This window comes from Aquibacillus halophilus (genome assembly GCF_009649745.1).
GTDB classification, from domain to species: Bacteria; Bacillota; Bacilli; order Bacillales; family Amphibacillaceae; genus Aquibacillus; species Aquibacillus halophilus.
The window spans coordinates 173015-230685 of sequence record NZ_WJNG01000005.1; the positions used below are offsets into that span (position 1 = coordinate 173015).

Annotated in this window: 55 protein-coding genes, 1 other RNA gene, 2 pseudogenes, 1 riboswitch and 1 other annotated feature (2 of these 60 running past the window's edge); of the genes and pseudogenes, 20 read left to right on the forward strand and 38 right to left on the reverse strand. The window is 35.7% G+C overall.

What is annotated here, in order from left to right:
• Nucleotides 1–257, reverse strand: the 5' end (the start) of a protein-coding gene (locus tag GH741_RS07440; RefSeq protein ID WP_153736156.1) for a DUF2515 family protein. 949 nt of this gene lie to the left of the window's left edge; 257 of the gene's 1206 nt are visible here — the first part of the coding sequence; it begins with the start codon at nucleotides 255–257; its stop codon lies off the left edge, out of view.
• Between the two features lie 151 nt (nucleotides 258–408).
• Here GH741_RS07440 and GH741_RS07445 point away from each other — a divergent pair, with 151 nt between their 5' ends.
• Nucleotides 409–549: a hypothetical protein gene (locus GH741_RS07445; protein ID WP_153736157.1), complete on the forward strand. Its 141-nt coding sequence runs from the start codon at nucleotides 409–411 to the stop codon at nucleotides 547–549.
• 56 nt (nucleotides 550–605) lie between these two features.
• Nucleotides 606–857 (forward strand): DNA alkylation repair protein, encoded by a 252-nt coding sequence (locus GH741_RS07450; protein ID WP_338079294.1) that lies wholly within the window; start codon nucleotides 606–608, stop codon nucleotides 855–857.
• Nucleotides 858–976: 119 nt separating this feature from the next.
• Here GH741_RS07450 and GH741_RS07455 read toward each other — a convergent pair whose 3' ends face one another.
• Entirely contained in the window at nucleotides 977–4069 is a 3093-nt protein-coding gene (locus GH741_RS07455) for an AAA family ATPase (RefSeq protein WP_153736158.1), read from the reverse strand.
• A 21-nt stretch (nucleotides 4070–4090) separates the two neighbouring features.
• Entirely contained in the window at nucleotides 4091–5278 is a 1188-nt protein-coding gene (locus tag GH741_RS07460) for an exonuclease SbcCD subunit D (RefSeq protein WP_153736159.1), read from the reverse strand.
• Nucleotides 5279–5658: 380 nt separating this feature from the next.
• On the opposite strand from GH741_RS07460, the pseudogene GH741_RS07465 reads away from it, so the two are divergent.
• Nucleotides 5659–6882: pseudogene (locus GH741_RS07465) on the forward strand (zinc ribbon domain-containing protein).
• Between the two features lie 157 nt (nucleotides 6883–7039).
• On the opposite strand, the gene icmF reads toward GH741_RS07465, so the two are convergent.
• The 7 genes from icmF to mutM all read right to left on the reverse strand — a co-directional run bounded on the left by icmF (nucleotide 7040) and on the right by mutM (nucleotide 16905).
• Entirely contained in the window at nucleotides 7040–10294 is a 3255-nt protein-coding gene (gene icmF, locus GH741_RS07470; protein ID WP_153736160.1) for a fused isobutyryl-CoA mutase/GTPase IcmF, read from the reverse strand.
• A 103-nt stretch (nucleotides 10295–10397) separates the two neighbouring features.
• Complete coding sequence (locus GH741_RS07475; protein WP_153736161.1) at nucleotides 10398–11540, reverse strand: acyl-CoA dehydrogenase; 1143 nt, start codon at nucleotides 11538–11540, stop codon at nucleotides 10398–10400.
• Nucleotides 11541–11670: 130 nt separating this feature from the next.
• Nucleotides 11671–12810: an acyl-CoA dehydrogenase gene (locus GH741_RS07480; RefSeq protein WP_153736162.1), complete on the reverse strand. Its 1140-nt coding sequence runs from the start codon at nucleotides 12808–12810 to the stop codon at nucleotides 11671–11673.
• Nucleotides 12811–12822: 12 nt separating this feature from the next.
• Entirely contained in the window at nucleotides 12823–13677 is an 855-nt protein-coding gene (locus GH741_RS07485) for a 3-hydroxybutyryl-CoA dehydrogenase (RefSeq protein WP_153736163.1), read from the reverse strand.
• 86 nt (nucleotides 13678–13763) lie between these two features.
• Complete coding sequence (locus GH741_RS07490) at nucleotides 13764–14942, reverse strand: acetyl-CoA C-acetyltransferase (RefSeq protein ID WP_153736164.1); 1179 nt, start codon at nucleotides 14940–14942, stop codon at nucleotides 13764–13766.
• 287 nt (nucleotides 14943–15229) lie between these two features.
• A complete protein-coding gene (locus tag GH741_RS07495) occupies nucleotides 15230–16063 on the reverse strand; it encodes a deoxyribonuclease IV (RefSeq protein WP_153736165.1) in 834 nt (277 codons plus the stop codon).
• A 32-nt stretch (nucleotides 16064–16095) separates the two neighbouring features.
• Nucleotides 16096–16905 carry a bifunctional DNA-formamidopyrimidine glycosylase/DNA-(apurinic or apyrimidinic site) lyase gene (gene mutM, locus GH741_RS07500; RefSeq protein WP_153736166.1) on the reverse strand — a complete coding sequence of 270 codons (810 nt, stop codon included), beginning with the start codon at nucleotides 16903–16905 and terminating at the stop codon, nucleotides 16096–16098.
• 105 nt (nucleotides 16906–17010) lie between these two features.
• Here mutM and GH741_RS07505 point away from each other — a divergent pair, with 105 nt between their 5' ends.
• Nucleotides 17011–17220: a DNA polymerase beta superfamily protein gene (locus GH741_RS07505; protein ID WP_153736167.1), complete on the forward strand. Its 210-nt coding sequence runs from the start codon at nucleotides 17011–17013 to the stop codon at nucleotides 17218–17220.
• A gap of 179 nt (nucleotides 17221–17399) precedes the next feature.
• On the opposite strand, the pseudogene GH741_RS07510 reads toward GH741_RS07505, so the two are convergent.
• Nucleotides 17400–18567, reverse strand: a pseudogene (locus GH741_RS07510) (RNA-guided endonuclease InsQ/TnpB family protein).
• 201 nt (nucleotides 18568–18768) lie between these two features.
• On the opposite strand from GH741_RS07510, the gene GH741_RS07515 reads away from it, so the two are divergent.
• Nucleotides 18769–19341: a nucleotidyltransferase domain-containing protein gene (locus GH741_RS07515; RefSeq protein WP_153736168.1), complete on the forward strand. Its 573-nt coding sequence runs from the start codon at nucleotides 18769–18771 to the stop codon at nucleotides 19339–19341.
• A gap of 206 nt (nucleotides 19342–19547) precedes the next feature.
• Here GH741_RS07515 and glgD read toward each other — a convergent pair whose 3' ends face one another.
• On the reverse strand, nucleotides 19548–20648 hold the full coding sequence (gene glgD / locus GH741_RS07520; protein WP_153736169.1) for a glucose-1-phosphate adenylyltransferase subunit GlgD: 1101 nt from the start codon (nucleotides 20646–20648) through the stop codon (nucleotides 19548–19550).
• A 19-nt stretch (nucleotides 20649–20667) separates the two neighbouring features.
• Nucleotides 20668–21819, reverse strand: a complete 1152-nt coding sequence (locus GH741_RS07525; RefSeq protein ID WP_153736170.1) for a glucose-1-phosphate adenylyltransferase — start codon at nucleotides 21817–21819, stop codon at nucleotides 20668–20670.
• Nucleotides 21820–22234: 415 nt separating this feature from the next.
• On the opposite strand from GH741_RS07525, the gene GH741_RS07530 reads away from it, so the two are divergent.
• Together GH741_RS07530 and dapA are read left to right on the forward strand one after the other, a co-directional pair.
• Nucleotides 22235–22510: a YqhV family protein gene (locus GH741_RS07530; protein WP_153736171.1), complete on the forward strand. Its 276-nt coding sequence runs from the start codon at nucleotides 22235–22237 to the stop codon at nucleotides 22508–22510.
• Between the two features lie 125 nt (nucleotides 22511–22635).
• A riboswitch (Lysine riboswitch) is annotated at nucleotides 22636–22818 on the forward strand.
• Nucleotides 22819–22972: 154 nt separating this feature from the next.
• Nucleotides 22973–23860 (forward strand): 4-hydroxy-tetrahydrodipicolinate synthase, encoded by an 888-nt coding sequence (dapA, locus tag GH741_RS07540; protein WP_153736303.1) that lies wholly within the window; start codon nucleotides 22973–22975, stop codon nucleotides 23858–23860.
• A gap of 67 nt (nucleotides 23861–23927) precedes the next feature.
• On the opposite strand, the gene GH741_RS07545 is transcribed toward dapA, so the two are convergent.
• Nucleotides 23928–24179 carry a sporulation protein gene (locus tag GH741_RS07545; protein ID WP_153736173.1) on the reverse strand — a complete coding sequence of 84 codons (252 nt, stop codon included), beginning with the start codon at nucleotides 24177–24179 and terminating at the stop codon, nucleotides 23928–23930.
• A gap of 76 nt (nucleotides 24180–24255) precedes the next feature.
• On the reverse strand, nucleotides 24256–25395 hold the full coding sequence (locus GH741_RS07550) for a M20 family metallopeptidase (RefSeq protein WP_153736174.1): 1140 nt from the start codon (nucleotides 25393–25395) through the stop codon (nucleotides 24256–24258).
• Between the two features lie 594 nt (nucleotides 25396–25989).
• Between GH741_RS07550 and GH741_RS07555 the strand changes: the two genes are divergently transcribed.
• Entirely contained in the window at nucleotides 25990–26184 is a 195-nt protein-coding gene (locus GH741_RS07555) for a hypothetical protein (protein WP_170287584.1), read from the forward strand.
• 75 nt (nucleotides 26185–26259) lie between these two features.
• Here the strand turns inward: GH741_RS07555 and GH741_RS07560 are convergent, their stop codons facing one another.
• Nucleotides 26260–27141 carry a CvfB family protein gene (locus GH741_RS07560; RefSeq protein WP_153736176.1) on the reverse strand — a complete coding sequence of 294 codons (882 nt, stop codon included), beginning with the start codon at nucleotides 27139–27141 and terminating at the stop codon, nucleotides 26260–26262.
• 174 nt (nucleotides 27142–27315) lie between these two features.
• Between GH741_RS07560 and GH741_RS07565 the strand changes: the two genes are divergently transcribed.
• Nucleotides 27316–27777: a YaiI/YqxD family protein gene (locus GH741_RS07565; RefSeq protein WP_153736177.1), complete on the forward strand. Its 462-nt coding sequence runs from the start codon at nucleotides 27316–27318 to the stop codon at nucleotides 27775–27777.
• A 76-nt stretch (nucleotides 27778–27853) separates the two neighbouring features.
• Here GH741_RS07565 and ssrS read toward each other — a convergent pair.
• The 4 genes from ssrS to GH741_RS21585 all read right to left on the reverse strand — a co-directional run bounded on the left by ssrS (nucleotide 27854) and on the right by GH741_RS21585 (nucleotide 29905).
• Nucleotides 27854–28039: non-coding RNA, 6S RNA (ssrS, locus tag GH741_RS07570), on the reverse strand.
• A 30-nt stretch (nucleotides 28040–28069) separates the two neighbouring features.
• The gene (locus GH741_RS07575; protein ID WP_153736178.1) at nucleotides 28070–28507 is read right to left on the reverse strand and encodes a VanZ family protein; all 438 of its coding nucleotides are present in this window, start codon (nucleotides 28505–28507) and stop codon (nucleotides 28070–28072) included.
• A gap of 64 nt (nucleotides 28508–28571) precedes the next feature.
• Nucleotides 28572–29732 (reverse strand): iron-containing alcohol dehydrogenase, encoded by a 1161-nt coding sequence (locus GH741_RS07580; RefSeq protein WP_153736179.1) that lies wholly within the window; start codon nucleotides 29730–29732, stop codon nucleotides 28572–28574.
• 14 nt (nucleotides 29733–29746) lie between these two features.
• On the reverse strand, nucleotides 29747–29905 hold the full coding sequence (locus GH741_RS21585; protein ID WP_170287585.1) for a hypothetical protein: 159 nt from the start codon (nucleotides 29903–29905) through the stop codon (nucleotides 29747–29749).
• Nucleotides 29906–30053: 148 nt separating this feature from the next.
• Here GH741_RS21585 and GH741_RS07585 point away from each other — a divergent pair, with 148 nt between their 5' ends.
• Nucleotides 30054–30389, forward strand: coding sequence for a hypothetical protein (locus GH741_RS07585; protein WP_205677317.1), 336 nt, complete (start codon nucleotides 30054–30056; stop codon nucleotides 30387–30389).
• Nucleotides 30390–30469: 80 nt separating this feature from the next.
• Here GH741_RS07585 and GH741_RS07590 read toward each other — a convergent pair whose 3' ends face one another.
• From GH741_RS07590 to uvsE, 5 genes are all read right to left on the reverse strand, one after another.
• Nucleotides 30470–30991 carry a YfiT family bacillithiol transferase gene (locus tag GH741_RS07590; protein WP_153736180.1) on the reverse strand — a complete coding sequence of 174 codons (522 nt, stop codon included), beginning with the start codon at nucleotides 30989–30991 and terminating at the stop codon, nucleotides 30470–30472.
• Nucleotides 30992–31147: 156 nt separating this feature from the next.
• Nucleotides 31148–32047 (reverse strand): DMT family transporter, encoded by a 900-nt coding sequence (locus GH741_RS07595; RefSeq protein WP_153736181.1) that lies wholly within the window; start codon nucleotides 32045–32047, stop codon nucleotides 31148–31150.
• 313 nt (nucleotides 32048–32360) lie between these two features.
• Nucleotides 32361–33284, reverse strand: coding sequence for a cysteine synthase A (gene cysK, locus GH741_RS07600; RefSeq protein WP_153736182.1), 924 nt, complete (start codon nucleotides 33282–33284; stop codon nucleotides 32361–32363).
• A gap of 43 nt (nucleotides 33285–33327) precedes the next feature.
• Nucleotides 33328–33627, reverse strand: coding sequence for a rhodanese-like domain-containing protein (locus GH741_RS07605; RefSeq protein WP_153736183.1), 300 nt, complete (start codon nucleotides 33625–33627; stop codon nucleotides 33328–33330).
• Between the two features lie 113 nt (nucleotides 33628–33740).
• Nucleotides 33741–34706 (reverse strand): UV DNA damage repair endonuclease UvsE, encoded by a 966-nt coding sequence (gene uvsE / locus GH741_RS07610; protein ID WP_153736184.1) that lies wholly within the window; start codon nucleotides 34704–34706, stop codon nucleotides 33741–33743.
• A gap of 284 nt (nucleotides 34707–34990) precedes the next feature.
• Between uvsE and GH741_RS07615 the strand changes: the two genes are divergently transcribed.
• The 9 genes from GH741_RS07615 (at nucleotide 34991) to GH741_RS07655 (ending at nucleotide 42001) form a co-directional block, all read left to right on the forward strand.
• Nucleotides 34991–35932 (forward strand): AEC family transporter, encoded by a 942-nt coding sequence (locus GH741_RS07615; RefSeq protein ID WP_153736185.1) that lies wholly within the window; start codon nucleotides 34991–34993, stop codon nucleotides 35930–35932.
• An 85-nt stretch (nucleotides 35933–36017) separates the two neighbouring features.
• Nucleotides 36018–36944, forward strand: coding sequence for a 3'-5' exonuclease (locus tag GH741_RS07620; protein WP_153736186.1), 927 nt, complete (start codon nucleotides 36018–36020; stop codon nucleotides 36942–36944).
• Nucleotides 36945–37377: 433 nt separating this feature from the next.
• Nucleotides 37378–37527, forward strand: a complete 150-nt coding sequence (locus tag GH741_RS07625; RefSeq protein ID WP_153736187.1) for a cytochrome c oxidase subunit 2A — start codon at nucleotides 37378–37380, stop codon at nucleotides 37525–37527.
• A gap of 13 nt (nucleotides 37528–37540) precedes the next feature.
• Complete coding sequence (locus GH741_RS07630) at nucleotides 37541–38005, forward strand: cytochrome c oxidase subunit II (protein ID WP_153736188.1); 465 nt, start codon at nucleotides 37541–37543, stop codon at nucleotides 38003–38005.
• Nucleotides 38006–38020: 15 nt separating this feature from the next.
• Nucleotides 38021–39700, forward strand: a complete 1680-nt coding sequence (locus GH741_RS07635) for a cbb3-type cytochrome c oxidase subunit I (protein WP_153736189.1) — start codon at nucleotides 38021–38023, stop codon at nucleotides 39698–39700.
• A gap of 35 nt (nucleotides 39701–39735) precedes the next feature.
• A complete protein-coding gene (locus tag GH741_RS07640) occupies nucleotides 39736–40371 on the forward strand; it encodes an SCO family protein (protein WP_153736190.1) in 636 nt (211 codons plus the stop codon).
• 2 nt (nucleotides 40372–40373) lie between these two features.
• Nucleotides 40374–40931: a hypothetical protein gene (locus GH741_RS07645; protein WP_153736191.1), complete on the forward strand. Its 558-nt coding sequence runs from the start codon at nucleotides 40374–40376 to the stop codon at nucleotides 40929–40931.
• Nucleotides 40932–41071: 140 nt separating this feature from the next.
• On the forward strand, nucleotides 41072–41437 hold the full coding sequence (locus tag GH741_RS07650; protein WP_153736192.1) for a cupredoxin domain-containing protein: 366 nt from the start codon (nucleotides 41072–41074) through the stop codon (nucleotides 41435–41437).
• Nucleotides 41438–41839: 402 nt separating this feature from the next.
• Complete coding sequence (locus GH741_RS07655) at nucleotides 41840–42001, forward strand: hypothetical protein (RefSeq protein ID WP_153736193.1); 162 nt, start codon at nucleotides 41840–41842, stop codon at nucleotides 41999–42001.
• A 681-nt stretch (nucleotides 42002–42682) separates the two neighbouring features.
• Here GH741_RS07655 and ilvA read toward each other — a convergent pair.
• The 7 genes from ilvA to proB all read right to left on the reverse strand — a co-directional run bounded on the left by ilvA (nucleotide 42683) and on the right by proB (nucleotide 50227).
• Nucleotides 42683–43942 carry a threonine ammonia-lyase IlvA gene (gene ilvA / locus GH741_RS07660; protein WP_153736194.1) on the reverse strand — a complete coding sequence of 420 codons (1260 nt, stop codon included), beginning with the start codon at nucleotides 43940–43942 and terminating at the stop codon, nucleotides 42683–42685.
• 230 nt (nucleotides 43943–44172) lie between these two features.
• Nucleotides 44173–45237 (reverse strand): adenosine deaminase, encoded by a 1065-nt coding sequence (gene add / locus GH741_RS07665; RefSeq protein ID WP_338079295.1) that lies wholly within the window; start codon nucleotides 45235–45237, stop codon nucleotides 44173–44175.
• Nucleotides 45238–45356: 119 nt separating this feature from the next.
• Nucleotides 45357–46280 (reverse strand): DMT family transporter, encoded by a 924-nt coding sequence (locus GH741_RS07670; protein ID WP_153736196.1) that lies wholly within the window; start codon nucleotides 46278–46280, stop codon nucleotides 45357–45359.
• 114 nt (nucleotides 46281–46394) lie between these two features.
• Nucleotides 46395–47318: a manganese-dependent inorganic pyrophosphatase gene (locus GH741_RS07675; protein ID WP_153736197.1), complete on the reverse strand. Its 924-nt coding sequence runs from the start codon at nucleotides 47316–47318 to the stop codon at nucleotides 46395–46397.
• Nucleotides 47319–47417: 99 nt separating this feature from the next.
• Complete coding sequence (locus GH741_RS07680) at nucleotides 47418–47813, reverse strand: gamma-glutamylcyclotransferase family protein (RefSeq protein WP_153736198.1); 396 nt, start codon at nucleotides 47811–47813, stop codon at nucleotides 47418–47420.
• A gap of 42 nt (nucleotides 47814–47855) precedes the next feature.
• The gene (locus GH741_RS07685) at nucleotides 47856–49106 is read right to left on the reverse strand and encodes a glutamate-5-semialdehyde dehydrogenase (RefSeq protein WP_338079296.1); all 1251 of its coding nucleotides are present in this window, start codon (nucleotides 49104–49106) and stop codon (nucleotides 47856–47858) included.
• Complete coding sequence (proB, locus tag GH741_RS07690; RefSeq protein ID WP_153736199.1) at nucleotides 49103–50227, reverse strand: glutamate 5-kinase; 1125 nt, start codon at nucleotides 50225–50227, stop codon at nucleotides 49103–49105. The genes GH741_RS07685 and proB overlap by 4 nt, the downstream gene beginning before the upstream one ends.
• A 68-nt stretch (nucleotides 50228–50295) precedes the next feature.
• Nucleotides 50296–50517, reverse strand: a binding site (T-box leader).
• 254 nt (nucleotides 50518–50771) lie between these two features.
• Here proB and GH741_RS07695 point away from each other — a divergent pair.
• The gene (locus GH741_RS07695) at nucleotides 50772–51389 is read left to right on the forward strand and encodes a YitT family protein (RefSeq protein WP_153736200.1); all 618 of its coding nucleotides are present in this window, start codon (nucleotides 50772–50774) and stop codon (nucleotides 51387–51389) included.
• Between the two features lie 99 nt (nucleotides 51390–51488).
• Here GH741_RS07695 and GH741_RS07700 read toward each other — a convergent pair whose 3' ends face one another.
• From GH741_RS07700 to GH741_RS07725, 6 genes are all read right to left on the reverse strand, one after another.
• On the reverse strand, nucleotides 51489–51770 hold the full coding sequence (locus GH741_RS07700) for a hypothetical protein (protein WP_153736201.1): 282 nt from the start codon (nucleotides 51768–51770) through the stop codon (nucleotides 51489–51491).
• A gap of 17 nt (nucleotides 51771–51787) precedes the next feature.
• Entirely contained in the window at nucleotides 51788–52987 is a 1200-nt protein-coding gene (locus GH741_RS07705; protein ID WP_153736305.1) for an MFS transporter, read from the reverse strand.
• Nucleotides 52988–53182: 195 nt separating this feature from the next.
• Nucleotides 53183–54154, reverse strand: coding sequence for an LLM class flavin-dependent oxidoreductase (locus tag GH741_RS07710; protein ID WP_153736202.1), 972 nt, complete (start codon nucleotides 54152–54154; stop codon nucleotides 53183–53185).
• An 88-nt stretch (nucleotides 54155–54242) separates the two neighbouring features.
• Entirely contained in the window at nucleotides 54243–55316 is a 1074-nt protein-coding gene (locus GH741_RS07715) for a branched-chain amino acid aminotransferase (RefSeq protein ID WP_153736203.1), read from the reverse strand.
• 178 nt (nucleotides 55317–55494) lie between these two features.
• Complete coding sequence (locus tag GH741_RS07720; protein ID WP_153736204.1) at nucleotides 55495–56727, reverse strand: cysteine desulfurase-like protein; 1233 nt, start codon at nucleotides 56725–56727, stop codon at nucleotides 55495–55497.
• Between the two features lie 32 nt (nucleotides 56728–56759).
• On the reverse strand, nucleotides 56760–57671 hold the 3' portion of the coding sequence (locus GH741_RS07725) for an amidase family protein (protein ID WP_240795435.1). Its footprint extends 612 nt past the window's final position; the window shows 912 of its 1524 coding nt (coding positions 613–1524); the start codon falls outside the window, past its right edge; it ends in the stop codon at nucleotides 56760–56762.

Here is a 57671-nt window from a genome sequence, read left to right on the forward strand (position 1 = left end):
CGTGTTACATTGTTTTCATTGTACTTTCTCGTTTTAGCATTTATTTCAAGAACCAAATTACTTTCACCAGTTGTATGATATTCTTCTGATTTTTCAGCACTAGTAATTTCTTTTAATTGATTGCTTATTTTTATTAGGAGGTGTTTTTCTATTTGTAATTTAGTCCACCGAAAAGTAGCTCTTCTTTGAATAATAAAGGTAGCAACTGAACGTTTAACATTCTTCCATAAATGAGATAGATTAGCTTTATTCAACATGGTTCATCCCTTCTATTACTATGTTTATGAATTTAGGATGTAAATGTACATAAATCCTGGTAATTTGAAAGGAGTTTCTATTAATTACCATCATGTTTTTAAATTAATTGGGTCAAAATATAATAAAACAAATGTTAAAGGTGGAATCTAGATGGATAAGAAGGAAAAGTTAAATAACGAAGTGAAGAAAAACGCTGGTGGGGCTTTTGCTAATTCAGATAACCATATTCCTAAAGACGTAAGAGAAACTTATTTCACCGATAAAGGAAATAGAAGCAAGAATCGCAAGTAATTCGAGACCATTCGTGGATTCATAATCAAAGATAATAATAGTGGAGGTGTTATTTAGTGACCAGTCCTTACCAATGTCCTAACTGTAAAACAAACCGAAGAAGGTTTAATATTATTGAACAGGTAGCAAAGCCTGTGAAATTAGACCCTCATTCCGGACAGATAACAGATAATTATACTAGCGAAAATATAGACCAGTTTCATGTAACCTACAATGGACCACAACAAAGAATCCAGTGTGGTGCTTGCGGTCTAATAGAAGATGAACAACAATTTATAAAATATGCAGAAAGAAATCAATTAGGTTAAAAGCACTTTACTGCGGTAAGTGCTTTTAATTTGTCTTAAACAAAAAAATGAGTCCACTATTATTGGTGGACTCATAAGGTAAACAAAACTGTATAGGTGAGGAATGTATCTTCCAGCTCTTAATTAACCACAAACCTTGTCCGACTGAATCCTTCTTTTGTCTTTTCTACTTGAAGAATAGCTGGAATTGCAGTTTTGAGTTCTTGCACGTGTGAAATGACACCAATCATTCTTCCAGATTGTTGTAAATCAATTAATGTATCAATAGCCTTATTGAGCGATTCTTCATCAAGCGAACCAAAGCCTTCATCAATAAACATTGTTTCAATAGATACCCCACCTTGGAAGCTTTGAATGACATCCGCCATACCCAGAGCTAAACAGAGGGAAGCATTAAATTTTTCTCCACCTGATAGTGTTTTAACATCCCTAGTTTGTCCGGTGTACGCATCATGTACATCTAAACCTAAACCGCTTTGACGCCCGCGGCTCTCCATCCGGTCGCTTCTCATCAAATAAAATTGTCCATTAGATAGACGTCGTAAGCGGTCATTTGCAGCTTGAATGATTTGTTCTAAATACTCTATTTGTAAATACCTTTCAAATGATATCTTAGCACTGTTTTGTCCCCTGATCACATCATAAAGGTCTGTGACCCGGTTAAGCTCTTCCTCTTCCAATCGTACATTTTCATTGGCTCTATGGATATTTTGCTTTAGTTCTAATGCACTCTTACGATACTCTTTTGATTGGTTAAGTTGATTTAGAGCAGTTTCATATGCTTGTCTGAAATGCTCTAATTCAGTGGTAAGGGCCTTCAAATCAAACCCTTTTTTATCCTTCAAGCTTTCTGATAACTCTTTTACTTGCTCCTTCAATAGAGCAAGAGTTGTATTAAATTCATCGATTTCTACTTTTAACTTGTTTCTTGTTGTTTCAACTAAGATAGCCTCTTTATACTCTTGCTCAGAAGCAAATCCTGCCTTTGCTAATGCTTGATCAAAGCTAATTTGCGAAGCGTCTGTTTTTTCCTTTGTCTCTTCCACTTGCTTCTTAGCGTGAACAAGGTTGGATTTTGCATTGGTATGTTCTTCTTTTGCTTGTTGAAGCTTCTGTTGTGCTTCTTCCCAAGCTTTCTCTAAACTTAACTTTAATGATTTAGTAGTATCTATTTGTTTTTCTAGTTCTGACAAAATTCTTATTTCTTCAGGAATCGATTGGATTCTTTCCTGGTAAGTAGCTCGTTTTGTATCATAGGATGATTTTACATCATTATATTTAGCAGTTACTTGTTTTATATTTTCTTCTAACGCTTCGATTGCCTTTTCATTTTTTTGAGATTGTTCTCGTTGTCCAAGTAATTTTTCATGAGAACTTTTTAGTTGATCAATTTTATTTTTTAATTGTTTACCTTCTTCTAAAAGTTCAATTCGGACCGAATCAACTTTTTCTAGTGAGATAGAAATTTGTTCGATTTCCTGTTGTTTTTCCTTAACAAGTGTTAAAGCTGTTTCATACCGTGCAATGACTGTTCGATAGTCTCCGTCTTTTTTATTTAGATCATTTTTAGCTTTTTCAAGCTCTTCTTTTGTTGGAGTTCCATCTTGATTTGTTGCCTTATTTGGATGCTGTTCACTACCACAAACTGGGCAAGGCTCCCCGTTATGGAGATGAGTAGCAAGAATACTGGCTTGTCCATTAAACCAAGCTGCTTCGATTTTTGTGTAATTCGATTGAGCTGATTCAAAGTTTTTCTTTTTTATTTTTAATTCCTTTTCAAGCTCTAACAAATTATCATTTAGTTTTTTATAATCATCTAGAATTTTATAATTTTCTCTCATGTCAGTTAGTTGTTGCTGATTAATTGGTAACTGATTCGTAGCCATTTCCAACTCATTTATTTCCTGTTGTAGTTCTTGTTTTAACTTCTTCTTCTGCTTCATCTGTTCTTCGAGTGATTTGAAGTGATCAGATAACTGCTTAACCGAGGACTCTAATTGTGAAAGTTCCTGTTTCTTCGCGTCACTTTCTTTAACTATTGGCAAAATATCTTGAAGACGGTCTAATTTTTTGGTTGTGTCTTCTCGCTCATTTTTCTTGTTTTCTTGGTGCTGATAAAACGCTTGTGCATTTTCCAATTTTTCAATTTTTGTATCTAAATCTGAAATAGCATTGTTTAGTGTTTCATTTTTTCCTTTTTGAGCATGCTGCCAATCAAGGAGTTGATGGTGATAGACTTCTACATTGCTAGCACGTTCTGCAGATTTCAACTGTTTTTCTTTCACTTGAAAGTTCGGGGTCTTCTCTTGAATGTCATTCAGTTTTTGTTTTTTTACATCTAATTCTTTTAATTGATCATTTAATGCTTTTGCTTGATGATATTCGGTTTGTTTTTTGTCATGTGACTCATAAGCATCATTATACTTTTTGTCATCAAGAAGGATCTTTTCTTCATAGAAGCTTACTTCACCTTCTAGCCCTTCGATTACTTGATTAATATTATAATAGTCTTCAGATAACACACGAGATAACGTGGAGTGTTCACGCTCAGGTAAAACGGACGGAATATTTTTAATATAATGGTCCCTTTGTTGAGACTTTTGATTAAACGTCTCTTCTACAACCTTTTTCTTTTCCTTCAAACGTTCAGTTATTTGCTTATATGGCTCTGTTTTAAAAATACGTCTTAAGATTTCTTCTTTATTCTCGGTTTGGGAAGTTAATAGTTTCCTAAATTCACCTTGTGGCAGCATAACTATCTGACTGAATTGGTCCTGTGACAATCCGATTAAAGATTCAACTTCTTTGTTTATTTCAGATACCATTTGTCTGTCTACACAAGGAACTTCCTTATCATTAACGAATTCGTAAAATTCATAACGTTCCCCAGTCGCACCTTTATTGCCTTGTTTCACATGTCCTAGCTGCCGAAGAATTCGAAAAATGCGTCCGTGAATTTCAAACTCTAATTCAACAGAAGTATGTGTGTCATCTTCAGCAAAGTCACTCCTAAGTAGCTTGGAGTCGTTACGATCCTCCCCACTTGCTGAACCGTATAATGCAAAGCAAATTCCATCAAAAATAGTGGTTTTGCCTGCCCCTGTATTACCAGATACAACAAATAACCGATTCTGATTCAACTCTGTAAAATCAATTGTTTCTGTATTTTTATATGGTCCAAACGCTGTTAGCTTAAGTTTTAATGGTTTCAATACGGGCCGCTCCTTTCTAGTTTAGGATGAAATTGATTTCTTTTTATTTGTTAAGGATGGCAGTTCATCTTCAGTCAGCAAGTCATTTAAAACTGTTTTAAGAATAGCCTCTGTCTCTTCAGAAGCTTCGGTACCTTTTACTTCTTTATAAAAAGCTTTAAATAAACTAAGGTCATCCATATCCTTACGATTAATTGTCCGGTTGGATTGTTCGGCTGACGGAGAAAAATTGATTTTCCTTTCGACGTGCATAGCGTTTGGATAAACAGAGCGAACTTTCTCCATCGGCGATAAAACAGGAACGTCATCCAATAGTTTCACAAACACATAATCATCGTTTTTAGTGTCTAACAACAAGTCATCAATGGTTGCCTCAACAGTTCGAATATCACGTTTTGGAGTTAGCAATCTTTTCTCTAGTGTCACTGCTCCGTCTTGGTCTAAATCTACGATAAAAAAACCTTTTTTGTGATTCTCTTCGGAAACAGAATATTTTAAAGGAGAGCCAGAATACTGGATGGTTTCATTTAATACAAAGTGTGCTTGGTGTAAATGCCCAAGTGCAGTGTAGTTAAAATCTGCAAATAAGTGGGCATCTACGTGTTCAGCACCACCAATGGAAAGAGGACGTTCAGATTCACTGGTATTTTCTTCAACTTCGCCGTGCGGAGTTACAAAAGCATGTCCTACAAAAACATGTCTTGCGTTTGGATCACAATTTTTCTTTATTTTTTGTGTTATCTTTTTCATTGCATCATTATGTGATTGAATCTCATCATCTTCTAACAGATACCTGACAACACTTGGGTCTGTATATGGTACTAGGTGAAAATGAACCTCACCATGTTCATCCTTTATAATGATAGGATTTGTTTGACTAGAATATTGTCCAACGATATGTAAGCCATTTGACTTCATAATTTTGCTGCCAAAGTTTAATCGACCCGGACTGTCATGATTGCCGGCAATTGCCAAAACTGGAGTGTTTAACTCTATTACAATTGTTTCTAGAATATCATCCAATAGATTGACTGCATCTGTCGGTGGAACTCCACGATCATACAAATCACCTGCAATGATAACAACATCTGGCTTCTCTTTTTTAATTTCACCAATAAATTCATTAATAATTAGTCGTTGATCTTCAGTCATATAAACACCTTGAACGAGTTTCCCTAAATGCCAATCAGCTGTGTGGAAAAATTTCATTATTTATTGACCTCCTATTCTAAGTAAAAAATCCGAATTTTGTTCCTTGTTGTTATTATACTAGATATTGCTGGTCAATTATTAACAATAGGGTTTAAATTTACTAGATTCACTCTAGCAAATTTAGCCAGCTAGCAAAATGATCATGTCTTTTCAAGGAATCTTCTGGTAAGTGGCAACTTTTTATCACAACAAGAGAAAACTTACCATAGGCCAGTTTTCTAATATATATCTATAATTGCACAGCCAAGAGGACTCCTTCCTCAAAAATTCGATAGAATTTTAGCTGAGAGGTGAATTGGCGGTCTTGGTGCAAGGAATTTTATAACTTTTTTGGTAATATAAACATATAAGAACTTATGTTTGGAGGTGAAACATGAATGACAAACTATAAAACCATGCAAATTTGCGTTAAAAAAGGTCACCGGATGTACGATTATTTTCAAGAGATGTAGCCAACATGCAAAGAATATGCACAACACGACAAACTTTTATATCCGCCAAGTGTACACAGCTATAACTCAAAAAAAAGAGTTACAACCTCTCCAAAGTGAAGTATTGGAAACCGTTGAAAAACATTTACCTAGAATCAACGATAATCAACTTACGGCTTACCAAAAGAAAGTGACAAGAGAAAAAAAAAATGGTTGAAAAACGAAAAGAAATCAAGTGTCATTTGTTTGAAGTACGCTCGAAAGAGAATCCGTTTGTTGATTACAACTTTTTGGATGCTCTTTTTAAATCAATGGTCCAAAACGACTATCGCTCGTTACCAACGCAATCAAGTCAAGGGATTATGAAGACCGTATTCCAAAACTGGAAATCCTTTTATGCTAGTTTACGAGATTATAAAATGAATCCTAATAAATATAAGGCACGACCTAAAATTCCTGGATACAGTCGCTCTCACGAAAAAGAAATCTCCTTTTCGAACCAAGATTGCGTGATTAAAAACGATAAGTTTTTGAAGTTTCCAAAAACAAAAGAGAAACTAAATATTGGGAAACTTGGGCTTTATGAAGGAAAACTAAAACAAGTCCGGGTTGTACCGAAGTACGAACACTTTGTAGTGGAATTGATTTTAGAAGTTCCTTTGGAACAAGAAATGAAAGAATCGAAAAACCGCCTTATGTCAGTTGATTTAGGAAATGATAACCTTGCAACCATTGTCACAAACACAAGTCGAAGACCTGTCTTAGTGAAGGGCAAAAACATCAAATCCATCAATCAACGATACAACTAACATGGGCAAGAAAAACAACCAAAGCTTTGTGACAATACCACATGCATTGCTGATTAAAATCATACAATACAAGGCAAAACAACATGGAATACGCGTTGTTTTAACTGAAGAATCTCATACGTCAAAAGCAAGCTTCTTAGAGAATGATGACCTCCCTGTTTATGGTGAAGAGGATTCGAAAAAAACATTTTCAGGTAAGCGTACTAAACGTGGAATGTATTGTTCGAAGAACAAAACCCTTGTAAACGCTGATGTAAACGGCTCTGCCAATATTACGAGAAAAGTGTTTCCGGAAGCGTTTGAAAAGACAATATCAAGTATTCAAAAAATATTGAATCCAATATCACTGGTTTTAAAATAAAAAAGTAATCCCAAAGGCAAGACCAATGGGATAGCGGGGTTGGGTGTTTTTAGCACACCAATGTGTCAACTCCACTAGTGGTTAATCTTCTTCTTGAAAGTCGATACCCTAGAAACACCCACCTCAAATTTCGATAGAAATTAAGTGGCGGGAGTATTCATAAATTCCTTCTATACTGCCCGCCCACTTCATACAAAGCGGAGGTAATTTGACCGAGGCTCGCTACTCGGACGGTTTTCATTAATTCTTCAAACAAATTTCCACCGGAGAGAGCTACTTGTTTCAGTTGATTCAAAGCTTCTTCGGATTCGTTGTTATATCTGTTTTGGAACGCTTGTAAATCTCGAATTTGCCCCTCTTTTTCTTCGGTTGATGCTCGGGCCAATTCCATATCAAAATCGTCATCTGATGGTGGATTAGGATTCAAGTAAGTATTCACGCCAACAATAGGCAGTTCTCCGTTATGTTTTTTTGTTTCATATAACAGTGACTCTTGTTGGATTTTTCCGCGTTGGTACTGAGTTTCCATTGCACCTAGTACCCCGCCGCGATCATTCATCTGTTCTAATTCCTTTAAGACTGCTTCTTCGACCAAGTCTGTCAGTTCTTCAATAATAAATGATCCTTGCTGTGAATTTTCGTTTTTCGCAAGTCCCATTTCCTTAGTAATGATCATTTGAATCGCCATTGCACGGCGAACACTTTCTTCTGTCGGTGTCGTTACAGCTTCATCATAGGCATTTGTGTGTAAAGAGTTACAATTATCATAGATTGCCATTAAAGCTTGTAGCGTTGTGCGAATATCATTGAAATCTACTTCTTGAGCGTGGAGCGATCTTCCAGATGTTTGGATATGATATTTCAGTTTTTGACTACGCTCATTAGCACCATATTTGTTTTTCATTGCAACAGCCCAGATACGACGAGCAACTCGACCAATGACATTATACTCAGGGTCTAATCCGTTACTGAAAAAGAATGACAAGTTTGGTGCAAAATCATCGATGTTCATGCCTCTGCTCAAATAATACTCCACATAAGTGAAGCCATTAGCCAAAGTAAATGCGAGCTGACTAATCGGATTGGCTCCCGCTTCAGCGATGTGATACCCACTAATAGATACAGAATAATAGTTACGAACTTGATGATCAATGAAATATTGTTGAATGTCTCCCATCATTCGCAATGCAAATTCTGTTGAAAAAATACACGTATTCTGTCCTTGATCTTCTTTCAAAATATCTGCCTGCACCGTTCCACGAACAGTAGCTAAGGTATTAATTCGAATAGTTTTTGCCTCACTTGTTGAAGGAGTGCGTCCTTCTTTTACTTCAAACATCTCGAGTTGCTGATCAATAGCCGTGTTCATAAACATAGCAAGAATAATCGGGGCTGGGCCATTGATTGTCATTGATACAGACGTTGACGGGTCGACAAGATTAAACCCATCGTACAGTGTTTTCATATTATCTAGTGTACAAATACTGACTCCACTTTGCCCGACTTTACCATAAACATCTGGACGAAGCCCAGGATCTTCTCCGTAAAGGGTGACTGAATCAAAAGCCGTACTCAAACGTTTGGCACTATCCCCCTCAGATAAGTAATGGAATCGACGGTTCGTTCTTTTAGGCCCACCTTCGCCAGCAAATTGTCGTTTTGGATCTTCACCTTTTCGTTTAAATGGAAACACTCCTGATGTGTAGGGAAACTCGCCAGGAACGTTTTCTGATCTAATCCATCGAACAATTTCACCATAGTCAGCATACGTGGGCAATGATACCTTTGGGATATCTGTTCCTGACAAACTACGAGTCTTCAATTCAGTGACGATTTCTTTATCACGTATTTTGGTCGTGAATGATTCTTGTTTATATGCATGTTTCTTATCTTCCCATGCTTCGAGGGCTTGTTTGACGTCTGGAGAGAGTATTTTTTTGTAATGGTCTCTTAAGCCAAAAAGTCCCGCTTGATCAACAGTCACTTCTTGATGATCATTGAGGGCATCTAATGTACCTTGAATTTGGAACCAGCGACGGGCTTTTTTCATTTCAGAAAGCGTTTCTTCATGATAGCCTCTTATTGTTTGTGCGATTTCTCTCAGATAATGGATTTGTTCTGGTGGAATGATCGCATTTCGAAGCTGAATTTCTTCTTCCTTACCGAAGTCAGTCTGCCAGTCAGTGTCACAACTTTGATTAATAATTTGGACCATCTCATAAAAAAGTCGATTGGTACCTGGATCGTTGAATTGGCTTGCCATCGATCCATAAACAGGCATCTGTTCGGGACGCTCATCGAACCGTAAGTGGCTACGCTGGTATGCTTTGCGAACTTCACGCAGGGCGTCTTCAGATCCTTTTCTATCAAACTTATTAATAGCTATCAGATCAGCAAAATCAATCATATCAATTTTTTCTAACTGGGAAGGTGCTCCAAATTCGCTTGTCATTACATACATGGATACATCAGCCACCTCGGTAATCGCTGCATCCCCTTGACCAATACCACTCGTTTCAATGATCACTAAGTCAAACCCAGCTCGTTTGACCACTTGGATTGCTTCTGTAATAGCCTTTGACAATTCTTGTCGACTATCTCTTGTAGCTAATGAGCGCATATAAACACTTGGTGAGTGAATTGCGTTCATACGAATACGATCTCCAAGAAGTGACCCGCCTGTTTTCTTTTTTGTTGGGTCGACCGATAAAATTGCAACGTTTTTTTCTGGAAACGCCACCATAAATCGTCTTACTAATTCATCCGTAAGAGAGCTTTTTCCAGCCCCACCAGTCCCTGTAATGCCGAGAACGGGTGCCTTAGGAAGTTCACCTTGATCAATCGTTTGTTGAAAAACCTCTTGTTCTTCCTTTGTCATTGTCAGATTAAACGCTTTTTTTTCAGCAATCGTAATAAACCGAGCAATAACTCCGTCATGTTTTGTTGTTAAATCAACGCTTGAAAGATGTTCACTCGTACTCGTGGAAAAGTCACATTCCATGATCATTTCATCGATCATGCCCTGTAATCCCTGTTTTCTTCCATCTTCCGGTGAAAAAATTCGTTTAATTCCATGTTGATGCAATTCATTGATTTCAGATGGGATGATTGTACCTCCACCACCACCGTAGATATTTATCTGATTTGCACCTTTTTCTTGGAGCTGGTCATAGAGGTATTTGAAATATTCTAAATGGCCGCCTTGATACGAAGAAATGGCTATTCCCTGAACATCTTCTTGTATCGCAGCTTGAACTATTTCATCTACAGAGCGATTGTGTCCTAAATGGATTACTTCTGCTCCAGATGCTTGTAGCATTCTACGCATAATGTTAATGGACGCATCATGTCCGTCAAACAGGCTTGATGCCGTTACGAATCGAATCGGATGTATTGGTTTATACTTAGTCATACTATTCCCTCCGTCATCGGATTAAGTTGGGTTTTTGACATGTAAACTTTTACGATGAATGATATCTTAATTTTTTAGTCCTTGATTCTACTTTACCTAAGCATCAGTCTTTCATTAACATTTTTGCGATAACGAGACGTTGAACCTCGTTTGTACCTTCATAGATTTGCGTAATTTTTGCGTCACGCATAAAACGCTCTACAGGATAATCTTTTGTATAACCATAACCTCCAAATACTTGAACCGCTTCTGTCGTTACTTCCATTGCCGAATCGCCAGCAAAAAGCTTTGACATGGCAGATTCTTTTCCATAAGGGAGATTTGCAGACTCTTTCCAAGCGGCTTGATGAGTAAGTAAACGGGACGCCTCCACCTTTGTGGCCATATCTGCTAGTTTAAAACCTATGCCTTGATGTGCGCCAATTGGTTTGCCAAACTGCTTTCGTTCTTTGGCATAACCGACAGCTGCATCTAATGCACCTTGGGCAATACCGACTGCTTGAGCGGCAATACCGTTTCGCCCACCATCCAATGTCATCATCGCAATTTTAAAACCTTCTCCTTCTTTACCGAGTCGATTAGCGGCTGGAACCCGAACGTTATCAAAAATAATTTCCAATGTTGGTGACGATCTAATACCAAGTTTCCTTTCCTTTTTCCCCATGGTGAAGCCATCCATCCCTTTTTCCAAGATGAACGCCGTGCATCCTTTATGCTGTTTGTCTGCGTCAGTCAAGGCAAATACTACGTATGTATCGGCTTCTCCTCCGTTTGTAATAAAAATCTTGGATCCATTTAATAAGTAGTCCTCGCCATCTCGTTTAGCTGTTGATTTCATACTAGCTGCATCACTTCCGGCACTTGGTTCAGTCAACCCATAGGCACCTAGTTTTTTGCCTTCAGCCATTGGACGTAAAAATTTTTGTTTCTGCTCCTCTGATCCAAATTTGTAAATTGGCCAACCCGCAAGTGAGATGTGTGCAGAAAGCATCACACCTGTAGAAGCACATACCCTGGATAGTTCCTCAACAGCAATAACATAGCTTAAATAATCTGCTCCGATCCCACCGTATTCTTCTGGCCACGGGATACCAGTTAACCCGAGTTCTCCCATTTGATCAAAGATAGATCGATCAAACCGTTCTTCTTCGTCTCTTACTGCTGCCGTAGGTTCAACCTCATTTTTCGCAAAAACACGCACCATTTTTCGAATCATTTCTTGTTCATCTGATAATTGAAAATTCATTATTCATTTCCCCCTTTTATCACTATGTTGATCTACTTTTTTGTTGTGAAGTTGAATTTATCTCTACTTATTAGTTTAAGTATATTTAGGGACCCTCATAAAATGAGAGGCAACAACTAACTAAAATATATTATCGCAATAGATTATTGCTAATGACGATTCGCTGTATTTCGTTCGTACCTTCATAAATTTGTGTTACCTTCGCATCACGAAAAAATCGCTCGACTGGATATTCTTCTGTATAACCATACCCACCAAAAACCTGGAGGGCTTCGGTTGCAATCGTCATCGCTGAATCGGAAGCGAACATTTTGGCCATCGCTGCTTGATTGCCTACTGGTAAACCACGGGAAACAAGGTCTGCTGCCTGATAGGTTAATAGTTTAGCTGCTTCATATTTAGTAGCCATATCTGCTAGTTTAAAAGCAATTCCTTGCATCTCCCCAATTGGTTTTCCAAATTGCTTCCGCTCTTTCGCATAGTTCTTTGCCGCTTCTAGTGCTGCTTCACAAATACCAAGTGACTGAGCAGCAATCCCAATTCGGCCTTTATTTAAGTTAGACATGGCAATCTTAAACCCTTCTCCCTCTTCACCTAACAAGTTCTGTTTTGATATTCGGCAGTCCTCAAATGAAAGAGGGGTCGTATTAGATCCATGAAGTCCCATTTTTCTCTCTTTTGATAGGACTGAAAATCCTGGCGTTCCTTTTTCAACGATAAATGCACTAATCCCTTTTTTAATAGAAGTGGAATCTGTTTTCGCAAAAACAATATACGTATCAGCTTCACCACCATTGGTAATCCAAGCTTTCGATCCATTTAATATATAGTGATCACCGTCTAATTTAGCAGTAGTTCTAATGCTTCTAGAATCACTCCCCGCACCAGGCTCTGACAATGCAAAAGCGCCAAGAAATTCACCAGATGCCAACTTTGGAATATACGTTTGTTTTTGTTCTTCAGTACCAAAATAAAGAATCGGGTTTGTACCAACAGAGGTGTGCACAGATAAAATAACGCCAAGAGCTGCACTAACCCTTGATATTTCCTGAATCGCAAGTATATAGGATGTGTAGTCCATTTCTGATCCACCGTATTTTTCCGGAATTGGGATCCCCATTAAACCTTTTTCCCCCATCTCCCTAACAAGTTCCCTCGGGAATTCATCCGTTCTCTCCATGTGTTCTACCGCTTTTGCAACTCTCTCATCAGCAAATTTCCGAACCATTTTTTTCATTATTTTCTGCTCATCTGTCCAGCTTAAGTTCATGTTGACACCTCATTAACTACTATAGTCGTAAAAACCTTTTCCTGTTTTTTTACCGAGCCACCCTGCCTTCACGTATTTTCTTAAGAGGGGACAAGGCCTATATTTGTCATCTCCAAAACCTTCATGGAGCGTTTCCATTATCGATAGACATGTGTCAAGACCGATAAAATCAGCTAACGCCAACGGTCCCATCGGATGGTTCATCCCTAACTTCATTACTTCGTCTACATCTTCCACCTTAGCAACGCCTTCAAAAACGGTATAAATTGCTTCGTTAATCATTGGCATCAAGATTCTATTAGAGACGAACCCTGGAAAATCGTTAACCTCTACGGCAGCTTTATTCAATGATTCTGCCATTGTTCTGACAGTCTGAAATGTGTCATCAGATGTCGCTAACCCACGAATTACTTCGACGAGCTTCATCACGGGGACCGGGTTCATAAAGTGCATTCCAATTACCTTTTCCGGACGATTTATTTCTCCAGCAATCTCTGTGATTGATAGTGAGGATGTGTTCGTTGCAAGAATAGTCTGATCAGAAGCAACATTATCTAATTGTGAGAAGATGCTTTTTTTAACACTCATATTTTCCACTGCGGCTTCAATGATAATGTCTTTATTTTTTGCATTACTAATTTCCGTTGATGGATGTATTCGGTGCAAAATTCTGTCCACATCTGTTTTCAAAATTCGCTCTTTGTCCACTAGGCGTTGGAGCTGCCTGCTTACGTTTTTAATTCCTTTTTCTACATATTGTTCTTCGAGATCATGTAATGTAACGTCATAGCCGTTCATAGCACAAATTTGAGCAATACCACTCCCCATTTGTCCTGCACCAATAACCATGACTCGTTGTATATCCATTATGGTTCTCACTCCCCTATGTTCTGTCACAATTTTGGTTGCTACACTTTATCTGTTAGCTAAATTTTTCCAACAGGCTACTGGTTTTATACTTCAATCATAATTGCGTCGCCCTGACCGCCACCACTACAAATAGCAGCAATACCAATTCCACCACCGCGGCGTTTGAGCTCATAAGCTAATGTTAAAATAATTCTAGTTCCACTAGCACCGATTGGGTGGCCTAATGCAACAGCTCCTCCATTAACATTTAATTTATCTGGATTTAATCCTGAAATTTGACCACTTACTAATGAAACGGCGGCGAATGCTTCATTTACTTCAAATAAATCGATGTCATTTATAGTTTTTCCGGTTTTTTTTAATAATTTGTTAATGACAAGTCCAGGTGTTTTAGGGAAATTCTCTGGTTCGACAGCTAGCTGTGTATGAGCTAGAATCGTTGCTAATGGAGCCAAGCCTCTTTCTTTAGCTTTTTCACTAGACATGAGTACAAGTGCTGCTGCACCATCATTGACTCCAGGTGCGTTTCCAGCGGTAATTGTACCATCTCTATCAAATACCGGCTTTAGCTTCGACAAGCGTTCAAGCGAGGTATCTTTTCTAGGTGACTCATCGTGTTCCACAACAATGGCTTCCCCTTTACGTTGTGGAATTTCCACTGGGATAATCTCTTCTGCGAATTTCCCCGATTCTATTGCCTCACAAGCTTTTTGATGGCTTCGATAGGACCATTTATCTTGGGCATGTCGTGATAAGTCATGTTCCCTCGCAACCGCATTTCCGTAGTTTCCCATATGAACACCTGTGAAGGTACATGTAAGTCCATCATGGACCATCATGTCATGGAATTTTTGCTCTCCCATTTTGAAGCCAAATCGTGCACCTTTAACAAAAAAAGGTGCCTGACTCATAGATTCCATACCGCCTGCAACAATGGTATCCTGTTCGTTTGCTCGAATAAGAATATCAGCTAACGTCACACTTCTCATCCCTGAAGCGCAGACTTTATTGATGGTTTCTGTTTCCGTCTCCCATGGAATACCTGCTTCGTGCATTGCTTGACGTGATGGGAGCTGTCCTTGACCACCCTGAAGAACGGTTCCAATAATTACGTGATCAATATCTTTTCCTTCTAATCCCGCTCGTTCAAGTGCTCCTTTGATTGCTTTTGCACCTAGCTGGGATGCAGTAAGACTTGAAAGCCCTCCACCTAATTTTCCAACAGGTGTTCTTGCTCCACTAACAATGACCGTCTTACTCATAACCCGTTCCCCCTTGATTGTTAATTTTAATAATTTTAAAATTATACTAAAGCTTTTATGAACGAACGCTCACTCATTTTTACTAAAGCGCTTACATAGTAACTGTATCCCTATTGTAAAACATAATGATAAGGATGTCTCGTATTAATTAACAGAGACACCCTTAACTTTTTAACAAAGGCACAGGTAGCTTTAACGCAATCACTACAATTGCTTAGAATGTTTACTCGATAACTAACCTGTAGCGACAGAATTAATGACTATAATCGATTCCAAAACTATCTTCTTTAATTCCATTTTTTATTTAACAACGCTATTTCTTCCCTATGTGTAACTCCATAATCATCTGGCGTTTCTAATATGAATGGAATGTGACGTATCTGTTTTGTACCCATGATATCTTCCCATTGTCTGTTTGTAATATAACCATGGTTAAATATATTTGCGTGACGGTCTTTCCCTGAACCAGTTGGGTACCTAGAGTTATTTAAATGTATTACTTCTAGATGATTGAAATACCCTAATTCCATTCCTCCGTCCAATACTTCTTCCCAGTTTTCCCCGTTCCAAAGTCCACTTGAAAATGCATGACAAGTATCAAAACAAAATCCGATTTTATCTGGAAAATCGGATAATTTTCTAATCTGAACAAGTTCTTCGATCGAAGTTCCCATTGTTCCAGTTTTTCCAGCACTATTTTCCAATAAAATCTTACATTTACCTTTCCATTCTTTTAAAACATTATTTAAAGTCTTAATCATCAGCTGATAACTAATTAACGGGTTATTCTTATCAATACTTTTTCCGAAGTGGACAATAACACCTACTGACCCACAGGAATCTGAAATTGCTAAATCATTAAGTAAGGAAGCAACAACAAGATCTACTTTTCCTTTATCAGCAGTTAAATTAGTAGGGTACGGAGAATGGGAGACTGATACGATTTTGTTCTTCTGACAGTATTCCTTACAAAGTTTTGTGTCGATCTCGTTGAACCCTTTTACTGACAGACTCCTAGGGTTTTTAGGAAAGTATTGGAATGCAGTCGCATTTATTTTGCAGGCATGTTCTGCAGCACCTAAATAGCCATTTTTAATACTTACATGACAACCAAACTTCATAGATTACCTTCCAATCTAACAAACTAAATTTATTACTTTTGGCAATTTGGACAATAAAATGTTTTACGAGATGATACCTCTTGTCTTAAAAGAATTGCCCCACACCTCTGACAACTTTCTCCTTCACGATTATATACTTTAAAGTAGTTTAGAAAGCCTCCAGTTGATTTATCCCCTTTAAAAAGAGGAGTGCCCATATATCCCCCGTATTGAATTGCTTCAGCTAAGACATGACGAATCGACTGATAGAGTTGGGTTTTTTCGATAATCTCCAAATCATTCATTTGTTTATTTGGATTGATTTGTGCATGCCAACATACCTCATCTGAATATCTATTTCCAATCCCGGATAAAAAATGTTGATCAACTAATGTATTTTTTACTTTCCCACGTTTACTAGAAGTAATTTCCAAAAATCGATCCAATGAGAAATTTATATCTAAGGGTTCCGGTCCTAAGTCTTGAAGCTCATATCCTATTTCCTTTTCGCTATATATATTCAGATAACCCAATCGAAGGCCAATAAAATATAAACTTTTCTCACCAAAAGATAACTTAACTTGTATTGTTCTGTCCGGTTTGTCTTCATCTGTACCATAATACATCCAGCCACCAAGCATTAAATGTAACAATAGTATTTCTCCGTTATCAAGATGAAATAACAAGTACTTAGCCCTTCTACTTATATCCTCTATCTTGCTTCCTCCTACTTTACTTCTAAAAGAATCTACAGAGGTATTAATTGATTTTTCTCGATTAACTTCAACTGCAGTAATGGGATTATCTTTAATTTTTTCAACTAATAGCTTCTTATAATTTTCCATTTCAGGTAGCTCAGGCATTGCTTCACATCCTTTATCCTAATCAACAGTATTATTTCCCTAATAGCAGCAAAAAATGAAAACGATTATGAAATAATTGTTATTGATTGAAGGAGATGGATATGAATGGATAAAAAACTACTTGAAAGAAATACAATATATGAAGTAATAACAGGGTCAACTGCTTATGGCTTAGCTACTAAGGAAAGTGATGTCGATAAAAAAGCAATTGTAATCTTGCCTTCTAAAAACATGATGACTTTATCGAAGGAATGGGAAACTGAAACATATACGCAACCAGATATCGAATATCATTCAGTGAACCTCCCCAACTAAATCACAGATTTTGATGGGGCTTCCCACAAAGGAAAAGCCAGCGGCTGATTCTTCGTGGTATTTTCCTCTTTCAACGACCGTTGCCATTTTCTTCCGAAAAAGGGCTTACACAATCTCCAAAGGCGTTGTTTATACTGTTCGGGCGGGACCTCGACCTACAGTGTTATGTAGAAAGTGAATTAAGCAGCTGGATCAAAATCAATTTGCTTCAGTCCAGCCTTTTCAATGTTTATTGCGGCATTATGGTCACGGTCTATGATTGATCCACATTTTTTGCATACATGTGTACGAATCGAGAGTGATTTTTTTACTCGATTATCGCAATTCGAACAATCTTGACTTGTGTAGTGTGTTTTAACTTTCACTAGTAAACCGCCATTTTGTTCGCACTTGTACTTTAAGAAGTTGCGAAACATTCCCCATCCCGCATCGTGAATGGATTTTGCTAGGTGGCGGTTTTTGACCATGTTTTTGATTTTTAAATCTTCCACACAAACGACAGCATAACTGTTACTGATGTGATAACTTTCCTTATGAAGAAAATCTTTACGCTGGTTGGCAACTTTTGTGTGAATCTTTTGTACTTTTTGAAGTTGTTTTTTCCAGTTCGAGGAACCTCTCGTCATACGAGAAAGTCGTCGTTGAGCTCGTTTAAGTTTTTCTTCTTCTTTTCGAAGAAACGTTGGATTCTTAATTTCATGACCATTTGAAAGTACAGCAAACTTCTTGATTCCAACATCGATCCCAATACTTTTATGTGATTCCATAACAACGTCTTGTTTTGCGTGCCTTTCGACACTAAAAATCGCAAACCAACGGTTGCCTTGACGTTTAATTATGACTTGTTTGACTTTCTTTCCTACAATTGGTCGATGAAGATTAATGTCCACTAATCCTAAACGGGATATTTGTAGTTTCCCGCCCTTCCCGAATGATACTGCTCGTCGAACCAGTTGTCGTTTCACAACACCCGTTTTGGGATTCTTTGCATTCTGTCGACTCATACCAAATTGGGTAAACGTCAAAGAGTGATAATCTTTGTACCTTTTTAGTTTCGGGTACTTTGCGTCCCCTTTGAAAAACTTATCAAAGGCTTTCTCTAATCGAAAAAAGACCTCTTGCAGAGGCTGAGATGGCACGTTTTTTAGAAAAGGATGATTATTTTTATCTCGGGGGGAGTTGCCTTTGCAACTCCCCCCGAGACAATCCTTTGCCATTTTCTTTATAAAAATTTTTCTTATCCAAAAGTGCGGAGTTGTACTGTTGACGACAGATGGAAATCCAATGTTCTAGAACTTCAATTTGGTCTTCATTTGGATAAATCTCATATTTGTAATTCAATATCATCCGTCGCACCTCCGAATATACGTTCGTATATTTATTATACTAAATACCCATCGTTTTGTCTTCTTTTTTTATTTTTCTATTTCAGAAGAAGCAGTGAAAAAGCGCCATTCATCCCCCACTAAATCGGAGATTTTGAAGGGGACTTCTGGCTAAAGTCCGTTAAAAAAAGCGATGCTTTTACTAAATTAACAAAATCCCACCTTGGTCGAAACCTTATTTATACCTGAACAATTTATTCTAAAACAATCAAAATATGGGGAACTATTAAGGGAAGAAAGAAAACTATTTTTATCACTCGATTGTTATTATGCATTTGGGGGCTATGCGAAGGATCAGTTGATGAGAATTAAAAATGGTTTAGATAAAGCAAGTCCAGATGACCAAAACGAACATCTAAAGTACACAATGAACCAGATGTTAAAAGAAATCAGAAACAAATACCAATTACCAAATGAAGGAAAATTATCTATTGGTAAAGTTTATTTTGATGGGAATGAAAAACAAAATATTGATGTCTCACTTACCTTTGATTCAATCCCATTAACACAGTTAAACGAAATTGTCTCCCAGTTATCCAACTCCCTTAAAGGCTTTAACAAAATAAATAATCGAAATAGAAAACCAAAAGAAAAAATGTATAAGCATGCCATGCATTTATTTCGGTTACTGTTAATAGGAATTGAGGTGTTGGAGACAGGGGGAATCACTGTGTTTCGCGAAAAAGACCGTGAATTCCTACTTGCAATAAGACAAGAGAAGTACTCATGGAATTAATTATTTAAGTTAAGTGATGAATTATTCCATCGATTAAATATAGCAAAAGAGAACAGCACTCTTCCTCAAAAAACAGACCAAAAAAAAATTAATGAATTATACTTCGAGATTGTAAGCAGTTATTTTAATTTAAAATAAACTAATAAAAAAATCCGCTGTGAATTACCAACGGATTTTAAACACGAAAAATTTATTTGACTTGTTCTTTAGTTAACATATGTTCCAACTGCACTTTTCTTTGGAATTACTTTCGGACTTTGTTCACTGCCTTGGAATTTGTCATATGGAAGTAAAATGACTTCTTTATCTAATACCATATTATCCAACTGAGCAAATTCACCTATAATGCATTTCTGCATTACAATACTATTTTTTATTGAGGCTCCTTTTTTTACATGAACACCACGAAATAGAATACTGTTAATAACTTCTCCATCAATAATGCAACCGTTGGCAATTAAAGAATTTTTTACATTGGAATTTGATGTGAACTTTGCTGGAGGTTCATCTTTTAATTTAGTATGAATTTCATTGTTCTCTTTAAACAGTTGCTTCATAACCTTCGGATTTAGTAAAGACATGTTACTATCATAGTATTGTTTAGTTGTATTAATTTTGTTTACATAACCATCATATCTAAATCCTTTAATATTTAACGGATTATTAACTTGTTCACGTAATATATCATTGAAATTGCGGTATATGTGTCTATTATTAGTTATTAGTTCTATAAATTTCTGTTTTTTTAACATCATAATATCTAGTGAACCAAATTTGCTATCCTTTGTTTGAAGATTTTTAATGTTGTGAAAATCATCTATCTCTAAGTTCCTAAAAAGATGATTATTTCTCTCTTTATCCTTGTACATAATCGTGACATCTGCTCCGGATTTCAGATGTTGCTTGTATAAGGGGCGAAAATCGATGTTAGTTATTAAACTATCATAACAGAGTAGAACATATTCTTGACTACTCTTATCTAAGTAATCCATAGCAGAATAAAATGAAGTAATATCTCGTGAATTTTCTGATGAATCAGATGGAAATATAAATAAACCATCCTGTTTACGGTCGAGATCCCAGTCGTTTCCATCACCTAAGTGATCTATTAATGAACGGTTTTTCAAAGTAGTAAATATGCTTACATTTTGAATATTAGAGTTTACCATACTAGAAAGAACGAAATCTATCATCCGGTACCTACTACCGAAGGGAATAGATGATTGACACCGGTGGTTAGTTAATGGATGCATTGTGTTATTGTCATTTGCTATATAAATAATACCAAGTACATTGTTCATTACCATTCCTATATTCTTCCTCCCTTTAGTTTACCGATGAACGATAATTTTGTTTATAATTTGAATTTTGATCAATCAATTCTATAGGGCCTTTGGGATGACCAATTGTCACACCATCAGGTATTATGACCCCTTCTCCAACAATAGCTCTATGAATAGTGACATCCTTACCGATTTTTGAATAAGGCATAATAATAGAATCCTTAATGTAGCTACCCTCACCTACATGGGCATCATAGAACAAAATAGAATGATCAATTTCCCCCATAACAACACAGCCCTCATTAACCATTGATTGCGTAACCTTTGCACTTGAACCGATATATTGAGGAGACATATTTGGATCAGCGGAGCGGATACGCCAATATCGATCATTTAAATCTAGCTCAACATTATCATCTAGTAAATCTAAGTTGGCCTGCCAAAGACTTTCAATTGTACCAACATCCTTCCAATAACCTTCGAATGGATAAGCAACTAAGGATCGATTATCTGATAACATTGCAGGAATTATATCTTTACCGAAATCATAACTTGTTGAGTTCTGCTGATTTTCAATTAAGTAACGTTTAAGTAATTTCCAATTAAAAATGTAGACTCCCATGGAAGCTAAGTTACTCTTAGGGTTAGTAGGCTTCTCCTCAAACTCGGTAATATGAAAATTTTCATCTGTATTCATTATCCCAAAACGACTTACTTCTTCCCATGGAACTTCAACAACAGAAATAGTAACATCAGCGTTACTAGTTTTATGAGACTCTAACATTTCTGTGTAATCCATTTTATAAATATGATCACCAGAAATTATAAGTACAAATTCGGGATCGTATTGATCCACAAAGGGAATGTTTTCAAAGATAGCATTGGCAGTACCTTTATACCAACGTCCACCAGTTTTTTGTACATAGGGTGGTAATATTTTCAGCCCACCACGTTTTCTATTCAAGTCCCAAGGAGTACCTACTCCAAGATAAGAATTAAGTATTAATGGCTGATATTGTGTTAATACACCTACCGTATCAATTCCTGAGTTATTACAATTACTTAGTGTAAAATCAATAATGCGATACTTACCGCCAAATGGTATTGCTGGTTTAGCTATCCATTTTGTCAAATTTCCTAGCCTACTTCCTTCTCCACCAGCTAACAACATCGCGACCATTTCTTTACGAGTCATTTTCTTCCCCCTGTTCTATTGTTTTTCTATCTCACATAATCACATGCGTATTGAAGTTATAAATTGATAAATAGTAACCTCAACACGCTAAATCCAAATCTTTCATTGCTCTGTTCGTTATTGATTTTTCCTTATTTCTTCTTTAAAAAAGTTATGATCATTTAATGAACTAGAATAGATAAGAAATCATTGGAAATGTGAAAGAAGCCCACTTTAAAAAGTGTATGCACGGATTAATAAAATATTTCTCCACTATTAAAAAATGTATAGACAAATTACGACCTATTCCTCATTTTTTAAGTGATTTTCAAAGTCTGTGTGTTAAATAAGTTTTCAAGAGAATCTATGTCTTGTCCTTTTTTATTTAACAACGCATATAATCTCTAAAAGATTTCTTTTTTCTCGGGAGGATATTATGTTCAATTTATTTGAAAAGGCTATTATGGGGATGGCATTATTAAGACTTCTATCAGGTACGATTGAAATAGCTGCTGCCTTATTAATACTCAAGTTTAATCAGATTGAAAAAGCTTTAATTATTAACAGCTCACTCGCTATTATAGGTCCAATTATTCTAATTGTTTCTACTTCTATAGGTGTACTAGCTATAGCCGGAAATATTTCACACACCAAATTGATCTGTATAACCATTGGGATTCTTTTTATTATCTATGGGGTTAAAAGTAATTAGAAGTTTGTTGATTTGTACAATGCTTTATTTTTTTAATTTATTTTCTTTATATCATTGCAACGTTTTGAAATGTTTGTTATAGTTTAAGTACATTTTATATATACTTTACTTCAATTACTTATTGAAGTGAGGATAGAGGTGCAGAGACCATCAGTAGGTTATCTAAGGAGAATGAGCTCCGTTGAAGGTAACTAAAAGGGGAATTTGCCGAAGTGAGTAGAATCTCATCACTCTACACACTGGTTCTGTATTTAATAAATACAGTGCTGTCATATAGCAACATTGCTATATGGAGGGCTATCATGCATCATAATGGGGAAAATAGTGATGCAACAACGATAGCTTTCGTTGTTGCTTTTTTTGCTTTTACAAACCTTTCGTTGTGATGAGATACCCTCTATTCATATGAAAGTTGTCGTCCTTTTTAAGAATTGTTTAAATTTATGAATAGAGGTGATGGAAATGAATTTCGGTCATATTTTGACAGCAATGGTTACACCATTTGACCTGAATGGAAACATCGATTATGGAAAAACCGAAAAATTAATTAATCATTTGATCGCAAACGGTTCGGATGCTTTAGTGGTCGCTGGTACTACCGGAGAGTCACCGACATTATCCAAAGAAGAAAAGCTTTCTCTTCTCCAGTTTGTTGTCAAGACAGTAAAAAAGCGAGTTCCAGTTATTGCGGGCACAGGCTCCAATAATACGTATGCTTCCATTGAACTAACGAAGCAAGCAGAAATTATCGGGGTAGATGGAATTATGCTAGTAACACCGTACTATAATAAACCTTCCCAAGAGGGTATGTATCAACATTTTAAAGCAATATCCCAATCAACAAGTCTGCCTGTTATGCTTTACAACATACCTGGTAGAAGTGTAGTAAACTTACAACCAGAAACTATTATTCGTCTATCGGAAATTAGTAATATTGTTTCAGTTAAAGAAGCAAGTGCTGATCTTGATGCAATGGCACAAATTATTAGAGAAACAGATGATTCATTTACATTGTATAGTGGAGATGATGGACTTACATTACCAGTCTTAACGATTGGTGGACATGGAGTCGTGTCTGTATCCTCTCATATCGTTGGTAACGAAATGCAAGAAATGATTCGAAGCTATTTTATGGGTGATAATCAAAGAGCAGCTATTATTCACCAGAATCTTCTTCCAATCATTAAGACATTGTTTATGGCTCCTAACCCTACTGCTGTTAAAGAAGCGCTTGCCTTGACTGGTGTAAATGTAGGTTCTGTCCGGTTACCTTTAATTCCTTTAAACATAGAGGAAAAACAGGTCCTCGAACAATCACTTCATTTTCTTCGCAGTTATAACGTAAGCTGAGCAGTCATTATAATTGAACACCCCCATTTAGTTTATAACTAAATGGGGGTGTTTTTGTTATATCAAGCTAAATTAATAATTCATATACTTCATTTAATTGATAACCGCGTTCATGATCTCCTGATTCGTTTGCATAATGCATTTCTTTATTTAGAATTTCACTGAGCATTTGAACTTGTTCTTGATTAAGTCCTCTTACAAACTCCTCTTCTGATGAATAATCTAAATGACTAATTTTCTCATCAATGTCCAGAGCAGCTTTATTTTCTTCAACATAATTTGAGAGCACTTCGTGTAAATACGCTAAATTTTGATCCATTTCATACACCCCTTTTTTAGTTAACCATATAAAGGTTCCAATTTTAGGATGTATTTTTTCTTAGTATTTATACATATTAGCGACCGTTGCTTAATCGTTGAATAATCGTTGCAAGTAAAAGGGTTCTCGGAATAAGGGAAGATAATTCTAGATATTCTTTATCACTATGGGCATTCCCGCCAATTGGACCTAAACCATCAATAGTAGCTATTCCTAAAGCGGACGTGAAGGAAGCATCTGATCCTCCGCCAGTAGCAGTATCCTCTATTTCAACTCCTATTTTCTCTCCTACTTCTCTTATAATATTCAATAGAACTTCCGTTTTTTTGTTTTTTTCCATCGGAGGTCTGATAATCTCACCCTCTAATGATACCTCTGTACCAGCAACGTCTGTTGTTGAACAAATTTCTTCAATCCTTACTTCTAAGGGCTCTGCCTGTTCCATTTCAGCAATTCTAATATCTATATGAGCTATGGCATAATCCGATACGGTATTAACTGAAGATCCTCCTTCAATTAAGCCAACATTAACACTTATACCGCTATCAAGATCAGATAATTCATGCAACTGAATGATTTTATGTGCTAGTTCCTCGATGGCACTTCTACCTTTTTCTGGTTCTATTCCAGAATGTGCTGCTCGTCCTTTGACACTAATTGTATAGTTTCCTTTGCCACGTCTTGATGAAACGAGTGATCCATTTTTCCTAGCTGGCTCCATCACAAGCGCATATTTTTTCCCTTTTGCTTCCTTCTCAATGATCGAACGAGAAGTTAATGATCCAATTTCTTCATCACTGTTAAAAATTATTTGAATATTTTTGTAACCATTGTCCCCTTGTTGTATTAATGCCTTAATAGCAAAGAGAACTACAACTAAACTAGATTTCATATCTATGACACCTGGTCCGTAAGCACGGTCACCTTTTATTTTAAATGGACGCTCGTCCACCGTTCCTTCTTGAAAAACCGTATCTAAATGTGCGAGTATTATAATAGATGGACTGGTTGCTTCTTTATGTTTAATAATTAGGTGATTTCCAATTTCCTCATTTTCAATCTCTTCAACAGCAAAACCTAATTCAACAAATTGATTTTGTAAAATCTTGCCTATTGTATCTACCCCTTGTTTAAAATGAGAACCACTATCTATATTAACCAACTTTTTTATTAACTTAATCATTTCCTCTTGTTGTGTTTCTAGGAATTTAATCATTGTTCTTCCCCTGTCCTGTTACAATTGTGCTATTTACCTATGTATAAAAATAATACTATAGTTGATATTGATTAGTCCATTTTTTTATTGTTATCACTGTCTTAGTCAATTTAAAATTATATTTCGCAACAAGATGCAATTATATGTCCGATAAAAAAAGCTGTTTCCTAAAAGATTGTTGTTTTTGATACAATATCTATAAACTCCGAAGTAACTGTCAGGTTGATTTCCTACCATCCTTTATAAGGGAGTCGTAATTCATCGCTGCGGAAAAACACTCCCTTTCCATGGAGAATGCTTCAGCCTCCTCGCTCGTAAAAAACACTCACTGTGGGGTCTTCAGAATGTTCCTTGCCCATAGGACCAGAAATGACATCCGTGAATTTGCAACACACGAAGAAAATTGGTTTATATTTTCGAGGAGTGTCGCATTTTTCCGCAGCTTAAGGTAGCTTTCTGCTCAAATGAGATGAACTCCAAGAAACGTTTATTTCATGAATCATTACTACTCATTAATTAGAAAATTTCATTGCGTGGAGGTTTCAATTATTTTATGAGTCTTCGTGTATTCCCAACGCTAGTATAGTGTTGTATTTGATAACTACACTAGATGACGGTGATTGGAGCGAAGGGCAGTCGACTCCGGCGGGAAAAGCGACGGCTGAAAATCCCGCAGGAAGTGGTCTGCTTCCGAGGAAGTTGAAGCGTTGCCCGCGGAAAGCGATTGCCCGAAGCGCAAATCAACTAGTAGCTACGCTACGCCGCAGTTTACATCAAGTTAGAAGATAAACACAAAAATTACGAAAATAATTTTCAAAAAAAGCCTCCCCTATTTTTCACAATAAAGGGAGGTTACAAACATAGTTATTCACTTTTTTTGTCAGTATTATCAACCTTTAGAAAAGTTTTCCCTTCACGTTGTTCTACCTTTTTCTCTTTCATCAATCTACCTAATGCACGTTTGAAGGCAGCTTTACTGATATTAAATGTACCCTTAATATCATCTGGGTCACTTTTATCACTAAAAGGAATAACACCATCATTTTTCTCGAGGTTTTCTAAAATGACTTCTGCGTCATCCACAAGCTGATCTTGTTTCAATGGCAATAGTGACACATTTAATGTTCCATCAGCTTTCACTTCAATGACCCTTCCATTTATCCATTCACCAAGACGAGGCTCTTGTTTACGTTCGGAATTATGAATAAAACCTCGATAACCTTCTTCAGTGATAATGACTGAGCCCTCTTTATTGGTACGAAAAACTCGGCCACTTATTGCTGTATGGTTGAGGGTTTCTGGGGCAGAATCCCACTCGTCGCCAAAGTCTTCTTCTGTCACAGGTTTAGCAATTAGACGTTCCTTTTTATCACTTTCTAAGGCAACATATAGCACATCGCCAACTTGTGGCCAGACTGACTCAAATAAAGGTAAATCATCTTTTGAAACCAAAATTTCTTTTTTAATTCCTATGTTAACGAATACACCCAAATCTTCTACAATTTCAACTACTTCAGCCCAATCAAACGTGTCAAATTGAACAGTTGGAACACTCATAGTTGCAACCAGTTGCCCTTTTTTATCTTGATAGAGGAAAACTTCAATAGTATCAAGTTCCCCCAATTCTTCTTCCGCTTCACTAATATGTAATAGTACTTCTTCTTTTCCGTTGGTGAGAACGTAACCAGTATCTATTTTTCTTACAATAGATAACTTTTCAATCATACCCGCTTTAAGCTTTGTCATAAATGGCCTTCTTTCTAAATAGAGTTTTATTCTACTAATTTTCCACTGATCAAATATAATTTATTCCACTTATAATAGTTACTAAAAATATGCTTGTTTGACTTAATCTAATTCTAAGTCTACCATTATTATACTAATATCTAAATTAAGTACTCGATCTAGAAGGGGAATATTATGAGAATTTATGTTGATGCAGATGCTTGTCCTGTTAAAGAAATTATAATTGAAGAGTCAGTAAAAGAAAACATACCTGTTAAACTTGTGAAAAGCTACTCCCATTTCTCTCCTCAAGATGATCCACTTGGAGCGGAGTCCATTTATGTGGATACGGGTGCTGATTCAGTTGATTATAGAATTATGTTATTAGCCAAAACCAAGGATATTATCATAACCCAAGATTATGGATTAGCTTCACTTGCATTATCAAAGGGTTGTACAGTATTACATCATAAAGGATTTCTTTATACAAATCAAAATATTGACGAATTACTCAATACTCGGCATGCTAATGCAAAAGCGAGAAGAAGTGGAAAAAAAACAAAAGGACCCAAAGCAATGACCAATGAAGATAAGGAAAAGTTCCGTAACTTGTTCATAAAAATTATTAAAAACACTCGGGATTCGTCTAATCTGTGATAACATTTCAAAACAAAATATAAACATTGTACATTAAAAAACCAGTTCCTCAGAGGAACTGGTTTCATTTTAAAATTCAAAAGCCACAATTGCCGTAAATCACGTAAGAAAGTTTTAAACCACCACTTCTCTAAGTGGGTGTCTGCAGAAACACTTCTATCTTCCTCTACATGGAGGCATGATATCCCTGTTTCAATGTAAAACTCCCTTTTATAGTATAAAGGTTAAAACTTAGTTATCATTACGTACATCGTAGCTCGTATCTAGATATTACACCAATCACTTAACAGTATCAATAGTAAATTTTACCATTCCGTACTTTTTTTAAAAATAAACAATAGATACCATACCCTACTATCGCTCCAGTAGTATTAAGTATAGTATCATCCACATCAAACGAACCAACCCGAAATACAATTTGAGTAATTTCAATGGATAATGACATGAAAAATGAAATGATAATAATGGTTTTAATTGATCGAAGGCGCTCGAATAGTGTTGGTAACAATAAACCAAAAGGAACAAAAGCATTAATATTACCGAAGAAATTATCCTTTAACAAATAGAATGAAAATCCATCGAAAGCTAAAATGTAATTAACGATAGATTTAAAAGGAACTAAATTATAATCAATTAACCCCTGTACACTATGCCGATACCCAGAAAAAAATAGTAAATAGAACAAGGAAGATAAATATAATAAGAATATTGTTACCGTACCAGCTTTCACTATGTCTTTTTTTATCCTAACTAAGATAAAACCAACCCCGAACTCTTTTCCTTATTTAAAAAATCTAATTCTTAAAAGCCTTGTAAAATAAATCTAGATAATCCTGTTTACTTATTATTCTAACATTACTTGGAGTAGATCCATTTTCAAATGCAGATGTAGCTAGATAATCAAAATCGACTGACTTCACTTCTGTTATTGTAGAGAAGTTAGGTATTTTTATATCGATTGCTAACTGTTCCATTGATTCCACCAACTTTTTCGTTGCATCCAATTCAGACATAGATTCATCTGCTACTCCAATTATTTTAGCGATTTTTGCATGTTTAACAATATCAGATTCTGCATTATATTCAATCACATAAGGTAAAAACATCGAGTTTGCGACCCCGTGTGGAGTATCATATAATCCACCGATAGCCTCAGCCATACAGTGCACAGATGCAACATCTGAATGAGAAAAAGCCATTCCAGCAATTGTTGAACCAACCATCATGTGATAGCGTGCTTTCTTATTTCCTGGATCCTGTACAGCTAATCTTAAATTAGGATAGATATGGTTCATTGCTTCAACTGCTAAACCATCTGCTATAGGATTAGACCGTTTACAAGTATATGCCTCTATCGCATGTACTAAAGCATCCATACCTGTGGAGGCAGTCAAGGGTGCAGGTAACCCATATGTAAGTTCTGGATCTATCATAGCAAGAGTAGGAGCAATTTTAATATCTTTAATCGTTATTTTTACTCTTTTAGAAGTGTCTGTAATTACAGATGAACGTGTTACCTCGGCTCCAGTTCCAGCTGTAGTAGGAATTGCAACTATGGGAGTAACAGGAATTTTCACTTGATTAATACCAGCGTAGTCTTGAACTGTACCCCCACATGTTTGAAGAACTGCTATTGCTTTGGCAGCATCAATTACTGATCCTCCCCCTAATGCTAATATGCAATCGGCATCAAAGTTCTTAGCTAGGATTCCACCTTCTGCACAATCAGTATCCCGTGGATTTGGTCTAACTTGATTAAATACTTCTATCCTAAAGTGATAAGTAGATAAAATTTCTATAAGCCTATGTACAAGTCCTATTTTTTCGATACCTGGATCGGTTATGATTAAAATTTTACTCCCCTTTATCATTTGTTTTAAGTACTCGCCAGTTTGTAAAAAAACACCCTCTCCTATCTGAATGTTTGTTGGCAAATGAAAGTCAAATGAAGTCATAGTTATCCCCCCAGTTAAATACTTTCCGTATCATCAGATTCCTCAACTAATAGTTTCGCAATATTGCTTACATGCCAGCGTTCTGCAGTTTCTTTTGGTATCAAATACTCTTTTCCTTCTCTAAGGAGCTGACCATTATAATTTGTTTGAACTATCATTTTTACTTTTAACATTAGTATTCTCTCCTTTTTGTTTAACTGGGATAATTTGCAAAATATAGGTGAATGTCCATTACCGTTTTCCCCATCTTACCATATGATAATTAGGCATAACCCATTAGACATATTCCCTATTTTATAGGGTAGGAAGGAGTTATTTTAAATGTATCAAAACTATAATGCGAATATTAACCCCTATGCGCCAATTGAAAATGATTATAGACAACCAGGAATCGGCCCACTTGGAGCGGGCCTAGTAGGATTAGGATTAGGATACCTAGGAGGTACCTATTCTGGTTATCCTGGACCTGGATTTGGAGGCTATGGACCTGGATTTGCAGGTTACGGTCCTGGACCAGGATTCGGTGGCTATGGACCTGGATTTGCAGGTTACGGTCCTGGACCAGGCTTTACTGGCTATGGTCCAGGATTTGGACCAGGTCCTGTATTTAATGACTATGGACCAGGATTCGGTGGATTTGGACCAGGTCCATTCTGAACTAAATAGTTTAATGAAAGTAATCCTCTCTATAATAGAAAGGGTTACTTTTTTTATATATAGATAGAGATTGAAGTTTTCTACCACTCCAAACTTTCTTTGAGTGTTGTAATGTGGGCGTGATGATGATAACCATGCCATGCATATAAACCTAGAGATAAACCCAAAGTAGTTTGTCCAGTCTCCGGATGATTGTATTTTCTCTCAAAATCACTTATGGTCATTGATCTTAGTAAAGTAGTCCACCTTTCATGAACGGACTTCAGTAATTGCAAGGAAACACCAACTGGCAAATCATAGTCAGGTAATTGAGCCCATTGATCCTCTAGGTAAGGTTTAATTGTAGGTTGGTCCTCAGTTAAAGCTATTTTAAATCTAACATAACTATTGAGATGACTATCTGCAATATGATGAACCACTTGGCGAATCGTCCAGCCACCTGGTCGGTATGTTGTATCCAACTGTTCAGCAGATAACCCATTAACCGTTGCTTCTAATTGAAAAGGAATTTTTTCTATATCTTCTATCCAGCCTTCTAGTTTGTCTTTTGAAAGTTCTTCTTTAAAATCAAACTGTCCTATAGGGTAACGCAAATCAATCATAAGACCCACGCTTCCTTTCAATTATAATAATGTAATTTTAATACATAAACTTAAATAAACAAAGAATTTTCTGAAAATTGACCATAAAAAAACCACCTCATCCCCTATAGGGTGAGGTGGAAAGATCATAAAAGTAGGCCTCAATTTACTAGAGACTTACTTTTCGACAACTAATTTCCGTTTACCTGTGGATAGTACAGCTAATACTAAAGCTGTAAGTACTAGGATAATACCTACCCACTGCCATCCATTAATCAAATCATTGAATAATAAAATACCTAGCATAACTGAAACGAGAAGCTCAACTGTGGCTAAAATGGAAGCTTTGCTAGATTCTACATAAGTTAAACCTAGCGTATACAAAATATAAGCAAAGATAGTAGAAACGGTAGAAATGCCTAAGATATATCCCCAAACTTCCCAATTTAGAAATAAGTCTGTTTGCATCCATATCTTACTCGCTGGAACCATAAAGATACTTCCACATATCATCGAATAAACGGTAATAGTTATTGGATGATAAATATGGCTCACATGTTTCCCTATTATGCTATATAATGAACAAAATAAACCCGATAGAACTCCTAAAAGGATTGTCATTATAGAAACACTTGTTACACCATTAGGTAAGAGCCCTACTACAAAACCGCAACCAATGATAGTTAGTAAGACTGCTATTATCTTTTGAGGAGTGAGCATCTCTTTAAAAAGAAACCTTGCAATCAGTGCTGCGAATACTGGTGATGTATATACCATAATTACAGCTATAGACAACGATGCCCTTTCAATTACTTCAAAATAGGCCCAATTAAAAAAAGCGATACTAACTACACCTAGACCAAAAAAATAAGGTAAGTGTTTAAAGTTAATCCTTAAATAACTAGGGGCGAACAAGTAGAGAACTACAAAGAGAATAACACTTGAAACAGTCAATCTAACTGTAACTACTTCCATAGGGGAAAAGCCAAACGTGTACAGATATTTAACGAACAATCCCGTTAAACCCCAAAAAGAGGCTCCAAGTACAATAAGTAAATAAGCAATAAAATTATTCATAGTCCTAACCCTCCCTTTTCTCTCTATCTAACAGGTTCAGGTAAAATTTCCTTTAAGACTATTGCCAATAAAACTTATTGTTTCTTTTTTTCAGACTAACTCATTTCTCAGTTATATTCAATGTTTTCCACTCAAATGTTGTTTCCAATTTTTTTGGAATAAAATGGCTTGCCAGAACCAAGCTGGCAAGCCATGTAAAACACTAGAAATCTCTTAAATTCCTAACTCCTAATAAAGTTTCATCATACTTTTTAATAGTATTATTTATTTTGAGTATAGAAAAAAACTCACAGTCCCGTTGTTCGAAAGGTAATTACTCTTCGTCAAAAAGATTCATGCTCAAGTACCGTTCTCCAGTATCTGGTATTATGCAAACAACTTTTTTACCTTTACCAAGTCTTTTTGCCACCTGAATCGCAGCAAAAACCGCAGCACCACCTGAAAGACCTGCAAAGACCCCTTCCTTTGAAGCTAATTGTTTGAACATTGAAACAGCATCTTCATCCGCAATCTGGATAATTTCATCATAGATTGAGGTGTTTAAAATTTTCGGAATAAAACCAGGACTTGTTCCTACTAATTTATGTTTTCCAGGTTTTCCACCAGAGAGTACCGGCGAGCCCTTTGGTTCCACTACTGAAATATACAATTCTGGTATGAGTTCCTTTAAGGTTTCACCCGTACCTGTCATTGTTCCACCTGTACCTGCTGTAGCAACAAAAGCATCCAACTTACCATCCATTTGCTGATAAATTTCTTTTGCTGTTGTAAATCGATGGACGTCGGGGTTAGCCATGTTTTCAAATTGTTGAGGTATAAAGCTCCCAGGAATTTGTTTTTGTAATTCAATAGCTTTTTTTATTGCACCAGGCATTTTATCCTTACTATCAGTTAAAACTACCTTTGCACCATATGCTTTTAAAATATTTATTCTTTCCTTAGTCATATTATCAGGCATAACGAGGATAGCATCATACCCCTTCGCTGCGGCTACCATTGCTAGTCCGATTCCTGTATTACCACTAGTTGGTTCAATAATCGTATCCCCAGGTTTGATTAATCCCTGTTCTTCAGCAACTTTAATCATATTATTTGCTGCTCGATCTTTAACACTTCTTGAAGGATTAAACATTTCTAACTTTAAATATACATCTGCAGCATCTGAAGGAACTAATTTATTTAACTTGACGATTGGAGTATCACCAATTAACTCTGTTATGTTATTAACAACCTTCATTAGAATACCCCCAATTTATTCAGTCTACTTATGTAATAGTTAATCATTTTTCTACTGTACCTTCCCACTCTAACATTCCACCTGTCATATTCGTTGTTTCGAAACCGTGTATTTGTAGGAATTCAGATGCGTTTGCACTTCTTCTACCTGACCTGCAGACAATAATATATTCCTTGGATTTATCTAATTCATTCATACGGGATTCTACTTGTCCAAGTGGGATATGTACTGCTTCTGGAATTATGCCTTGTTCCACTTCTTCATCTTCTCGAACATCGATAATGTTTAACTTCTTTCCACTTTCCAATAAATTATGAACTTCATTCGCACTTATTTCCTTCATACTAATTTATCCCCCAAATATTTTTAGTTTAAATTTGAAAATTAACCTTTAAATCAATTTTAACAACTTTTGAACAGAACAACCAAACAATAAGTTCTCACTTGCCTATATTCTTATTTTAATTGAAAAGAACTGTCACTTATCCATTCAATCTTTGCTTCTTTTTTTAGATCTCTAACTAATTGAAATAATGCTGCATCTTTTTGTTTAGCTTCAATCATACAATCTATAATGTCGACACTTCCCTTAACCTTATTTATAAAAGTGGTAAACATATTTGGATCTACATAGTCAGCATGATGTCTAAACTGTTTTTCGTTTTTAGGGCTTGATAAATGAACTTTTACTGGAAACTCCGAATTACTCCAACTCTTTACAATTCGATCCCAGTATTCAGTCCACTCTACGTTATTATTGTTAGCTTCATGATGATGAAGATCAAATACATGAGGAATAGATAGTTTTTCCGATAAATAAAGAACATCTTCAGAATTAAACGTTTTATCGTCGTTTTCTAAGATTATCATTTGTTGTAATCTTTGAGAAATCCGACCCCAATTATCAATAAAACGTTCAAGAGCGGCTACTTTGTTTCCATAACTACCGCCTGTATGCAAAACACATCTGTGTCTTGGATTTACTCCCATTGCAGTTAATAAATCATAATGATATTTCAAATTTTTAACAGAACTTTTGACAACGTCTGATTTGGGTGAATTAAGGACAACAAAATGATCAGGATGAAAATCGATTCGCATTTTATTTTTACTGGCATAATCCCCCAATTCCCGAAGCTTATCTTTCGTGGGCTCTATATAGTCCCAATCCTCTAAATCTTCATGTGTAGCAAGAGGTATAAGACGGGAGCTAAGTCTAAACAAAGATATTCCAAATGCTTTATTATGCTTTAACAACCGAAGAGAATTATCTATATTTTTATTTGCAAGCAATTCAAGTTTTGAAATGGCTGCTTCCCGGTCTTTATGCTGACTAAAGTTCTTATAAGTCATTGTTTTTGATGGCGAACTGTTTATCACATGCATACTCATTGCAACGTAGCCTAGACGAAAAATTGTCATATTAACACATCCCTAGTAATTAAATATCCATTTTTAGTATAGTCAAAAACAAAAATAATATAGATATACATAAAAGTTAATCAAACGTTTGTTTAATTAAATATCGTAAGTTCAATCTTCTTATTTTCCTCCCTATTTAAATTATTTAGGTGCTGGTGTCATTTCTTGCGGTTACCCAGGAAATAGTAAAGCTAATTCTAAGTAATCGGGACTATCAATATACTGGACAAAATAGCTTATTAAGGCTAAAATTACCGCAGAAATAGAGAAAGGATTTTATTACTATGGATTTACTTGTCATTACCTCTACTATCGCCGTAATGGGCCTGATTATAGGATTGGGAGTACTAACAGCCTCCCAAATTCCGATTACTAAAGAACTAAAATCTGGTATTATGTTTATCATTATTAATATTGCAGTACCTTCTATCATATTAAATGGAATATTTAGTACAGAAGTAACGAGTCATTTATTAAATCAAGTGTTGGTTATCTTTGTCTTTTCAATCAGTTTTCACATTTTATCTTTACTTTTCTCCTTCACTACTTCAAAACTATTCAACTTTCAATCCCTTTCTCCACAGAAGCTTAGCATTTTGTCTACCTTTGGAAATACTGGTTTTATTGGAATACCTCTTTGTGCTACAATATTTGGCCCTACTGGTGGTCTCTTAGCAGCCATTTTTGATTCAGCTATGGACCTTGTTATTTTCACCATAGGAATTTACATGCTTCAATCCCACGGTAAATTTAAATTGAGACAATTAAAAGCCTTAGTAAATCCTCCTCTAATCGCGATCACCGTTGGATTATTGGCGGCTGTTACTGGATTTGATCCGCCGGATTTTATCAAACAACTGACCGGAATGTTGTCAGCAATTGCTGCTCCGTTAGCAATGATTTACGTTGGCATGTTAATTCCACCACTTATCCAGAGAAAAGGGTTATTATTTTATTCTAGTATTTGGTTTCCCTTATCATTTAAACTGCTTATACTTCCAATAATTACTTTTGTACTTATTTCTTTTACTTATTTTGATGGTTTGATTAAGAATATTATTATAATCCAAGCGTCTATGCCGACGTTCATGTTGGCTACTGTATTATTTTCACGCTATACAGACGACGAAGAAACAGCAGTATTAACTACTATTTATTCAACTATTCTTTGTCTTTTTACTATCCCATTTATATCCATCCTTGCTACATGGTGGGGATTATCTTAATAGAAATCCTAATCTGGAAATAATTACTCCTTCTATTTATCTACTATTACCCTTATAATATCCTGTTAGAAGAGGAGGTGTTACTATGGCTGAAATGAAATATTTTATCTTTTTTGACTTTGAGATGCTTTGCTCAGATAGAGGAATGCTTTTTGAAGATATGGAAGCAATTCGGTTAGGCGCTGTAAAATATGAAATTGAAACGGAAAGAGTCACCTATTTTGATCAATATATTCGTCCAACAAAACTAAAGCCTCTAAGTAAATTCTGTAAAAAATTAACCGGAATTGAGGATTCGGACTTAGTCGATGCACAAACGTTTGAACAAGTATTCTCTGATTTCTTAACATGGGTTGGTGGCGTTAAACGCTCACGCTTTTTTTCATGGTCAAAAAGCGATTTGACTCGTCTAAAGTTAGATTCAGAGAAACATAACATATCTATTTCGACAATTGATAAAATCGAAAAACGATATGTCGACTTTCAAGCAACGCTCTCGAAAAGAGTTTCTAAAAATAATCTTTCTGTTGAAAATGCTTTAGTTCTATATGGATTGAAATTTATAGGACAACAACATAATCCTATGTTTGATGCCTATAATACACTTAGAATATATTTGAATTTCCTAAATGAACCATTACAATCCGACCTTATCATGTTAAATCAATTCATATTTGATGAAGAACTTGATAATAAGGCACTAGTAAATCTGAAATTAAGAGAGTCAATTAAACGTGATATTGAATCATTTTTAAATGATCTTAGTGATATTTACAAAATAAGACAAGCACAAAAGATGATTAGAAAAACTAAACAACTTTTGAAAAAGTATGAAAATATTCTAGTAAATCGATCTGGTTTATTTTCAAATGAAATTATTGAAAGTGTTAGACTGCTTAAAGAATTTCATGAAGAATTATTACTAACATACAAAGAACACTTTATAAGTTCTTCTAAAATAATGATTCTTGATGACCATATAGTTAAACCTATAAAACAACTCGCAATCTGAAGTGAGGACAACTCAGTCTTCCTTCGTACATAGATACCACTCCTTATTTTTCCACACCTAAAAATACTCCATATTGTTAACTAAACGTCATGATTTCAAATGAAATCATGACGTTTTCATTATGTTCTTTAATTTTAAGCCTTTAATCTAATTTAAATCATTACGATTTTGTGACAGTACCTTTGGAGCGTCCCCTCCCCTGTGTTCCCTATTTCAAACTAATCTAGGTTGGGGATTTTTCTAGATAAAATACTTAAGTGACATAAGTCCCAAACTTAAGTGACTTACCTCACTACTAAGCTTAACTATTACAGATACACTTTATTTAAATTCTTAGTTGCGTTGTGATTTATCTTCTTTCAATTAATACCAGTGCCATCAAATCATACCAAAACTAAGATAAGGAAGATTAGCTAACAGGGGGTGAATTTCGATGGAAACAACAAAAACTCTTAAGACTGAAAAACCAGAAAAATATGATGAAAAATCACTAAAAGGTACGATAGTTTCCGTAGGTTTTGTTGCAGCAGTTATCGTAGTCATGTGGGTGGCTGTGTTTTGGATCTATATGGAAAGAGTATAAAGGGGGGAAATATATGCAACATCGATTAGAAGAGATATGGATGACGATTAGTGTAGGTATTTTAGTTGTATTTATGATCATTATTGGATATCAAACCTTTGCACTAGGTATGGGACCTCCAAGTCATAGTGAAACCATTGATCCACAGAAAGTAGAACAAATCGCTCCGTTTGATGATCCAGGTGTTAAAGAAATCGCTGAAAATGAGTATGAAGTAGTTATGATATTACAATCATTTGGGTTTAACCCAAGCAATATTGAAGTACCAGTTGGAGCTGAGGTTCACTTTACAATGACATCCAAGGATGTTACTCACGGTTTTCAAGTACCTGGTACTAATATAAATGCAATGGTTATGCCAGGGCATATACAAAAAATTTCACACACGTTTAAAGAACCAGGCAATTATTTAGTAATCTGTAATGAATATTGTGGTATTGGACACCAAGCAATGAGTACTACAATTACCGTTAAGTAAAGGAGGGAAATGAAAATGGAACAATCATTAAGAGAAACTATTCATGAGAATCCAAAGAAAATATTGGGTGTAAATTCCCAAGATGCAAAGGTTTCACTATCTTATTTAACTGTCGCATTTGTATCGTTACTCATTGGTGGAATATTAGGATTAGTACAAGGACTAGAACGTGCAGGCCTCATACAACTTCCATCATGGTTAAATTATTATCAAGTATTAACAGCACATGGACTTCTATTACTTGTTGTATTCACAGCTACATTTTCAATCGGTTATCTATATGCTAACCTTTCCCATGCACTAGGAGGACTCCTTCCTAAAGTCCGTAAATTAGCATGGACTGGTTTTGTTCTAATGATCATTGGTGTGGCAATGGTAGTTACCATGATTGTCCTAAATGAGGCATCGGTGTTATATACGTTTTATCCGCCTCTCGCAGCCCACCCAATTTTTTATATAGGGTTAGTGTTTGTAGTACTAGGCATATGGGCTTGTTGCTTCGGAGTGTTTATTAACTACAGACACTGGAGAAAAAATCACCCTGGTGAAGTAACTCCAATCTTAGCATTTTTCACAATGGGCGTATTCGTATTATGGTTTTTTGCATCTTTAGGTGTAACTATCGAAGTTTTCACTTTAATTCCTTGGTCAATGGGATTGGTAGAGACTACGAATGTCATGGTAGCTCGCACACTATTTTGGTGGTTCGGACACACTTTAGTTAATATATGGTACCTTGTTGCAATTTCCGCATGGTATGTGTTTGTACCAAGAATTATTGGTGGCAGACACTTTAGTGATAAATTGATTCGACTTGTCGTTATTTTAGTCGTAATACTAAACATTCCTGGTGGATTTCACCACCAAATAATTGACCCAGCAATCTCACAGTCTATAAAATTCTTACATGTGTTTATGAGTCTTTCAATTGCAGTACCTTCTCTTATGACTGCATTCGCAATGTTTGTGGTATTTGAGAGAACCGGTAGAAGATTAGGTGGAAAAGGTTTACTCGGTTGGCTTAAAAAGCTTCCATGGGGAGATGTCCGATTCTTAGCACCAATGATTGCTATGATTAGCTTCATATTTGGTGGAGCTGGCGGAATTGTCAATACTAGTAATCAACTTAACCAAGTAATCCATAATACAATGTGGGTTGTTGGCCACTTCCATATTACAGTTGGTGTTTCAGTAGTTCTAACATTCTTTGGTATTTGTTATTGGTTAATTCCGCATTTATCAAAACGAAAACTAACACCAAAAATGAACAAAATTGGTATTATTCAGACCCTTATTTGGACAGTTGGTATGATTATTATGTCTGGTTCCATGCATATCGTGGGATTACTAGGTGATCCAAGGCGTACTTCTGATACAACATACGGAGGACACGAAGCGGCAGCAAGCTGGGTACCATTTGAAATGTTATTTGCAGTAGGAGCCACACTCCTGTTAATTGGCGTTATTATTCAGGTTTATGCGGTATTCAATATGATGTTCTTTGCACCAAAAGGCAATACAGAATATCCAGTTGCTGAACCAGAAGATGATGAAACTCCAACACCTATGTGGACGGAACGTTGGGGGCTTTGGATTGTATTACTATTAATGGTAGTTGCTATGGCGTATGTAGTTCCAATCGTTGATATGCTCTTAAATGCACCTCCTGGGTCACCACCGATCCGAACATGGTAGATTAGTCTAAGACTTTGCATTTGGGAAGTGAATTTATGACCAAAAATCGACGAACCATGATAAGTGTTACCCTGATATTATTGTTTGGATTTGTGTTGTTCTATCAAGGAACAGATGGATTCCGGGCCTTTACTCAAGAAAGTGCTAGAACATATGAACTACTAAAGAATAAGCCCGAATTTCCATCTGTCACATTACAAGACAGTAACAATAGGACATATACATTTGAAGAATTTTCAGAGGGCAAATACGTGTTTATTACATTTATGTACACGAACTGCGGCACTGTTTGTCCACAATTAGAAAAGAACATGTCTGAGGTTTATGATTTAATACCAAGCGAATATATCGGTGAAGACATTGTTTTCTTAAGTATTAGTTTTGATCCTACACGAGATGACCCAGAAACTCTAACTAAATATAGAAGTTACTTTGGAAGTGATGGCGAGACCTGGCGAATGGCACGAATAAACAACCAAGAAGAACAAGATAAACTTTTAGAACGATTAGGAGTTGTCGTTATTCCTGACGGTCAGGGAAACTTTCAGCATAATTCGGCTTTCTATTTAATAGGACAACAAGGTCATTTACTAGAAATGATGGATTATACTAAGATAATAAAAGCCTCAGATACTGTAATATCATATCTAAACAACAAGGTGGAGGATTAGCAATGAAACTAGCAAAATACGGATTAGTCCTGTATATATTCCTTGCTCTCCCTCCTGTTGCAAACTTATTGGAGTCAATCATGATCGTTCACATGCATATGCAAATGCCTTTACTAGTCGCTTCCGGATTCTTAATGGCAGGTTTCTTTCAATTAAAGTTTCCGAACTTCCTTGAGAAATGGAATAGTAATGGAATCCCAGGAATAATTCTTTTCGTTATAATTTGGAGTTATTGGATGCTTCCAAGAGCTATGGATGAAGCCATAACATTACAGGTGGTAGAGTTATTCAAATTCATTAGTTTACCATTTTTAGCTGGCGTACCTCTTCGGGATAGTTGGAAAAAACTTTCATCTATCGGAAAGGACATTGTTTATCTGTATTTTATTATTATGTTCATTGTAATGGCATGGATCTATATCGGTTCCGAAAGCCAGTTATGTAATAACTATTTATTAGTTGAACAAAAAACGTTAGGTTGGGGATCTTTGGCTATTGCAGCCTGTATGATTATCTATCTTTTGCAATTAATATTTATCGATCAATCAGAGTTTGAGTAAATTTTATGAATAACAGATATTGTGTCAATTTTTTGACAATCGAAAAAGTGTGATATATATCAAACCCTTAGGTTTAAAAACTATGTATCATGAACTTGTAAGAAGCAGTACCAATAGAAAAAATATAGGAGGAATTTATTATGAAAAAGGTATTATTAACAATAGCGTTTTCTGCATTAGTTTTGGTTTTAGCAGCATGTGGTGGAGATGATAGCTCTAACAATGATAGTGGTGGTGAAACAACTGGCACTGCAAGTACAGTTGATTTAGTAGCATCTAACTGGGAGTTTGAACAAGACACCTACACTGTGCCAGCTGGAGATGTAACAGTAAATTTATCTAACGCAGAAGGATACCATGGTATTGAAATAGATGGTGCTGATTTATCAATCGATGGTGAAGGTTCTGCAACTGTAAATCTTGAAGCTGGAGAATACACAATTAAATGTAACATCCCTTGTGGTGAAGGTCACGAAACTATGGAAGCAAAATTAATAGTTGAATAGGATTTGCATAACATATGATTTTGAGTCAAAAGCTTTGAAATAGAAAATTAAAATAGAGGTGCAATCCGTATAGGATTTCGCACCTCTATTTTTCTTTATATATTGGGGTTTAAAGTAAATTATAATGAATTTGTACTATAATTAAAAAGTACATGTCAGAATCACTCAAATGTTAGTTACAATCGGGAAATAGCATTTTTACAACCAAGCTTACCTTGAAATGTAGAATACCAATTAAATTCCGAGCTGTATTATATATTAATATTATAGAAGTAATATACCATCCCCTGATTTAAATATTACACGCTTTAGTTTATTTAAAGTTATTTGCATATAAAAAATCAAAATAACAAATAATATAATTTACACCAAAATATTAGAACTGGAAAGGAGCTTATTTTTATGGACAAAAAACAACTACAAGAATGTATCACTGAATGTGAAAGTGCATTAGGGCACCTAAATAATGCAATGGGTAAAGCCCATGACACTGCTAAACAAAAAATGCAACATGCTTCTAAAGATTTAGAAGAATGTCTTGCAGAGTGCCGTAGTTTACTTTAATTATAATAATCCCTGCTTTTTTGTAGGGATTATTTCACTATTCAAATAACATGCAGGATGATGGACATAACCTGCACAAATAAAATTTTTGTTAAAAACCAAGGATTCTAATTGTCAATTGGCTAATGATTGTTCTTCTTGATTTCCCTTTAGCTTAATAATATTTTATATTTTGATTGATTAACTTTCTACAATTCAAGTTATTTCCTTCAATCTTCCACCATGAAATCTCCTTTAACGTTCTCCCATTGATAATCTTTTTTCATACACCTGTCACATTCTTATATTTGAGAATCCTGCACTCTTTTTGGGATTGTCTCCCACAAATATACTCTCCAAAGGTAAAACATTAAGGTTTCTAAGTGCTTTTGGAAATATTTAGGTTCAAGCTTTTTCGTACCTTCCCATTCAAATATAAGAATTGTATTATCCATATTGCACTGTTCTTTACCATTAGTAATCATTTCTATAACTATATTTTTTCCTTTAATTTTTCTAACATATTAATGAGGTTAGCGAACTGCTACTTTTATTTAAGTAGAACTGTTCACAGATTGATTTAACATAATATTATTCTTCAAATAGAGAATGCAAAAAAGGAATGCTATTCGCATCCCTTTTTATTACGTTTAATATATTTTTTGTATCAATGTTGTGTCTAACTATTACCAATTTTAGATGTCAAATTAAAAGATTAAATAGGTTAGCATCTTTATTGATCTCAGTGTAGGAAAATCCTTTTTTCTCCATTCGGTTGATAAGTTGGTGATAGTCTTCCCTATGTTTAAGCTCGATACCAACTAATACAGGACCTTTATCTCGATTATTCTTCTTAGTATATTCAAAGCGAGTAATATCATCAGTCTCACTTAATACGTCATCCATAAATTCTCTAAGCGCACCTGCACGCTGAGGGAAATTCACAATAAAATAATGCTTATAACCTTCGTATATGAGAGAGCGCTCCTTAAAATCTTGCATCCTGTCAATATCATTGTTTCCACCGCTAATGATACAAACGATGTTCTTTCCTTTTATTTGATCTTTATAATAATCTAATGCGGCTACCGGTAAAGCACCTGCGGGTTCCGCAACAATCGCATTTTCATTATATAAATCTAGTATTGTTGTACACACTTTTCCTTCTGGTACAACGACAATGTCATCAATTATATCTTTGGCAATTTCATAAGTAAGATGACCTACTTGTTTAACGCTTGCTCCGTCGACAAACTTATCAATATGATCAAGTGTTACAACTCTTTCCTGTTCTAAAGATTTCTGCATCGCAGGTGCACCAGCTGGTTCAACACCAACAACCTGTGTAGTAGGACTAATGCTCTTGATATAAGAACCGACTCCAGAAATTAATCCCCCACCTCCAATGCTCATAAATACATGTGAGATAGGTTCCTCCATAGAATCAATAATTTCCAAACCAATAGTTCCTTGACCATTTATCGTTCGGTAATCATCAAATGGATGAATAAAAGCCATTTGGTGTAAGTCACAATATTCTTTAGCTTCATAAAAAGAATCATCAAACGTATCTCCTGTTAGAACAATCTCTACAAAGGGACCACCAAAAAACTCTACCCTTGAAACTTTTTGACGGGGTGTAGTAGCAGGCATGAAAATTCGCCCTTTAACTCCCAAAGCCTTACATGAATATGCTACTCCCTGGGCGTGGTTGCCAGCACTAGCGCACACAACACCGTTTTCAAGCTCCTCCTTGGATAAACTTTGCATGAAATTGTATGCCCCTCTAATTTTAAAAGATCTAACTACCTGAAGATCCTCTCTTTTTAAGTAGACATTACAGTCATAGCGATCTGATAAGATTGTGTCCTTTTGAAGTGGTGTTTTTACAACAATATCTTTTAAAACTTGGTTGGCGATAATAATATCTTTTATTTGAATTGGATTCAATTTTGTACTCATTTTTTGTCTCATTCCTCCGAAAAAATTAAATAGTTAAGACTCATACTACCACATCCATAAAAAATATAAAACCAAATGTTTTCTAAAATTTTAGAAAATTATAACAAATGGCTGTTTTGCCTAATATATGATCTAGATTTAAAGAAAAAAAATTATTACCAAAGAAAACTAAATATTTCCAACAAAAAATCCTTAGCACTTTGAAATTCATCGCTAAGGATTTCAATTGTCTATATCACTACTTCTTCTTCACCTGTACTTATTAAATCATATTCTACCTTACACTGTTTCTTTAATAATTGCTTTTCCTCTATACTTATAAATGCAGCATCTATACTATTAATAACCAATTGATATATCTCTTTAAATGTAAAATTAAACTTTTCCATTACCATCGCGTACTCCTTGTTAAGGTTTGTATTAGATACAGTAAGGTTATCAGTGTTAACTGTAACCATTAATCCAAGGTCAAAATATTCTCTGATTGGATAATCGTCCCAACCTGAACATGCTTTCGTTTGTATGTTGCTAATCGGACACATTTCTAATGGTATTTTATTTTTAGAAAGATAGTCTAGCAAGTGTAAATCTTCCCTTAATCTCACACCATGTCCAATTCGCGTTGCGCCTAAATGTTGAACGGCCTCTTTTATATTTTCTGAACCTGCTGCTTCACCGGCATGAATTGTAATAGGTATCCTTTTTTTGTCAGCAAATTTAAAAATTCGTCTGAAAAGGAATGCGGGAAAAGAAGCTTCATCACCAGCTAGGTCGACCCCTGCAAGACCTCCATCTATAAATTGTGCTGATGCTTGAATAACTTCAATATTTTGGTTGATAGCGTGGTGCCGTAAACAACAAGCTATTGCATTCGCCCCAACTCCGAATTTACGTTCACCTTTCTTCAATCCCTTGATGACTGAAAAAATTACTTCTTCAACAGTCAACCCCTTTTCCCGATGAAGTTGGGGTCCAAACCGGACTTCGATATACTTACAATTTGTAGAATATGCTTGCTCTACTAATTCGAAGGCTACACGTTCAATGGCTTCAGAAGTTTGAAGAACCCGAGAGACTAAATCAAATTTACTCAAGTATTCCTTTAAACTGTTACAGTTTTCATCAATTTGCAGTAGCGGTCTTATTTTATCTATTGTATTTCCAGGAAGAATTAGTCCCTGAGTCTTAGCTAAATCTAATACAGTACCTGGTTTTACACTTCCATCAAGGTGTAAATGTAAATCAATTTTTGGTAGTTTCTTAATCGCTTTCCACTTCTTCTCTTCGATTTTCACGGTACATTCTCCTTTCAGATTATGAGAATATTGTACCGAGTTTAATACAGCCAGAATAAAACTACTACTATCCTGTAACCTTTATTGACAACATTTTTTTGAAACTCTAGTTTTCACCTTTAATTTTGTAGTGATTTTGTTTTTTTGTCATGTTTAGATAGAATAAAATCTACATAACCGGTTCCTAAGAGTACCCCGATAACGATCAATAAAAACCCAACTAGTTGTGACATTTGAATTGTCTCACCAAGTAATAAGAATGATCCAATTAGAGCAAAAAAAGGAATAAGATTATTAAAAATTGCTGTTTGCCCCGCTCCAATTTGGTTAATTGCTAAGTTATATAAGATGTGACCAAGTCCTGTGGCAAGAATTGCAGATGAGATTAATACAGCCCAGACCCCCATTGGTACAACCGATAAATTTGTCGATCCTTTTGGCTCAAGAATAAAACTAACAGATAATAATAGAAGTGAGCCCACAAGTAACATCACTGCAGTCATCTGCTTTGCGGATAAACTGATAGTTGCTTTTTTTATCACTATAAAACTTGATGCTTGAGAGACCATAGCAATAAATACAAATAAATCACCCTTTGAAACTAATCCCATCCCACCATTATTATAGATAATAACGATTGATACCCCACTTAATCCAAGAATAATTCCAATAATCTTCAAGAAAGTTAATCTCTCATTTAGAAAAAACATCGCTAATATAGCAGTAGTGAGCGGAATAAGTCCGAGGATAATCGATGAATTCGATGCGGTTGTTTCTGTTAGTCCAACAGCTAGAAAACCGTGGTGAAAAAGTTGTCCCAATAAAGAAGCAATCAAAATGTAGATCCATTCCTTTTTATTTAATTTCCTTAGATCACGTATGAAAAATAAAACGATAAACACGGCTATTGCAGCAATAAAAACTCGAGCACCTTGCATCAGGATGGGTGGGAAATACTCTACTAAAAATTTGACTGCTACTACATTTAATCCCCACAAGATCATAACAAGTATTAATAAACTATGTGTTAGTGCTCGTGACATAGACTTCCTCTTTCCTTATACGACAATAGTTAAATGATTACAGATGAATAAGAAACAACTACCTAGTTAGGTAGTTGTTTCTTATTCATTATAGCTATGCCGCAAAAAAAATTTTTAAAATGCGTTAGTTAAATTTGGAACAATCTGCTTTTTACGTGATACGACGCCTTTTAATGTAGCAATATTATTTATTAATGTTACATCAAAGGCTTTTTCGACTGCTTTAGTTTCCTTGCCAAGTGCTAATACATCTGAATCGTTTGTTAAGATGTTTGTCACAACAAATACAAATAAGTCTAAACCTTTTTCGTGAATCACTTTATTAATTGCAATTTCTATTTCTTCTTGAGCCTCAAGTACTTCCTTAGTATCAACAGTATTGATTTGAGCAACCTCTACTTTGTGGTCATTCATAGAAAATTCTTTTGCATCCAATGATATTAACTCGCCAACAGTTTTATCACTTAAATCTGCACCAGCTTTTAACATTTTCAAACCATAATCCTCTGTATCAACTTCAGCAATAGCAGCAAGTTCCTTGGCAGCTTCTACATCCTGATCAGTGCAAGTAGGTGACTTAAACAAGAGTGAATCGGAGATAATTGCTGACAACATTAAGCCAGCTGTTTCTTTTTGGATTTTAACATTATTCTCTTTATATAGTTTATTTAAAATAGTTGCCGTACACCCAACTGGTTCCGCACGATAGTATAATGGATCACTTGTTTCAAAATTTGCAATCCGGTGATGATCAATAACTTCTAATACTTGTACTTGATCCAAATCACTAACACTCTGTTGACTTTCGTTATGATCTACTAAAATAACTTTACTTACCTCATTAGCTACTGTTTCGACCAATCTTGGTGCTTCTACTTTGAATTGGTCTAGCACGAATTGAGTTTCTCCACTAATCGAACCTAATCTAACCGCTTCTACGTTAGCTCCTAATTGCTTTTTCAATTCAGCATAAGCTATAGCAGAACAGATAGTATCTGTATCAGGGTTCTTGTGTCCAAAGATTAAAGTTTTTTCCATAAAAATTCTCCTAACATCTAATTATTAGCTACCCGTTTATGTACTAATTGATGGTAACACAATTTCTATTCTACCACGACTGTTATCGGAGAAGAAGTATCATCTATTACTAATAGACTTCCAATCCCCTGTCCCAATTACTTTGTAGTCTGAGACTTTTGATACGGGATAAACATAAGTATAAGCTGTAATGGTTTTGTCTTCAAAATATATCGGGCTGACAATTCTTTCATAGTCATTATTCATATGTTCTGGCTCAAGATATCCTTCTAGATGGTCTAAATCCTTTAACTCTTCTTTAGAAATACGATATAGTTCCCCAATCACTTTTTGATTGGACTCGTTGACCATGGTGGGATACCCATGGCCAGTATTATACAATATTCCATAAGTCCAACATTTTGTTGATATACAAATCGCATTTTGTAGCAAGTGATGATTTAACTCGTGTTTTCTCAGAGTCCCATAAACAAAAACGTTGATTTTACCTTTCATATACAACACCCTTAAAGGTTTTATATTTTAGCGTTATTAAGGCTATCCATTTTTAATTTGACCAATTCCTCGTACCTGATATTTAGTTGACGTCAAGGACTGCAATCCCATTGGTCCCCTAGCATGTAACTTCTGTGTGCTTATTCCTATTTCTGCTCCAAACCCAAACTCAAATCCATCTGTAAAACGTGTAGAAGCATTGTGGTACACAACTGCAGCATCAACTGAATTGAAAAATTCAACGACGTTCTCCTCCGAATTAGTAATAATCCCTTCTGAGTGCCTAGAACCGTACTTATTAATATGCTCAATAGCTTCATTAATGTTTGAAACTGTTTTGATTGCTAAAATCTCATCTAAATACTCCGTTTCCCAGTCTTCTTCAGTAGCTGCCACTAGATCAGTGTGCATTTGCAGGATTTTTTCATCAACTCGAAGTTCCACCTTTTTATCTTGTAACTTCTTTACTAGAGCATCCATATGGATACTCGCCCAATTTTCATCCACTATAACTGTTTCAATAGCATTACATACTGATGGACGCTGTGTCTTAGCATTGATAATGATATCAATAGCCATACTTACATCTGCTGATTGATCGATGAATATGTGACAGTTTCCAGCACCTGTCTCAATTACTGGGACGACAGATTGCTCCACGACGGCTTTGATTAACTTTTTACCTCCACGAGGTATCAGTACATCCAAATAGTCCTTTAATTTAAAAAAGTTAGAGGCAGTTTCTCTGCTCGTATCTTCTATTAATTGAACAGCATCCTTTGGTAACTCTGACTTTGATAATGCACGTTGAATGACTTCTACAAGAGCTTTATTCGAATAAAGTGCTGAAGAGCTACCACGTAGCAATACAGCATTTCCTGTTTTCAAACAAAGACTTGCAGCATCAACAGTTACGTTTGGTCTTGCTTCATAAATCATACCAACAACGCCCAGTGGAACAGCAATTTTTTCAATTTGTAATCCATTTGGTCTTTCCCATGATTCCAAGACTACGCCAGTTGGATCTGTTAAATGAACTAACTGTCTAAGTGCATCGGCCATCTCTGTTATTCGTTGTTCTGTTAAGATTAAACGATCAATTAATGAGTCATGAAAACCTTTTTGTTTTGCTTCATCAATGTCTCTTTTGTTTTGATCTAGTATCCAACTAGTTTCAGCTTCCAATTGGTCAGCAATTAATATAATCGCTGAGTTTTTCTGATCAGTCGATTTCTTTCCTAAAATGACTGCAGTTTGCTTTACCTTTTTTGCCTTTTCCATTAAATCGCTCACAAAATAACCTCCTTCAAGGATAATACTAATCGATCTCGATGAATTACCTCTGGTCGTAGATGATTTGTTAACTTCATAGCTTCTTTACTTATCATACCTTTGATTTGCTTTAATTCAGTTGAAGAATAATTAACCTGACCTTTGGCTAAAACACGCTGCTCTAAATTAAGCAACTCGACTACATCTCCGGCTTCAAAATCACCTTGAACAGTTTTGATGCCTGCTGGTAAAAGACTTTTTCCTTCAAATGAAATTGCCTGTTCGGCACCGGTATCAATTAAGAGCTGCCCTCGTATCGATGAGTGAAAGGCAATCCATTGTTTTTGTTTGCGAAAACTATGGCTCTTTTTCTCGCCAATGTATGTTCCATCTCCATTTCCGTTTAAAATTTCAACTAATTTATTCTCACCACTACCTGATCCAACAAAGGTATTAACACCCAAAGATAAAGCTGTTTTTGCAGCTAAAAGCTTTGACTTCATTCCACCCGTACCCAATTTTGAGTTTGATACTACATCCGCTTGTTCAATTAGACTATCTGTTATTGTAGGTAAATAATCATATCGGTTAGCAGATGGGTTAACATGTGGATTTTTATCATAAAATCCATTAATGTCTGTCAATATGATGAGAAAATCAGCTCGAGTTAAACCACCTACTAAGGCAGATAACATATCATTATCACCAAACGTTAATTCGTCTATGGCAACTGAATCATTTTCATTAATAATTGGTAGGACAGATCGTTTTAGTAATTCCTTCAAAGTAGAATAAGCATTACCATATTGTTCTTCACTAACAAAAACATCTCTTGTCAAAAGCAACTGAGCTGTAACAATTTGATGCTCTTTAAATGCCTCTGTGTATGCTTGCACCAATAAACCTTGACCAACAGCTGCAGCCGCTTGTTTACCCGCTAAGGTAATAGGTCTTATTGGATAACCAAGATCACTAAACCCTGCAGCTACAGCACCAGATGACACTAGAATGACCTCATAATCTAACTTTATCAACTGTGCGATTGCACCTGTGTGCTCTAACAGTTTTATTTTACTTAATTCACCTTTACCATTTGTTAAGGAACTGCTTCCTATTTTAACAATTACCCTTTTCTTGGCCAATTGATCACATCCTTAGTTACATGCTTGTTGAACTAAAAAAACTCCTTCCGTCCTTTCACAATAAATTGTAAAAGGACGGAAGGAGTAATTTCCGCGGTACCACCTTTGTTGATAAGTATTGAATAATCAATACTATCCGCTCTTTTCCGTTAACGCCGGAAACGGTCGGGTTATCGCCGACAGCTAAAGGGTAGGTTCAATAATAAGAAAACGATGGAATCTTTCAGCCGATGGATTCCATTCTCTATCGATTTCTATGACTATTTACTGGCCCTTATCAAAGCTAATATTAATGCTATAGTTTTAGAGTCTTTTATTTTAATTAGTTATAAAAATTATTATGCTTTAGTTAAAACTAATTGTCAACAACTTATTGGAATTTTCCAATTACTTAGGCTTAACCATAATCCTTAATTTGTCCCTTAATAAACATAATTCTTTTTTTAAAAAATACAATAAAGTGAGGACAAGTTTAGTGTGAAGAGGAGAAATTCTATATGAAAACCTATTTTAAAAACACTATTAGCATTCTACGGAGTTAATGATGAGAAGTACATTAAGAGCTTATATTATAATTACCTGTGGTAGTTTTATTCAAGGTATGGCTATGGCTTTATTTCTTTTTCCTCATGCAATTCCTTCTGGTGGAGCAGGTGGAATTGCTGTATTACTAAATTATTGGTTTAATATACCACTTAGCTTCGCCCTTTGGCTTGTGAATTTCACTTTATTGGCATCAGCGATCAAATGGTTAGGGAATGCTAGTACGATTGGAACAATGTACACAATCACTATCACTTCGATAAGTGTTCATATTTTTAGCATGGATATATTTAGTCATCATGCAAATGTTTGGGTAGATTTAATCATAGGTTCAATTGTCTTAGGAATAGGTGTAGGAATACTACTAAGGCAACAGGTATCTAATGGTGGTATGGGGGTTATCGCCCTTATATTCGCTAAATTTCGAAACATACCTCCTGGTAAACCGCTCCTTTTACTAAATGGTTTTATTTTCATTTTAACTGCATCAATTATCGCTTGGGAAATTGTTGTTCAAGCCCTTATTTCACAATGGATATCAACAAGAATTCTAGATATTGTCTACAATTTAAAGCTTACTATATATAGAGCGCCAACATTGAGTTGGCGAAAAAAGTAAGGACAACTTAACAGTACAAATTTGAACAAAAATTTATAAATCATATATCCTAGCTTTTTGGAAATAAAAGCTAGGATATAATAATTAAAAAACGGATTATTAACTCTTTTCCTGATCATCTAGCTCTATTTTTTTCCCACCGACAGACAGGTAAGAATACACTTCTAAATCAGGCTTTAATTTTGTTAGGCCTTGCAAATAAGGATTTACCAAGTCTTTGAAATCTTGATAAACGCCTTCTTCCTCAAGTTGGCCATACACATACATCTTTTTGTCCTCCATTAAAAAAGCCATGTAACCGACTGCTTTGTTATTATCATCTACAATATTTAGAACCTGTGCCTCTTCCTTTAGAAACTCTGGAGAAAAATATATTTGCAAAACAATGTCCTCCTTCTTTACTCAGTAGTTAATTGTAATTTTTTAAATAACGATTCGGATGCTTCATCTGAATCATTTGGTGACTTATTCTTAACATGGATTAATAATAAACAAAGAAATCCAACGAATAGAGTTAATCCTCCGGTAACCAAAAACATTCCCGTTCTTGACCAACCCATTAACCAACCATATATAGGAGGGCCAGCTGCAACCCCTAAAAACCTCACAGATCCATAAAGCGAAGTGACAAATCCTCTTCTCGCTTTTCCAACCGACCCAGTTATTAAACTATTTAAGCAAGGTAGTACTAAACCTGTTCCGATGCTACTAACAACCAAAACACTAAAGAATGGAACCAATTTTTCAAAGAAAACTAATGAACTAAATGACGCTGTCATAAGTAGTAAACCAATAACAATTAAAGTTTTCATAACCTTTAAATTTTTCCCGATTTTACTTCCAGTAATAAAAGAAGTTGTCATTAAAAATAAAAGTGGAATGGCTAATATAAAACCTTTCCATACACCATCAATATTATATTCCTTTTCTAATACATCTGAGATATAAAACAAAATCCCAAACAAGGTAAATAAACAGGTAGCTCCGGCTAGATAGGTGGTAAACAACCATCTTCCCTCATGTTTAAATACTGAAAACAATCCCTTCACGTACTTTCCGACTGGAGGAGGAGCCTTTTTTTTCTTTTTTTCTTTGATAAAGAATGCCGTTAGTAAAACTGAAAACAGACAAAAAACCGGGAACCCCCAAAAAGGTCCATACCAAACCCATAATGCTAACAATGAGCCTACTATGGGAGATAATACTTTTCCAAATCCATTCGAAGCTTCTACTAATCCCAATACTTTACTTTGGTCTCCACCCTTAAATAAATCTCCTGTCAACGCCATAGCGATTGGGGCTGTTCCAGCAGCACCAATTCCTTGCAATGACCTTCCTACCATTATCCACAGATATGCACTATCAAACCAAGCAGCTGCCATTCCTGCTAGTAATCCTCCGATTCCATACAAAATTAGCGCGGGGACTATAATAACCTTTCTCGAGAATCGATCTGAAAAATACCCTAAGATTGGGATGAAGATAGCTGCTGTTATAGAAAATATGGTTATAGTTAAACTCACTTGAAACGAGCTAAGACCCAGTTCTGATTCCATCTTAGGCAGAATTGGGATTAACATTGAATTCCCTAAAGTCATAATTAATGGTATAGAACTTATTGCTAAAATTACTAATCCCTTTTTAGCTTTTTCTGCCAATTACTCATCACCACCTATACATTCTGTTCGAATTATGAACAATCATTCCTTACATAGAATGCTTTTTAATACAAAAAAAATACATGATGATTCTTTTGTATTAAAAATAACCCTCTTCCAATAGGAAAGGGTTATTTATCGTAATTGTATTAGTTCGCTAGCTACTAGTTGATAAGAGTCAAGGCGCTCTCTGTAATTATCAGTGATGGTGACAATCATTATCTCGTCTGCTTGATATCTCTCTTTAATAGCCAGAAGTTCCTGTCCCACAGTTTTTGGATCACCTAAAACTAATAGCTTACTTCTTTTAGCTATTTCTTCATTAAGATTGGGCTTGCTACTGTATGCATCTTCTTCATTTTGTCTAACCAATAAGCGTTCAGTCGTTTGAAATAGAATATCCTGTGCCTTTTTATATGTATCAGCACAGATAACAGAAACAGTAACAATCGTATAAGGCTCACTCATATTCCTCTTCTGTTTAAAATTTTCTTTATAGGCCTGGACAATTTCCGGACCATCTTTATCACTCATGAAATGTCCAAATGCATATCCAGTGCCATTTTCTGCTGCTAATCTTGCACTTTTTATACTAGTCCCAAGCATCCATATATCAGGTGGGTTAACAGGTAAGGGGGATGCTGTTGTATTAGAATAAAAATGATTAGGAGGAAAATCATTATAAATAAAATTCAACAATTCAGAAATGGACTCTGGATTTTTTTTAACATTATCCAAATAATTCCCAGATAGTGCAATGGATGCTTCAGCAGATCCACCTGGTGCTCTGCCAATACCAAGATCAATTCGATCAGGAAATAATGTCTGCAACATATTATACGTTTCTGCAACTTTATATGGCTTGTAATGAGGTAATAATACAGCTCCAGAACCTATTCTGATTTTATCAGTATTTGCACCTATATACCCCAACATAACCTCAGGTACAGAACTAGCTAAGCTAGACATATTATGATGTTCTGCAATCCAATAACGGATAAACCCCAAATCTTCACCATGCTTTGCCAGTTCAACAGATGCAAGTAGGGCTTCCCTAGGTGTTTTACCTGATATAACAGGTGACTGATCCAAAATACTGAGTTTCATTCATTTCACTTCTTTTCATTTGAAATTATATATTGAAAAAAGGAAAGAGCATCCGATAAAGAATGCTCTTCCAATTTTTTATGGTTAATTATTTTACTTTTTCAATCCATCCAAATGGATCTTCTTCTGTACCATATTGGATGCCTGTTAGTGTATCATATAATCGTTTCGACACACTTCCAGTTACTCGATCATTTATAATTAACTGTTCACCCTTCCAAGATAACTCACCAATTGGAGAGATAACAGCCGCTGTACCTGCACCGAAAGCTTCTTCTAAAAGACCTTTTTCATAAGCTTCATAGACTTCTTCCATCGATATCTTCCGCTCAGCTACCGGTATATCCCAATGATTTAATAATCGAATAACTGAGTTTCTCGTTACACCTTCTAAAATACTACCGTTTAAAGCTGGTGTAACTACTTCCCCGTTAATTTTAAAGAATACATTCATACTTCCTACTTCTTCAATGTATTTCTTTTCTAATCCATCTAACCATAATACCTGTGCATATCCTTTATCTGAAACTAACTCCTGAGCCTTTAAACTAGATGCATAATTTCCTGCTGTTTTTGCTTCACCAGTCCCACCTTTAACAGCACGAACAAATTCATCCTCAACTGCAATTTTAACAGGATTGATTCCCTCTTTATAGTAAGCACCAACAGGTGATAAAATAACTAAAAATTGGTAAGTTTTAGAAGGTGCTACCCCTAAATAAGATTCAGTTGAGATAATAAAAGGTCTAATATAGAGTGAGGTTCCCGGAGCTGTTGGAATCCAATCTCTCTCAAGACTAACTAGTTGTTTAATTGCATTTAATGCTACATCTTCATCTAGATGAGGAATGCACATACGCTCATTCGAACGATTAAGACGTTGCATGTTTTTTTCTGGTCTGAATAAACGAGCTTCTCCGTCCTTAGTGACGTACGCTTTTAATCCTTCAAAAACTGTTTGACCATAATGAAATACAATTGCAGCCGGATCTAAAGTAACCGGTTGATAGGGTACAATTCTTGGATTATGCCACCCCTTACCTTCTATGTAATCCATAATGAACATATGATCTGTGAAAACTCTACCAAATTCGAGTTGTTCAGCTACTGGTTTCTGTTTTGTATCTTCTGTTAGAGTAACGTTAACTGTTTGATCCACCATTTCTTATATCTCCTTGTCACAAAAATTAAATTTATAGATTTTCTATCTTGAAAAAATTATCTATAAAACCTATTCTATTATTAAATGGGTAAAGAAAACAAGAAATTGTTATTAAAAAATTCAAACTTCTTTTTAAAACTCAGAAAGACTCTAACTTTATATTAGAGTCTTATCAGAATTATAATCTTTTCAGTGCAGCAATTAATCGATCGATTTCCTCTTCGGTGTTATATGGAGCCAAACCAGCTCGAATCCATCCTCCGGATTTAGTTACGTCAAGCACTCCTGCTAAGGTAGAGGCATAAAAATCACCATCTGCTACAAAAATACCATGGTCGTCAGTCATAATTTGGCAGACTTCTCTCGGTGTATATCCTTCCACCTTAAAAGCGATCGTTGGTGTTTTAGCAACAGTTTTGTCAGGTTGATATAAAGTTACTTTTTCTATATTTTCTAAACCATTTCTCAATTTATTCGCTAATTTATTTTCGTAAGTCTCAATCTTTTCTAAACCCTTTTTAATTTTTTCGCGTCTAGATGAACCTTCTCCAAAACTTGCTAAAAATTCTATTGCAGGCTTGATCCCAGCAATTCCTTCATGGTTTTGAGTCCCAGTTTCTAATCGATCAGGGATATAGTCAGGTGCAGGAGCTAGTTTATATGGTTCTAGCTGCCTAAACAAAGATTCCCTTATCGCAGCAATTCCTACATGGGGACCAAAAAACTTATAAGCTGAACATAATAAAATATCTGCTCCAAGTTGATCACGATCCAAATAAATATGTGGGGTTGCATGGACAGCATCAACTGCAACAAATGCGCCAACAGCCTGAGCATGTTTAGCAACCTTCTCCACATCACTAATGGTTCCTACTGCATTTGATGCAATTCCAATTGCAACTAATCGTGTTTTGTTATTAATAATTTCGTCTAACTGATTGAGATCTAGTGTTAAAGTTTCTGGATTTACCTTAATCCAGCGAACGATTAATCCATGATCTTCCGCTATAGCTAGCCAAGGATCTACATTAGCACGGTGATCAAGTTCTGTAACAACAATTTCATCACCTTTTTTAAGTTGCTTAGCCAATGCTCTTGATATAGCTAAAGTCAATGTAGTCATATTTGCTCCGAAAGCTACTTCGTTAGGTTTAACACCTAGCAAATCACTTACAGCTAATTTTGCTTCTGATATAACATCTTCTGTTTCTACGCTTGATGGAAAGGTACCATGAAGGTTTGCACCACCATCCTCCATATACTTAGTTATTGCTTTAATAGCCGAGGCTACCACTTGCGACCCTCCTGGTCCGTCAAAATATGTAACTATCTTCTCGTTATATTTTCTTTTTAATGCCGGAAACTGCTCTCTTACTTGCTCGATTGGAAATGTAACTGTTGCATCTGTCAATTAAATCATACCCCTTTGTTATATTAAATTAATTAACTGTTAGTAGATTGATAGAAAGGATTTTTGCTAACATCAATCCAATCACTTGTTTGTTCAAACAAACCTGCCATTTGGAATAAATGGTGTTCTTGACCCCGTGCAGCCATAAACTGAACTCCACATGGTAGACCATTCGAAGTCTGATGTAGCGGAAGTGTCATTGCAGGTTGCCCTGTGAGATTAGCTAATTGTGTAAATGGTGTTCTTTCTAAACTTTGCTCAGTTAATCTCTCAACGAATCCGCCTTTACTTAATAGCTTTCCAAGCCCAAACGTACTAACGAACTTCACTAAGTTTTTTTCCATCGTACTAAGACCTAGTTCTCCAATACTTGCAGGTGGAAAAGCAGTAGTAGGAGTTATGTAAAAATCATAAGTGTGATGAAAAGATTCCATTAGATAAGACGCTTTGTCCCACTCTCTCAAACTTAAAACGAAGTCCTTCGCAGAAAGTGAGTTACCAAGCAACCCTAACAACCAGGTGGACGGCTCTACATCGGATTGCTTAACTTTACGTCCTAGTATCGATTCTAAAGCAGAAAATGTAGCACCTACTTCACCAAAGTACATAGAAATATAACTATTAGCTATTTTCCGTCCGTCAACTGGAGCCGTTTTCTCTTCAACATGATGTCCCATATCTTCTAATTGTTTTACAGCTTTCATTACTGCATCCTTACACTCCTGATCCACTTTTGTTCCTAAAGGTGAAATTAAAGAATAAGCAATAGTTAACTTTTTACTGAAAGGTTTATCTACGTAATCTAGATATTTTTCTGAAAATGGTAGGGCTTGAAATGCTGCTGCTTTTTCACAAACATTTAATTCATCAAGCATTGCCGCACTATCCCTAACCGTCCTTGTTAAGACATGATCTACGGATGCTCCCTGCCAAAGTCTCCCATA

Bases quoted from the DNA above. Each gene is read 5' to 3' on its own strand.
- GH741_RS07445 (WP_153736157.1), top strand. From the start codon at position 409: ATGGATAAGAAGGAAAAGTTAAATAACGAAGTGAAGAAAAACGCTGGT.
- GH741_RS07460 (WP_153736159.1), bottom strand. From the start codon at position 5,278: ATGAAATTTTTCCACACAGCTGATTGGCATTTAGGGAAACTCGTTCAA.
- icmF (WP_153736160.1), bottom strand. From the start codon at position 10,294: ATGACTAAGTATAAACCAATACATCCGATTCGATTCGTAACGGCATCA.
- GH741_RS07475 (WP_153736161.1), bottom strand. From the start codon at position 11,540: ATGAATTTTCAATTATCAGATGAACAAGAAATGATTCGAAAAATGGTG.
- GH741_RS07480 (WP_153736162.1), bottom strand. From the start codon at position 12,810: ATGAACTTAAGCTGGACAGATGAGCAGAAAATAATGAAAAAAATGGTT.
- GH741_RS07485 (WP_153736163.1), bottom strand. From the start codon at position 13,677: ATGGATATACAACGAGTCATGGTTATTGGTGCAGGACAAATGGGGAGT.
- GH741_RS07490 (WP_153736164.1), bottom strand. From the start codon at position 14,942: ATGAGTAAGACGGTCATTGTTAGTGGAGCAAGAACACCTGTTGGAAAA.
- GH741_RS07495 (WP_153736165.1), bottom strand. From the start codon at position 16,063: ATGAAGTTTGGTTGTCATGTAAGTATTAAAAATGGCTATTTAGGTGCT.
- mutM (WP_153736166.1), bottom strand. From the start codon at position 16,905: ATGCCTGAGCTACCTGAAATGGAAAATTATAAGAAGCTATTAGTTGAA.
- GH741_RS07505 (WP_153736167.1), top strand. From the start codon at position 17,011: ATGGATAAAAAACTACTTGAAAGAAATACAATATATGAAGTAATAACA.
- glgD (WP_153736169.1), bottom strand. From the start codon at position 20,648: ATGGTAATGAACAATGTACTTGGTATTATTTATATAGCAAATGACAAT.
- GH741_RS07525 (WP_153736170.1), bottom strand. From the start codon at position 21,819: ATGACTCGTAAAGAAATGGTCGCGATGTTGTTAGCTGGTGGAGAAGGA.
- GH741_RS07530 (WP_153736171.1), top strand. From the start codon at position 22,235: ATGTTCAATTTATTTGAAAAGGCTATTATGGGGATGGCATTATTAAGA.
- dapA (WP_153736303.1), top strand. From the start codon at position 22,973: ATGAATTTCGGTCATATTTTGACAGCAATGGTTACACCATTTGACCTG.
- GH741_RS07545 (WP_153736173.1), bottom strand. From the start codon at position 24,179: ATGGATCAAAATTTAGCGTATTTACACGAAGTGCTCTCAAATTATGTT.
- GH741_RS07550 (WP_153736174.1), bottom strand. From the start codon at position 25,395: ATGATTAAATTCCTAGAAACACAACAAGAGGAAATGATTAAGTTAATA.
- GH741_RS07560 (WP_153736176.1), bottom strand. From the start codon at position 27,141: ATGACAAAGCTTAAAGCGGGTATGATTGAAAAGTTATCTATTGTAAGA.
- GH741_RS07565 (WP_153736177.1), top strand. From the start codon at position 27,316: ATGAGAATTTATGTTGATGCAGATGCTTGTCCTGTTAAAGAAATTATA.
- GH741_RS07580 (WP_153736179.1), bottom strand. From the start codon at position 29,732: ATGACTTCATTTGACTTTCATTTGCCAACAAACATTCAGATAGGAGAG.
- GH741_RS21585 (WP_170287585.1), bottom strand. From the start codon at position 29,905: ATGTTAAAAGTAAAAATGATAGTTCAAACAAATTATAATGGTCAGCTC.
- GH741_RS07585 (WP_205677317.1), top strand. From the start codon at position 30,054: ATGTATCAAAACTATAATGCGAATATTAACCCCTATGCGCCAATTGAA.
- GH741_RS07590 (WP_153736180.1), bottom strand. From the start codon at position 30,991: ATGATTGATTTGCGTTACCCTATAGGACAGTTTGATTTTAAAGAAGAA.
- GH741_RS07595 (WP_153736181.1), bottom strand. From the start codon at position 32,047: ATGAATAATTTTATTGCTTATTTACTTATTGTACTTGGAGCCTCTTTT.
- cysK (WP_153736182.1), bottom strand. From the start codon at position 33,284: ATGAAGGTTGTTAATAACATAACAGAGTTAATTGGTGATACTCCAATC.
- GH741_RS07605 (WP_153736183.1), bottom strand. From the start codon at position 33,627: ATGAAGGAAATAAGTGCGAATGAAGTTCATAATTTATTGGAAAGTGGA.
- uvsE (WP_153736184.1), bottom strand. From the start codon at position 34,706: ATGACAATTTTTCGTCTAGGCTACGTTGCAATGAGTATGCATGTGATA.
- GH741_RS07615 (WP_153736185.1), top strand. From the start codon at position 34,991: ATGGATTTACTTGTCATTACCTCTACTATCGCCGTAATGGGCCTGATT.
- GH741_RS07620 (WP_153736186.1), top strand. From the start codon at position 36,018: ATGGCTGAAATGAAATATTTTATCTTTTTTGACTTTGAGATGCTTTGC.
- GH741_RS07625 (WP_153736187.1), top strand. From the start codon at position 37,378: ATGGAAACAACAAAAACTCTTAAGACTGAAAAACCAGAAAAATATGAT.
- GH741_RS07630 (WP_153736188.1), top strand. From the start codon at position 37,541: ATGCAACATCGATTAGAAGAGATATGGATGACGATTAGTGTAGGTATT.
- GH741_RS07635 (WP_153736189.1), top strand. From the start codon at position 38,021: ATGGAACAATCATTAAGAGAAACTATTCATGAGAATCCAAAGAAAATA.
- GH741_RS07640 (WP_153736190.1), top strand. From the start codon at position 39,736: ATGACCAAAAATCGACGAACCATGATAAGTGTTACCCTGATATTATTG.
- GH741_RS07645 (WP_153736191.1), top strand. From the start codon at position 40,374: ATGAAACTAGCAAAATACGGATTAGTCCTGTATATATTCCTTGCTCTC.
- GH741_RS07650 (WP_153736192.1), top strand. From the start codon at position 41,072: ATGAAAAAGGTATTATTAACAATAGCGTTTTCTGCATTAGTTTTGGTT.
- GH741_RS07655 (WP_153736193.1), top strand. From the start codon at position 41,840: ATGGACAAAAAACAACTACAAGAATGTATCACTGAATGTGAAAGTGCA.
- ilvA (WP_153736194.1), bottom strand. From the start codon at position 43,942: ATGAGTACAAAATTGAATCCAATTCAAATAAAAGATATTATTATCGCC.
- GH741_RS07670 (WP_153736196.1), bottom strand. From the start codon at position 46,280: ATGTCACGAGCACTAACACATAGTTTATTAATACTTGTTATGATCTTG.
- GH741_RS07675 (WP_153736197.1), bottom strand. From the start codon at position 47,318: ATGGAAAAAACTTTAATCTTTGGACACAAGAACCCTGATACAGATACT.
- GH741_RS07680 (WP_153736198.1), bottom strand. From the start codon at position 47,813: ATGAAAGGTAAAATCAACGTTTTTGTTTATGGGACTCTGAGAAAACAC.
- GH741_RS07695 (WP_153736200.1), top strand. From the start codon at position 50,772: ATGAGAAGTACATTAAGAGCTTATATTATAATTACCTGTGGTAGTTTT.
- GH741_RS07705 (WP_153736305.1), bottom strand. From the start codon at position 52,987: ATGACTTTAGGGAATTCAATGTTAATCCCAATTCTGCCTAAGATGGAA.
- GH741_RS07710 (WP_153736202.1), bottom strand. From the start codon at position 54,154: ATGAAACTCAGTATTTTGGATCAGTCACCTGTTATATCAGGTAAAACA.
- GH741_RS07715 (WP_153736203.1), bottom strand. From the start codon at position 55,316: ATGGTGGATCAAACAGTTAACGTTACTCTAACAGAAGATACAAAACAG.